The sequence below is a fragment of the Pseudomonas sp. BN415 genome, from assembly GCF_029871195.1.
GTDB lineage: Bacteria > Pseudomonadota > Gammaproteobacteria > Pseudomonadales > Pseudomonadaceae > Metapseudomonas > Metapseudomonas resinovorans.
Genome location: NZ_SSOK01000009.1, coordinates 1 through 57,073, shown reverse-complemented (window position 1 = coordinate 57,073; position 57,073 = coordinate 1). Strand labels below are relative to the sequence as shown.

48 protein-coding genes, 1 pseudogene and 1 riboswitch (1 of these 50 cut by a window edge) are annotated in these 57,073 nt (G+C 63.6%); of the genes and pseudogenes, 27 read left to right on the top strand and 22 right to left on the bottom strand.

Annotated elements, in window-relative coordinates:
• Both E8F20_RS01970 and E8F20_RS01965 read left to right on the top strand, forming a co-directional pair.
• On the top strand, positions 1 to 431 hold the end of the coding sequence (locus tag E8F20_RS01970; RefSeq protein ID WP_280282201.1) for an HlyD family type I secretion periplasmic adaptor subunit. The gene continues 913 nt to the left of window position 1, outside the view; 431 of the gene's 1,344 nt are visible here — the last part of the coding sequence; its start codon lies off the left edge, out of view; it ends in the stop codon at positions 429 to 431.
• Between the two features lies 1 nt (position 432).
• Complete coding sequence (locus tag E8F20_RS01965) at positions 433 to 1,776, top strand: TolC family outer membrane protein (RefSeq protein ID WP_280282200.1); 1,344 nt, start codon at positions 433 to 435, stop codon at positions 1,774 to 1,776.
• Positions 1,777 to 1,940: 164 nt separating this feature from the next.
• Here the strand turns inward: E8F20_RS01965 and metR are convergent, their stop codons facing one another.
• On the bottom strand, positions 1,941 to 2,858 hold the full coding sequence (gene metR / locus E8F20_RS01960; protein ID WP_280282199.1) for a transcriptional regulator MetR: 918 nt from the start codon (positions 2,856 to 2,858) through the stop codon (positions 1,941 to 1,943).
• A gap of 109 nt (positions 2,859 to 2,967) precedes the next feature.
• Here metR and metE point away from each other — a divergent pair, with 109 nt between their 5' ends.
• A complete protein-coding gene (gene metE / locus E8F20_RS01955) occupies positions 2,968 to 5,262 on the top strand; it encodes a 5-methyltetrahydropteroyltriglutamate--homocysteine S-methyltransferase (RefSeq protein WP_280282198.1) in 2,295 nt (764 codons plus the stop codon).
• Between the two features lie 45 nt (positions 5,263 to 5,307).
• On the opposite strand, the gene E8F20_RS01950 is transcribed toward metE, so the two are convergent.
• Positions 5,308 to 6,213 (bottom strand): LysR family transcriptional regulator, encoded by a 906-nt coding sequence (locus E8F20_RS01950; RefSeq protein ID WP_280282197.1) that lies wholly within the window; start codon positions 6,211 to 6,213, stop codon positions 5,308 to 5,310.
• 168 nt (positions 6,214 to 6,381) lie between these two features.
• On the opposite strand from E8F20_RS01950, the gene E8F20_RS01945 reads away from it, so the two are divergent.
• The 5 genes from E8F20_RS01945 (at position 6,382) to E8F20_RS01925 (ending at position 12,483) form a co-directional block, all read left to right on the top strand.
• Entirely contained in the window at positions 6,382 to 7,890 is a 1,509-nt protein-coding gene (locus tag E8F20_RS01945; RefSeq protein ID WP_280282196.1) for an aldehyde dehydrogenase family protein, read from the top strand.
• 99 nt (positions 7,891 to 7,989) lie between these two features.
• A complete protein-coding gene (locus E8F20_RS01940) occupies positions 7,990 to 8,163 on the top strand; it encodes a hypothetical protein (RefSeq protein ID WP_169338764.1) in 174 nt (57 codons plus the stop codon).
• 3 nt (positions 8,164 to 8,166) lie between these two features.
• Positions 8,167 to 9,648, top strand: coding sequence for a cytosine permease (locus E8F20_RS01935; RefSeq protein ID WP_280282195.1), 1,482 nt, complete (start codon positions 8,167 to 8,169; stop codon positions 9,646 to 9,648).
• Positions 9,641 to 11,326 (top strand): choline dehydrogenase, encoded by a 1,686-nt coding sequence (gene betA, locus E8F20_RS01930; RefSeq protein ID WP_280282194.1) that lies wholly within the window; start codon positions 9,641 to 9,643, stop codon positions 11,324 to 11,326. The genes E8F20_RS01935 and betA overlap by 8 nt, the downstream gene beginning before the upstream one ends.
• Positions 11,327 to 11,484: 158 nt before the next feature.
• Positions 11,485 to 12,483 (top strand): alpha/beta hydrolase, encoded by a 999-nt coding sequence (locus E8F20_RS01925; protein WP_280282193.1) that lies wholly within the window; start codon positions 11,485 to 11,487, stop codon positions 12,481 to 12,483.
• Between the two features lie 46 nt (positions 12,484 to 12,529).
• Here E8F20_RS01925 and glpD read toward each other — a convergent pair whose 3' ends face one another.
• Positions 12,530 to 14,059, bottom strand: a complete 1,530-nt coding sequence (gene glpD / locus E8F20_RS01920; protein WP_280282192.1) for a glycerol-3-phosphate dehydrogenase — start codon at positions 14,057 to 14,059, stop codon at positions 12,530 to 12,532.
• 137 nt (positions 14,060 to 14,196) lie between these two features.
• Positions 14,197 to 14,955, bottom strand: coding sequence for a DeoR family transcriptional regulator (locus E8F20_RS01915; protein WP_280282191.1), 759 nt, complete (start codon positions 14,953 to 14,955; stop codon positions 14,197 to 14,199).
• 102 nt (positions 14,956 to 15,057) lie between these two features.
• On the opposite strand from E8F20_RS01915, the gene ybaK reads away from it, so the two are divergent.
• The 3 genes from ybaK (at position 15,058) to E8F20_RS01900 (ending at position 18,215) form a co-directional block, all read left to right on the top strand.
• Positions 15,058 to 15,528, top strand: a complete 471-nt coding sequence (gene ybaK, locus E8F20_RS01910; protein ID WP_280282190.1) for a Cys-tRNA(Pro) deacylase — start codon at positions 15,058 to 15,060, stop codon at positions 15,526 to 15,528.
• Positions 15,529 to 15,561: 33 nt separating this feature from the next.
• On the top strand, positions 15,562 to 17,049 hold the full coding sequence (glpK, locus tag E8F20_RS01905) for a glycerol kinase GlpK (protein ID WP_280282189.1): 1,488 nt from the start codon (positions 15,562 to 15,564) through the stop codon (positions 17,047 to 17,049).
• A gap of 383 nt (positions 17,050 to 17,432) precedes the next feature.
• Entirely contained in the window at positions 17,433 to 18,215 is a 783-nt protein-coding gene (locus tag E8F20_RS01900) for a PhzF family phenazine biosynthesis protein (RefSeq protein WP_280282188.1), read from the top strand.
• Positions 18,216 to 18,313: 98 nt separating this feature from the next.
• On the opposite strand, the gene E8F20_RS01895 is transcribed toward E8F20_RS01900, so the two are convergent.
• Positions 18,314 to 19,423 (bottom strand): ABC transporter ATP-binding protein, encoded by a 1,110-nt coding sequence (locus E8F20_RS01895; protein WP_280282187.1) that lies wholly within the window; start codon positions 19,421 to 19,423, stop codon positions 18,314 to 18,316.
• Entirely contained in the window at positions 19,420 to 20,337 is a 918-nt protein-coding gene (gene argF / locus E8F20_RS01890; protein WP_280282186.1) for an ornithine carbamoyltransferase, read from the bottom strand. The genes E8F20_RS01895 and argF overlap by 4 nt, the downstream gene beginning before the upstream one ends.
• Positions 20,338 to 20,708: 371 nt before the next feature.
• Here argF and E8F20_RS01885 point away from each other — a divergent pair, with 371 nt between their 5' ends.
• From E8F20_RS01885 to grxD, 4 genes are all read left to right on the top strand, one after another.
• On the top strand, positions 20,709 to 22,232 hold the full coding sequence (locus tag E8F20_RS01885; RefSeq protein WP_280282185.1) for a sensor domain-containing diguanylate cyclase: 1,524 nt from the start codon (positions 20,709 to 20,711) through the stop codon (positions 22,230 to 22,232).
• A gap of 196 nt (positions 22,233 to 22,428) precedes the next feature.
• Positions 22,429 to 22,866, top strand: a complete 438-nt coding sequence (locus tag E8F20_RS01880) for a hypothetical protein (RefSeq protein WP_280282184.1) — start codon at positions 22,429 to 22,431, stop codon at positions 22,864 to 22,866.
• A 135-nt stretch (positions 22,867 to 23,001) separates the two neighbouring features.
• Entirely contained in the window at positions 23,002 to 25,110 is a 2,109-nt protein-coding gene (locus E8F20_RS01875; RefSeq protein WP_280282183.1) for a molybdopterin oxidoreductase family protein, read from the top strand.
• Positions 25,111 to 25,203: 93 nt separating this feature from the next.
• Complete coding sequence (gene grxD, locus E8F20_RS01870; RefSeq protein ID WP_280282182.1) at positions 25,204 to 25,530, top strand: Grx4 family monothiol glutaredoxin; 327 nt, start codon at positions 25,204 to 25,206, stop codon at positions 25,528 to 25,530.
• A gap of 175 nt (positions 25,531 to 25,705) precedes the next feature.
• On the opposite strand, the gene bfr is transcribed toward grxD, so the two are convergent.
• Both bfr and E8F20_RS01860 read right to left on the bottom strand, forming a co-directional pair.
• Positions 25,706 to 26,176 carry a bacterioferritin gene (bfr, locus tag E8F20_RS01865; protein ID WP_280282181.1) on the bottom strand — a complete coding sequence of 157 codons (471 nt, stop codon included), beginning with the start codon at positions 26,174 to 26,176 and terminating at the stop codon, positions 25,706 to 25,708.
• Between the two features lie 204 nt (positions 26,177 to 26,380).
• Positions 26,381 to 26,599 carry a bacterioferritin-associated ferredoxin gene (locus E8F20_RS01860; RefSeq protein ID WP_028626297.1) on the bottom strand — a complete coding sequence of 73 codons (219 nt, stop codon included), beginning with the start codon at positions 26,597 to 26,599 and terminating at the stop codon, positions 26,381 to 26,383.
• A 282-nt stretch (positions 26,600 to 26,881) separates the two neighbouring features.
• Between E8F20_RS01860 and E8F20_RS01855 the strand changes: the two genes are divergently transcribed.
• The gene (locus tag E8F20_RS01855) at positions 26,882 to 27,484 is read left to right on the top strand and encodes a peroxiredoxin C (RefSeq protein ID WP_280282180.1); all 603 of its coding nucleotides are present in this window, start codon (positions 26,882 to 26,884) and stop codon (positions 27,482 to 27,484) included.
• A gap of 70 nt (positions 27,485 to 27,554) precedes the next feature.
• Here E8F20_RS01855 and rnt read toward each other — a convergent pair whose 3' ends face one another.
• Entirely contained in the window at positions 27,555 to 28,229 is a 675-nt protein-coding gene (gene rnt / locus E8F20_RS01850) for a ribonuclease T (protein WP_028626299.1), read from the bottom strand.
• On the bottom strand, positions 28,226 to 29,272 hold the full coding sequence (pyrC, locus tag E8F20_RS01845) for a dihydroorotase (protein ID WP_137822612.1): 1,047 nt from the start codon (positions 29,270 to 29,272) through the stop codon (positions 28,226 to 28,228). The genes rnt and pyrC overlap by 4 nt, the downstream gene beginning before the upstream one ends.
• Before the next feature lie 167 nt (positions 29,273 to 29,439).
• Here pyrC and E8F20_RS01840 point away from each other — a divergent pair, with 167 nt between their 5' ends.
• From E8F20_RS01840 to modC, 6 genes are all read left to right on the top strand, one after another.
• Positions 29,440 to 30,438, top strand: coding sequence for an OmpA family protein (locus tag E8F20_RS01840; protein ID WP_280282179.1), 999 nt, complete (start codon positions 29,440 to 29,442; stop codon positions 30,436 to 30,438).
• 129 nt (positions 30,439 to 30,567) lie between these two features.
• Positions 30,568 to 31,785, top strand: a complete 1,218-nt coding sequence (locus E8F20_RS01835) for an argininosuccinate synthase (protein ID WP_028626302.1) — start codon at positions 30,568 to 30,570, stop codon at positions 31,783 to 31,785.
• Between the two features lie 92 nt (positions 31,786 to 31,877).
• Entirely contained in the window at positions 31,878 to 32,270 is a 393-nt protein-coding gene (gloA, locus tag E8F20_RS01830) for a lactoylglutathione lyase (protein WP_028626303.1), read from the top strand.
• Positions 32,271 to 32,327: 57 nt separating this feature from the next.
• Positions 32,328 to 33,368, top strand: a complete 1,041-nt coding sequence (locus E8F20_RS01825) for a sensor domain-containing diguanylate cyclase (RefSeq protein ID WP_280282178.1) — start codon at positions 32,328 to 32,330, stop codon at positions 33,366 to 33,368.
• A gap of 75 nt (positions 33,369 to 33,443) precedes the next feature.
• Positions 33,444 to 34,130 (top strand): molybdate ABC transporter permease subunit, encoded by a 687-nt coding sequence (gene modB, locus E8F20_RS01820; protein WP_280282177.1) that lies wholly within the window; start codon positions 33,444 to 33,446, stop codon positions 34,128 to 34,130.
• Between the two features lie 3 nt (positions 34,131 to 34,133).
• The gene (modC, locus tag E8F20_RS01815; RefSeq protein WP_280282176.1) at positions 34,134 to 35,219 is read left to right on the top strand and encodes a molybdenum ABC transporter ATP-binding protein; all 1,086 of its coding nucleotides are present in this window, start codon (positions 34,134 to 34,136) and stop codon (positions 35,217 to 35,219) included.
• 115 nt (positions 35,220 to 35,334) lie between these two features.
• On the opposite strand, the gene E8F20_RS01810 is transcribed toward modC, so the two are convergent.
• From E8F20_RS01810 to E8F20_RS01770, 9 genes and pseudogenes are all read right to left on the bottom strand, one after another.
• On the bottom strand, positions 35,335 to 36,828 hold the full coding sequence (locus tag E8F20_RS01810; RefSeq protein WP_280282175.1) for a sensor domain-containing diguanylate cyclase: 1,494 nt from the start codon (positions 36,826 to 36,828) through the stop codon (positions 35,335 to 35,337).
• A 55-nt stretch (positions 36,829 to 36,883) separates the two neighbouring features.
• A pseudogene (locus E8F20_RS01805) lies at positions 36,884 to 37,738 on the bottom strand (DUF4824 family protein).
• A complete protein-coding gene (locus E8F20_RS01800; protein WP_280282174.1) occupies positions 37,735 to 38,805 on the bottom strand; it encodes a DUF2157 domain-containing protein in 1,071 nt (356 codons plus the stop codon). Before E8F20_RS01800 ends, E8F20_RS01805 begins: the two are co-directional and overlap by 4 nt.
• Before the next feature lie 104 nt (positions 38,806 to 38,909).
• The gene (uca, locus tag E8F20_RS01795; protein WP_280282173.1) at positions 38,910 to 42,548 is read right to left on the bottom strand and encodes an urea carboxylase; all 3,639 of its coding nucleotides are present in this window, start codon (positions 42,546 to 42,548) and stop codon (positions 38,910 to 38,912) included.
• A gap of 228 nt (positions 42,549 to 42,776) precedes the next feature.
• Positions 42,777 to 43,412 carry an urea amidolyase associated protein UAAP2 gene (locus E8F20_RS01790; protein WP_280282172.1) on the bottom strand — a complete coding sequence of 212 codons (636 nt, stop codon included), beginning with the start codon at positions 43,410 to 43,412 and terminating at the stop codon, positions 42,777 to 42,779.
• Positions 43,413 to 43,423: 11 nt separating this feature from the next.
• Positions 43,424 to 44,152, bottom strand: coding sequence for an urea amidolyase associated protein UAAP1 (locus E8F20_RS01785; RefSeq protein WP_280282171.1), 729 nt, complete (start codon positions 44,150 to 44,152; stop codon positions 43,424 to 43,426).
• A 14-nt stretch (positions 44,153 to 44,166) separates the two neighbouring features.
• Positions 44,167 to 44,967: an ABC transporter ATP-binding protein gene (locus E8F20_RS01780; protein ID WP_280282170.1), complete on the bottom strand. Its 801-nt coding sequence runs from the start codon at positions 44,965 to 44,967 to the stop codon at positions 44,167 to 44,169.
• Entirely contained in the window at positions 44,964 to 45,779 is an 816-nt protein-coding gene (locus E8F20_RS01775; RefSeq protein WP_280282169.1) for an ABC transporter permease, read from the bottom strand. Before E8F20_RS01775 ends, E8F20_RS01780 begins: the two co-directional genes overlap by 4 nt.
• Positions 45,780 to 45,903: 124 nt before the next feature.
• Positions 45,904 to 46,971 carry a putative urea ABC transporter substrate-binding protein gene (locus tag E8F20_RS01770; protein WP_280282168.1) on the bottom strand — a complete coding sequence of 356 codons (1,068 nt, stop codon included), beginning with the start codon at positions 46,969 to 46,971 and terminating at the stop codon, positions 45,904 to 45,906.
• Between the two features lie 65 nt (positions 46,972 to 47,036).
• A riboswitch (guanidine-I (ykkC/yxkD leader) is annotated at positions 47,037 to 47,136 on the bottom strand.
• A 307-nt stretch (positions 47,137 to 47,443) separates the two neighbouring features.
• Between E8F20_RS01770 and E8F20_RS01765 the strand changes: the two genes are divergently transcribed.
• On the top strand, positions 47,444 to 47,998 hold the full coding sequence (locus E8F20_RS01765; protein WP_280282167.1) for a hypothetical protein: 555 nt from the start codon (positions 47,444 to 47,446) through the stop codon (positions 47,996 to 47,998).
• On the opposite strand, the gene E8F20_RS01760 is transcribed toward E8F20_RS01765, so the two are convergent.
• On the bottom strand, positions 47,995 to 48,897 hold the full coding sequence (locus E8F20_RS01760) for a LysR family transcriptional regulator (RefSeq protein WP_280282166.1): 903 nt from the start codon (positions 48,895 to 48,897) through the stop codon (positions 47,995 to 47,997). The two genes, E8F20_RS01765 and E8F20_RS01760, sit on opposite strands and share 4 nt — an antisense overlap.
• Before the next feature lie 98 nt (positions 48,898 to 48,995).
• On the opposite strand from E8F20_RS01760, the gene E8F20_RS01755 reads away from it, so the two are divergent.
• From E8F20_RS01755 to lapD, 4 genes are all read left to right on the top strand, one after another.
• Entirely contained in the window at positions 48,996 to 50,783 is a 1,788-nt protein-coding gene (locus E8F20_RS01755) for an alkyl sulfatase dimerization domain-containing protein (protein WP_280282165.1), read from the top strand.
• Positions 50,784 to 50,859: 76 nt separating this feature from the next.
• A complete protein-coding gene (locus E8F20_RS01750; protein WP_280282217.1) occupies positions 50,860 to 51,108 on the top strand; it encodes a DUF1145 domain-containing protein in 249 nt (82 codons plus the stop codon).
• Between the two features lie 221 nt (positions 51,109 to 51,329).
• Positions 51,330 to 52,037, top strand: coding sequence for a cysteine protease LapG (gene lapG / locus E8F20_RS01745; RefSeq protein ID WP_348529603.1), 708 nt, complete (start codon positions 51,330 to 51,332; stop codon positions 52,035 to 52,037).
• A gap of 8 nt (positions 52,038 to 52,045) precedes the next feature.
• Positions 52,046 to 53,995, top strand: coding sequence for a cyclic di-GMP receptor LapD (lapD, locus tag E8F20_RS01740; RefSeq protein ID WP_280282163.1), 1,950 nt, complete (start codon positions 52,046 to 52,048; stop codon positions 53,993 to 53,995).
• Between the two features lie 34 nt (positions 53,996 to 54,029).
• On the opposite strand, the gene E8F20_RS01735 is transcribed toward lapD, so the two are convergent.
• Complete coding sequence (locus E8F20_RS01735; protein ID WP_028626321.1) at positions 54,030 to 54,380, bottom strand: hypothetical protein; 351 nt, start codon at positions 54,378 to 54,380, stop codon at positions 54,030 to 54,032.
• 86 nt (positions 54,381 to 54,466) lie between these two features.
• Positions 54,467 to 57,073 (bottom strand): Ig-like domain-containing protein (locus E8F20_RS01730; RefSeq protein WP_280282162.1); only part of this gene is annotated, 2,607 nt, incomplete at its 5' end.

Below are 57,073 nucleotides of genomic sequence, written 5' to 3'. Positions count from 1 at the left end.
GCATCGTCCTGGGCCTGAACGTTGCCACCGTCGGTGGTGTCATCCAGCCCGGTGAGCGGATCATGGACGTGGTGCCGGACAAGGAACCCCTGCAGGTGGATGCCCAGGTGCCGGTACAGGCCATCGACAAGATGGTTCCGGGGCTGCCTGTGGATATCACCTTCCCGGCCTTCAACCATGCACAGACACCCAACATTCCCGGTCGGGTGATGACGGTCGCGGCCGACCGTCTGGTGGACGAAGCCAGCAAACAGCCCTATTACTTGACGCAGGTGGAAGTGACCGAGGAAGGCATGAAGCTGCTCGGGCCTAACAATATCCGGGCAGGTATGCCGGCCACCGTGACCATTAAGACCGGCGAGCGCAGCCTGATGAGTTACTTGATGAAACCACTGCTGGGCCGCGTCGGAAGCGCATTCAAGGAGCAGTAAAATGAGACTCCGGAAGGCTCTAGCCGGTTTTCTCGGAGCCGTCGCCCTGCCGGCGACGGCCATGGACCTCAGCGAAGCTTGGAACGTCTACCAGAATCAGGGGCCGACTTACCTGGCCTCGGTACACGAACGCCAGGCCGGCCAGGAATACAAAGAACTGGGCAAGGCTGGCCTGCTGCCGAACATCAGCAGCACCGTCTACTGGAAACGGGTGGACGGGACCAGCGAACAGGACAATGTCTTCGGTAGCTCCGTGGAGAGCGACCTGGAGTACGACTCAAGGGGGGCGGTGGTGGAGATGCGCCAACCGCTGTTCAACAAGCAGCGGATGGCGGAGTACCGTCAAGGCAAGCAACGCACCCTGTTCAGTGACGCAGTATTCGATGTCAAGACTCAGGAATCAGCAGTCAGTCTGGCTAGCCGCTACTTCTCCGTGTTGCTGGCGCTGGAAACCATCGATCTGGCCAACGCCAAGCTGAAGAACCTGGAGAACCAGGTCATGGCCGCCAAACGACGCTTCGAGTTGGGCGACGGGACGGTGATCGATGTCGATCAGGCGTCCGCTCGGCGCGACCTGGCCCAGGCGGAGCTGATCGAAGCCGAGGACAACCTGCTGGTGGCACGGCGCCTGCTGCAGGAACTGCTCGGCGTATTGCCGGAGCAAATGTCCACCTTGCGCACCGAGTTCCCTACGCCGCCATTGGAGCCCCCAAGCCTGCAGGACTGGATCAACGACGCACGGGCCAATAACCCGACCATCATCGCTCGTAGTCGCAGTCTGGACATCGCCGATGAAGAAGTGAGCCGGGCCAGGGCCGGGCACTGGCCGACCCTGGACTTCGTCGCGGCCTACAACGATTCGGAAAGCGATTCGGTCTCTACCCAGGACCAGACAAACAAGTACGGTTCGGTGGGCGTGGAGTTCCGCATGCCGATCTTCACCGGTGGCGCCACCAGCGCGCAGGTGCGTCAGGCGTCTGCCAATCGCGAGCTGGCCAACGATCAGTTGAACTCCAGCCGTGAGGAAGTGCTGTCGGGCACTACTCGTGAGTTTCGCGGTGTGCAGAGCGGCGAGCAGCGAGTGCGCGCACTGGAGACAGCGGTGGTGTCCAGCGAACGGGCGCAGGACTCGGCGCGCAAGGGCTTCCAGGCGGGCACCAGTACCAACCTGGACATCCTCAATGCCGAGGAGCAGGCCTTCATCGCCCGCCGTGACCTGTTGGAGGCCAAGTTGCGATATCTGCTTTCCCGCCTGCGCCTGGCTGCGTCGGTAGGCTCACTGGGTGAGGACGATATCCAGCAGGCCAATGCCTACCTGGGGCCGGCGCTTCCGATGCGCCCTTGAGGTGATTCGGAGCCGCCGACGGTGGATCGATGACGCGTGATCCACCCTAGGACTGACAAGGGAGAATGTCGCTTTTCGCATCCACCAGCCCTTTGTCGGGCATGGCTTCGTTCTAGTAAAACACCGCCCGTCATATCAGGCGCGAGTCACCGGTGAGGGGCTGTTCACCGCGCAGCACATACCCCTTCCAGTGTGGCAAACGACGTGTCCTTGGCCGTCAGCAGGAAGTCGCGCATGAAAGGCGCATCCAGCATATCGGCACGGATCGCGGCGAACAGGGTGCAGTACAGGCCTTTCTCACCCAGACGCTTGGCGGTGACGTAGCCGCGCGAGCTGTACTCGTGCAAGGCCCAGTTGGGCAGGCAGCACACGCCGCGACCGCTGGCGACCAACTGCATCATCATCACCGTGAGTTCTGAGGTGCGCACCTGGGCGGGTTCCACATCGGCCGGCTCAAGGAAGCGGGTGAAAATATCCAGTCGGTCGCGTTCCACCGGGTAGGTAATCAGGGTCAGGCTGGAGAGGTCATCGGGAACGATGAACGGCTTGCTGGCCAGGGCGTGCTGGTTGTCCACCGCCAGCAGCGCCTCGTAAGTGAACAGCGGTACATAGGTGATGCCGGCGAGGTCGATGGGGTCCGACGTCACCACCAGGTCCAGGTCGCCTCGGGCGAGGGCGGGCAGGGGGGCGAAGGAGAAGCCTGAGGCGAGGTCCAGCTCCACCTCGGGCCAGGCGTCGCGAAACTGGTCGATGGTCGGCATCAGCCACTGGAAGCAGCTATGGCACTCGATGGCCATGTGCAGGCGGCCGGCGGTGCCGCCGGCGAGGCGGGCCAGGTCCCGCTCGGCGCTGCGCAGTTGCGGCAGCACGCTGTCGGCCAGCTGCAACAGGCGCAGGCCGGCGCTGGTGAATCGAACGGGCTTGGTCTTGCGCACGAAGAGCTGCATGCCGAGGCGCTCTTCCAGTTCCTTGAACTGGTGGGAGAGGGCGGACTGGGTCAGGTGCAGGCGTTCTGCAGCTTCTACCAGACTGTCGGCTTCGCGTAACGCATGCAGGGTTTTGAGATGGCGCAGCTCGAGCATGGCGCTCTCCATGAATGAAATTTGAGATCAACACGAATTAGTTGAGTTTGTCTCAAGTTGCCGTAGCTGTCGACAATTGACTCCATCATTTGCATGGAGATTCGACAACATGGCCCTGTCTCATTCCCTCGGCTTCCCGCGCATCGGCCGCGACCGTGAGCTGAAAAAAGCCCAGGAAGCCTTTTGGAAGGGCGAGCTGGATGAAGCCGGCCTGCTTGCTGTCGGCCGGCAACTGCGTGCCGAGCACTGGCAATTGCAGAAGGATGCCGGCATCGCGCTGCTGCCGGTGGGTGACTTCGCCTGGTACGACCAGGTGCTGACACATTCCCTGACCTTCGGCGTGATTCCTGAGCGCTTCCGGCCAGAGAACGGCAACGCCAGCCTGAACACCCTGTTCGCCATGGCGCGAGGCGTCAGCAAGGGCTGCTGCGGCAGTGTTCATGCCCAGGAAATGACGAAGTGGTTCGACACCAACTACCACTACCTGGTACCGGAATTCGCCGCCGACCAGCAGTTCACCCTGAGCTGGGAGCAGCTGTTCGAGGAAGTGGAAGAAGCCCACGCCTTGGGCCACACGGTGAAACCGGTACTGATCGGCCCGCTGACTTACCTGTGGCTGGGCAAGGCCAAGGGTGGCGAGTTCGACAAGCTGGATCTGCTGGAGCGATTGCTGCCTGTCTACGGCGAGATTCTCCAGCGCCTGGCTGCCCAGGGTGTGGAATGGGTGCAGATCGACGAACCGATCCTGGTGCTGGACTTGCCGCAGGACTGGAAGAACGCCTTCGAGCGCGCCTATAACCTGCTGCAGAGAGATCCGTTGAAGAAACTGATCGCCACCTATTTCGGCGGCCTGGAAGACAACCTCGGCCTGGCTGCCGGCCTGCCGCTGGATGGCCTGCACATCGACCTGGTGCGCGCGCCCGAGCAGTATCCGACCATCCTCGACCGCCTGCCGGCCTACAAGGTGCTGTCCCTTGGCCTGGTCAACGGCCGCAACGTCTGGCGCTGCGACCTGGACAAGGCGCTGGACGTGCTGCGCCATGCCCACGAACGCTTGGGTGACCGCCTTTGGGTGGCGCCGTCCTGTTCGCTGTTGCACAGCCCGGTCGACCTGGTTCGCGAAGACGAGCTGGATGCCGAACTGAAGAACTGGCTGGCCTTTGCCGTGCAGAAGTGCGAGGAGGTCGCCGTACTGTCCCGCGCCCTGACCGAGCCGGAAGCGCCGCAAGTCCTGCAAGCCCTGGCCGCCAGTCGTGCCGTGCAGGCCAGCCGTGCTGCCTCGCCGCGCATCCACAAGCCGGCCGTGCAGGCTCGCGTGGCGGCTCTGAAGCCGGAAGACAGCCAACGTCCGGCGCCCTTCGCCGTACGTATCGCCAAGCAGCGTGAGCGTCTGTACCTGCCGGCGTTCCCGACCACCACCATCGGCTCCTTCCCGCAGACCTCTGCAATCCGCCTGGCGCGCAAGTCCTACAAGCAAGGCAAGCTTTCCCGGGCCGAATACACCGAGGTCATGCACAGCGAAATCCGCCACGCGGTGGACGTGCAGGAGAAGCTGGGCCTGGACGTCCTGGTGCATGGCGAGGCCGAGCGCAACGACATGGTCGAGTACTTCGCCGAACAGTTGGATGGCTATGTCTTCACCCGCTTCGGCTGGGTGCAGAGCTACGGTTCCCGCTGCGTGAAGCCGGCGGTGATCTTCGGCGACCTGAGTCGCCCGAAAGCCATGACCGTGGAGTGGATCAAGTACGCCCAGGGTCTGACCGCCAAATGGATGAAAGGCATGCTGACCGGCCCGGTGACCATGCTGATGTGGTCCTTCCCGCGCGAGGACGTGCCCCGTGAGGTGCAGGCCAGGCAACTGGCGCTGGCCATCCGCGACGAAGTGGTAGACCTGGAAGAGGCCGGCATCCGCATCGTGCAGATCGACGAAGCGGCTTTCCGCGAAGGCTTGCCGCTGCGCAAGGCCGATTGGCAGGCGTACCTGGACTGGGCCACCGAAGCTTTCCGCCTGACCGCCAGTGGCGTGCAAGACGAAACCCAGATCCACACCCATATGTGCTACAGCGAGTTCAACGATGTGATCGAGTCCATCGCCGCGATGGATGCGGATGTCATCACCATCGAGACCTCGCGCTCGGACATGGAGTTGCTGGATGCCTTCGAGTCCTTCGCTTATCCAAACGAGATCGGGCCGGGCGTCTATGACATCCACTCGCCGCGGGTGCCGGACAGTGCCGAGATGGCCAAGCTGCTGCGCAAGGCCGCCGAGCGCATTCCTGCCGAACGTCTCTGGGTCAACCCTGACTGCGGCCTGAAGACCCGTGGCTGGCCGGAAACCGAGGCGGCGCTGGTGAACATGGTCGCGGCAGCGCGTCAGTTGCGGGCGGAGTTCAACTGCCGCTGAGGGGGGAGGGGCTTGCTGTCCCTCTTCGCCGTGGGGAACGGGGGTTCAGACGTGCAGCGCGCTGCTGGCCAGGTCATCGAGAAATGCCCGCAGTATGGGCGGTGGCGCCACGCCACGACGGGTGATGGCGTCAAAGCCGGCCGACGGCGCCAGGCGTTCGGGAAGCAGCGGACGCATGTCGCCACTTTCTACCCAGCGGGCGGCGAAATGCCGGGGCAGTAAGCCCAGGTAGGCGCCGGAGATGATCAGGATCGCCAGCGCCTCGATATTGTCCACCGTTGCGGCGGCGCGGTTCGCACCCACCAGTTCCAGATCGCTTTGCTGCATGAATCCGCGTGCCACCAGCTTCGAGGCAGCGATCTGCCGCTGCAGTTCGTCGTCATCCGCTTCGCAGCCGTACAGCGGGTGGTGGCGGCCGCAGTAAAGGCCCAGCGCTTCCTGGTACAGCGGCGAGTAGTTCAGGCCCGGAACACGGAACGGGAAGTGGCCGATGGCGAGGTGCAGGCGACCGTCCAGGACCCGTTCTTCCAGCTCCGATGGGGTGCCCACGTAAACGCTGAGATGGACATCGTGCCCACGCGCGACAAAGCGCTGGGTCGTGCTTGGGAGGGGGGAGTCCGGGTCGGTGATGGTGGTGTCGATGATGCCGAGGTTGAGGGTGCCGCTGATGTGCCGTTTCAAAACGTCGGCATCCATGCAGAAGGCCTCTACCGCCGATAGCAGGCGCTGAGTCGCTTCGTGGATGGCCACGCCCTGCTCGGTGAGACGAAAGCCGCTGCGCCCGCGCTGGCAGAGCTTCACCCCGAGGCGTGCTTCCAGCTGGGTCATTTGTTCGCTGATGGTGGACTGGCCGACGTTGAGAGCGGCCTGGGCAGCAGAGAAGCCGCCGCATTTGACGATGGTCTCGAAAACTCGCAGCAGTTTCAGATCGACGTCATAGAGCTGGATCATCGCTGACTCCCGTCTTCACATGTTTCGGTAAATGCCGATTCATGTATCTGATATTTTGCATTTTACCAATGTTAGGCCGGGGCCATAGTCAGCTCAACGGCGATCCCTGGCAAGACCTGTTCGCCGTCATTCCCTCCACGCGACCTGCGCATGAAGACGAGAGCGACGATGGACACCAGAACAAAAAACTACCTGCAGCAATTCGGCGTTTCCGAAGCGACCCAGCACTTCCTCTCCAGACCCAGGCAGCTGTTCATCGGCGGTGCCTGGCAGGACGCCTCAGACGGTGCCAGCGCCGACGTGATCGAACCGTCCTGCGAAGGTGTGCTCGGGCGCATTCCCATGGGCACGGCTGATGATCTGGATCGTGCCGTGCAAGCCGCCCGCGCGCAATTCGATGGCGGGCCCTGGCGCCAACTCAAGCCCCTGGAGCGGGAGCGTCTGCTGCATCGTCTGGCCGACCTGATCGAAGCGAACGCCGATGAACTGGCCGAGATCGAATCCATCGACATGGGCAAGTCCGTGACCCAGGCCCGCGCGGTGGATATCCAGGGCACCATCGACACCTTCCGCTATTTCGCCGGCTGGGCCAGCAAGATTCATGGCCGTACCGTAGAGCCCTCGCTGCCCGGCAATTACCTGGCCTACACCCGCAAGGAGCCGGTGGGCGTAGTGGGCGTGATCGTGCCCTGGAACTTCCCGCTGCAAACCATGGCCTGGAAGCTTGGGGCTGCGCTGGCGGTAGGTTGCACCGTGGTCGTGAAGCCTGCGGAGCTGACCTCCCTCTCGGCCTTGCGCTTTGCCGAGTTGGTGCAGGAGGCGGGCATTCCCGACGGCGTGGTGAACATCGTTACCGGGCGCGGCAGCGTGGTGGGAGCGGCCATGACCAGCCACCCGGGCATCGACAAGCTCAGCTTTACCGGCTCGACCCCGGTGGGATGCTCGGTGGGCAAGGCCGCCATGGACCAGATGAAGCGTCTGACCCTGGAGCTGGGCGGCAAGTCGCCGGTGATCGTCCTGGCCGACGCCGACCTGAAGGCGGCGGCCCAGGCGGTGGCCAACGGGGTGTTCTTCAACTCCGGGCAAGTCTGCGACGCCGGTACCCGCGCCTATGTCCACCGCAGCGTCTACGCCGAGTTCCTGCGCGAGCTGGCCGATTACACCGCAACCCTGAAGATTGCGCCCGGGTTGGACCCCGATTGCTTCATCAGCCCGATGGTGTCCCGCGAGCAACAGCAACGCGTGCTGGCATACATCGAGGCCGGCAAGGCGGAGGGCGCGGAGCTGTTCTACGGCGGCGAGCCCGTGGAAGGCCCTGGCTTCTTCGTGCAACCGACCATCTTCGCCAACTGCCGCAACGACATGCGCATCGTCCAGGAAGAGATCTTTGGCCCGGTGCTGGTGACCGCCCCCTTCGACGATGAGGAGGAGGTGCTGGCCCTGGCCAACGATTCGCCTTTCGGGTTGGCCGCCGCGCTCTACTCCAACGACCTCGGCCGCGTTCACAGCCTGATTCCGCGCCTGCGTGCCGGTTCGGTTTACGTCAACGCCCACAGCACCATCGACCCGTCCATGCCCTTCGGCGGCTACAAGCAGTCGGGCTATGGCAAGGACCTCGGGTCGGAACAACTGGAATACCTGCTGGAAACCAAAGCCGTGTGGATCACACTGCCCTGAGGAGCGGGGCGGAACCCGCCACCGGGGCTTCGGCGCCGGTGGCCACTGGCCGGGATGCATCGAATTTCAATAACAAGAACCCCTTGAGGTGATGCCCAGATGAACAGCCAACCCGATATCGAGCGTGCGCAGGAGCTTGAAAGACGCATACGCGTGTATGAGCAGTTGGAAGAGAGCAAGGAGTGGCCGGGGGCGTTGACCGCCGTCGACTACATCGCAACCACCCTGATGACGCTGGTCCTGGTCGTCGGCTTCTACCTCTGGGGGTATTGAGCCATGGCCAATCACGAACCCGTCAATCACAGCCTCGAAGCGGAGCGGGGAGACACGCCGCTGCTGCCCGCCGAACGCATGTGGGGTTTCTGGGAATTCACCTACGCCAACTCCGCCCTGGCCATCGCTACCTGGGCCTTCCTCATCGGTGGCGCCACGGCGCTGTTCGTCGGACCTATGCAGGGCATTGCCGCCATCGTCATCGGCAACATTCTCGGCGTGCTGCTGACCACCTTCGCCACCTGCGTGCCGTGCGGCAAGTACGGCACCGAACAGTTCACCTTCCTGCGCAGCATGTTTGGCGGCAACGGCAGCCGACTGGTGTATGTGCTGGCGGTGGTGTTCCTCACCATGGGCTGGCTGGCGGTGCTGGGGCTGATGTTCGGCCGCTCCATCGACGGCCTTGCCGGACTGGTGTCCGAGCACAAGACCGATGCCGACGGCTGGCTGGTTCTGGCCTCCGGTTTCTTCGCCATCCTCCTGACTGGATTCGTGGTTGCCAAGGGGCCCACTTCGATCAAGGTGTTCAACACCATCGTGGCGCCGGCGCTGGTGCTGATCATGGGCGTGATGTTCTACATGATCCTCAGCGAACACGCCTTCTCCGAGCTGATGGCCATGCCCGCGCTGGACGCCCCCTTCGACGACAAGCGGGTGAACTTCATGATCGCCGTCGAGGTGAACATGGCCGCGGGTTTCTCCTGGTGGCCCTATGTGGGCAACCTGGCGCGCCTCTCGAAGAACCAGCGAACGTCCTACTGGCCGAACATCATCGGCATCTTCGCCGCCGCCGCGCTGGGTGAAGTGGTGGGCCTGCTCGCCGCCGCCGCGCTGGGTGACAGTGACCCCACGGTGTGGATGACCCGCATCGGCGGCCTGACCTTCGGCGTCATCGCTCTGGGTTTCGTGGCCTTCGCCAACGTCACCAGCATGGTGAACATCCTCTATACATCCATTGTCGGCCTGCGCCAGTTGGCGGGACAGACGTTGCGGGAGATGAGCTGGGAGTGGCTGGTGGTGCTGTTCTGCGTGGCGCCGGGGCTGATCGTGCTGTTCGCACCGGGTATCTACGATGGCTTCTTCATCTTCCTGGTGTGGACTTCGGCCTTGAACAGCGCCCTGGCAGGCATCGGCATAGCCGATTACTTCTTCCTCCGCCGGCAGCGGCTGAACCTGCGCCACCTCTATGCCGACGAAGCGGTGTCGCCATTCCGATTCTGGCGGGGTTTCAACCCGGCCGCCCTGGTTGCGCTGGTAGCGGGCTTCGCCATCTACGTGGTGGTGTTCAACCCGCAGACCCTGGCCAACACCACCTTCTTCACGTTCGCCACCGCCTCTGTGCCGTCCTGCTTGCTGGCCGGAGTGGTCCACTACGCACTGACCCGCGTGCTGGCTGCCCGTATGGGCTGGGGCGCCTACCCAACGGGCAGCGACTGCAAGACTGAGGCCCTGGGCCTCACCGCAAAGGGTTACAGCAATGAATAAACGATACGACTACATCATCATCGGCGCGGGCTCTGCAGGTTGTGTCCTGGCCAACCGCCTGACCGAGGATGCCGGCACGTCCGTGCTGGTCCTGGAGTTCGGCGGCAGTGACCGCAGCGTGCTGATCCAGATGCCCAGCGCCTTCTCCATTCCGATGAACACGAAGAAGTACAACTGGCGCTACGAGACGGTAGCCGAGCCGCATCTCGACGGCCGTCGTCTGCACTGTCCGCGGGGCAAGGTGCTCGGTGGCTCGTCCTCCATCAACGGCCTGGTCTACATCCGCGGCCATGCCTACGACTTCGACGAATGGGAAAGCCTGGGGGCGAAGAACTGGGGCTACCGGAACTGCCTGCCGTACTTCAAGCGTGCCGAGACGTACAAGTTCGGCGGCGACGAGTACCGCGGCGCCAGCGGCCCACTGGCCACCAACAATGGCAACAACATGCAGAACCCGCTGTATGGCGCCTGGGTGGAAGCGGGTGCCCAGGCCGGCTACATAAAGACCGACGACTGCAATGGCTACATGCAGGAAGGTTTCGGCGCCATGCACATGACGGTGAAGGATGGCGTGCGCTGGTCCACCGCCAACGCTTACCTGCGCCCGGCCATGGAGCGGCCCAACCTGACGGTGATCACCCACGCCATGACCCGGCGCATCCTCCTCGAGGGTAAGCGCACGGTGGGCGTGGAGTACGACCAGGGTGGCCAGACCCACACCGTTCACTGCAATCGCGAGGTGCTGGTGTCCTCGGGCCCCATCGGCTCGCCGCACCTGTTGCAGCGTTCCGGCATTGGTCCGACGGAGGTGCTGAAGCAGGCTGGCATCGAAGTCCGTCACCATTTGCCGGGTGTGGGGGAAAGCCTCCAGGACCACTCGGAAATCTATATCCAGTACGCCTGCAAGGAGCCGATCACCCTCAACGGCAAGATGGGCCTGCTGGGCAAGGCTCTGATCGGCCTGCGCTGGTTGTTGTTCAAGGACGGCCTGGGTGCCAGCAACCACTTCGAGGCGGGTGGCTTCATCCGCTCCGAGCAGGGGCTGCGTTGGCCGGACATCCAGTTCCACTTCCTGCCGGCGGCGATGCGCTACGACGGTGACAAGCCGTTCCGTGGGCACGGGTTCATGGTGCTGACCGGCCCCAACAAGCCGAAAAGCCGGGGGCATGTCCGCGCCTTGTCGGCCGACCCCTACGAACATCCGGAAATTCGTTTCAACTACCTGGAGAGCGAGGAGGACCGTGAGGGCTTCCGTCGCTGCGTGCGCCTGACCCGTGAAATCATCGGCCAGCCGGCCATGGACCGATACCGTGGTGAAGAGTTGGCACCCGGTCCGGCGGTGCAGACGGACGAGGAAATCGACGCATTCGTGCGTGCCAACATGGAAAGCACCATGCACCCCTGCGGCTCCTGCCGCATGGGCGAGGACGATATGGCAGTGGTGGATTCCGAACTGCGGGTGCGCGGCATCCAGGGGCTGCGGGTGATCGATTCGTCGGTTTTCCCCACGGAGCCCAACGGTAACCTCAATGCGCCGACCATCATGCTCGCCGAGCGTGCCTCGGACCTGGTGCGCGGGCGTCGGCCACTGGCACCCGAGGACATGCCGGTGGGGCTTGCCGACAACTGGGAAACCGCCCAACGCACCAGCGCCCCTCTGCGCCAGGTCGGCGCTTGAGTCCAGGCCCGAGGCGGCGGCCGGATCGGCCGCCGCCTCGGGCCTGGCAATGACCGTTCAGCGCTCGTCATGAAATTGTCACGGTTCTGTGGCAGAGCGAGCGCAAGGAATTCATCAGAATCGCGCTCAACTGGGGTTTTGCGTTCTGGATTTCCATCATGCGTGTGCTGATCCTGCTCGCCGCGCTCATTTGCGGCCTGCCTTCCTTTACCGTTGCCGATACCCGCTGCGATGTGACCGCGCCGACGGAGACTGTCGACCTGGGCGAGCTGCGCCTGGCGTACCAGAGCGTGGGCCGTGAGCGGGACCCGGCACTGCTGCTGATCATGGGGCTGGGCGGGCAACTGATCCATTGGCCGGACGAGGTGGTGCAGCGCCTTTGCAAGAGCGGCTTCCGGGTGATTCGCTTCGACAATCGCGATGTCGGCTTGTCCGCCTGGACGGGTACCGCACCCACGGCGAACCTGGCCTATGAAGTGGTGCGCTACCGTCTCGGCCTGCCGGTCTCGGCACCTTACGGCTTGCGCGACATGGCCGGCGATTCGCTGCGCCTGCTGGATGCGCTGCGTATCCGGCAGGCCCACGTGCTTGGCGCCAGCATGGGCGGGATGATCGCCCAGCACCTGGCTGACCTGGCGCCGGAACGGGTACTCAGCCTGACCCTGGTGATGACCAGCTCAGGGGCCCAGGGTCTGCCGGCTCCCAGTTCGGCCCTGCTGGAGCTGCTGGCGCGGCGCGAGGCGCCAAGTCGTGAGGTGGCCCTCCAGCAACAGGCCGACCTGCTGGCGGCGTTGGGTAGCCCCGAGATCAGTGATGATCGCGAGCAGTTGCTGGAGCAGGCCGCCCGTGCCTACGACCGCTCCTTCAACCCTGAAGGTGTGCAGCGGCAGATCCTGGCGATTCTCGCCGAGCCGAGCCGCGTCGACATGCTCAATCGCCTGCAGGTGCCGACCCTGGTGGTGCACGGCACTGCCGATCCGCTGCTGCCCGTGATGCACGGTGTGCATGTGGCAGCGCACATCAAGGGTTCGGAGCTGAAGTTGATTCCCGGCCTGGCCCATCGCTTCCAGGACGCCTTCAAGGAACCGCTGCTGTCGGCGGTGCTACCGCACCTGCTGGCCCATCGTCGGGCCGAGGGGCATGTGGCGCAGCTCTGAGTCGCCTTGCAGTTGGGAGGGTCGGGATTGCCCGCAGATGGTTGGCTTACGCCGCATCTGCTCGTGGCCGGCGCGGGTGTTCCTGTTTGAGGTATTGGGACAGGCGAGCCTGCTGGCCAGCGCTCATGAACAGGCCCAGCTTGGTGCGACGCCAGAGGATGTCTTCGGCGTTGACGGCCCATTCTTGCTGGCAGAGATAATCCACTTCCCGCGTGTAGAGGCCGGCCCCCAGGTGTTCGCCGAGGTCGGCCAGCTCTCGCATGTCGCGCAGCAGGTGCCAGCAGCGGCTGCCGTAGAGGTTGACCCAACGCCGGGCGATGTCGGTGGGCAACCAGCCGAAGCTGGAGCATAGGGCTTCGACCAGGGCGCTGCGGCATTCCATCTTTTCGCCACCGGGCAGCGGCGCGGTGGCCGTCCAGGCGCCCTTGGCGATCGGGAACCAGGGGGTCAGTTGCTCCAGGGCCGCTTCGGCGAGCTTGCGGTAGGTGGTGAGCTTGCCACCGAACACCGAGAGCAGTGGTGCGTCGCCAGGGTGGGCGGAAAGCGCCAGGGTGTAGTCGCGGGTCACTGCCGACGGATCGGCCGACTCGTCGTCGCACAGCGGGCGCACGCCCGCATAGGTGTGGAGAACGTCTTGCTCGCTCAACTGGCGCTTGAAGTGGCGGTTGACCACATCCAGCAGGTAGTGGGTTTCCTCGGGCGTGATCGCCACTGAGGCCGGGTCGCCGTGGTACTCGCGGTCGGTGGTGCCGATCAGGGTAAAGCGTTCCAGATAGGGAATGGCGAAGACGATGCGGCGGTCTTCGTTCTGCAGGATATAGGCCTGCTCGCCGTCATGCAGGCGCGGCACGATGATGTGGCTGCCCTGGATCAGGCGGATGTCGTAGGGCGTCGATTGCTTGAGGTGCTGTTCGATGAAGCGAGCCACCCAGGGGCCGGCGGCGTTCACCAGGGCGCGAGCGCGGATCGACAGCAGGCTGCCGTCGGCGCGTTCCAGGTGGATATGCCAGAGGCCCTTGCTGCGCCGGGCGCTGACGCAGCGGGTTCGAGTATGAACATGGGCACCGCGCTCGCGGGCCGCCATGGCATTGAGCACCACCAGTCGGGCGTCGTCGACCCAGCAATCGGAGTACTCGAACCCATGGGTGATTTCCGCCTTCAACGGGCTGCCGGCACCGAAGCGCAGGCCGCGGGAGGCGGGCAGGCGCTTGCGCTTGCCGAGGTGGTCATAGAGGAACAGGCCCGCGCGTATCATCCAGGCCGGCCGCAGGTGGGGCCGGTGGGGCAGGATGAAACGCAGAGGCTTGACGATGTGCGGCGCCTTGGCGAGCAGAACTTCGCGCTCGGCCAGGGCTTCGCGCACCAGGCGGAATTCATGATGCTCCAGGTAGCGAAGGCCACCGTGGATCAGTTTGCTGCTGGCCGAAGAGGTGTGTTGGGCGAGGTCGTCCTTCTCGCAGAGAAATACCGACAGACCCCGGCCAGCTGCGTCGGCGGCGATGCCGACGCCATTGATGCCGCCGCCGACGACCGCGAGGTCATAGACTTCGGCGATAGGGGAGTGGTTGTGGTTCATGGGCAGGCACCAAGGTCGAAATCGAACTTTCAATGTTCAGTTTCGAAAATAGCCTAGTCGAGCGTGCGAAAAATGACTAGCCCGATGTGCGGTTTCGCGCCGGGTGGTCATGGAAAATTCATACAGTTGGCAGGGGTTCAGACCCGCTCGAGATGCACCTTGTGCTCGGCCAGCAGGCGGGCCAGGGCAGGGGAGGGCTGGTGGTCGGTGAACAGCCGGTCCACCAGGGTGATGGAGCCCAGGCGTACCACGGCGTTGCGGCCGAACTTGCTGGAGTCGGCGGCGAGGAACACGTGTCGGGCATTCTCGATGATGGCCTGGGAGACGCGTACTTCCTGGTAGTCGAAGTCGAGAAGGCTGCCGTCTTCGTCGATGCCGCTGATACCCACCAGGGCGTAGTCCACCTTGAACTGCTGGATGAAATCCACCGCTGCCTGGCCAACGATACCGCCGTCGCTGCGCACCGTTCCGCCCGCCACCAGGACTTCGAAGTCCGGCTTGTCAGCCAGTTGCGCGGCCACGTGCAGGTTGTTGGTGATCACCTTCAGGCCCTTGTGGCCCATGAGGGCGCGGGCAATCGCTTCGGTGGTGGTGCCGATGTTGATGAACAGCGAAGCATGGTCGGGGATGTACTCGGCGACCGCGTCGGCGATGCGCTGCTTTTCGTCGCGGTTCTGCCCGGCGCGCATGGCGTAGGCCGTGTTCTGGGTGCTTGAGGCTTCGCTGGCCGCGCCGCCGTGGGTGCGTCGCAGCAAACCGTGCTCGGCGAGTTGGTTGATATCGCGGCGGATGGTCTGCGGGGTGACGGAGAAGGCCTGGGCCAATTCATCAATGCTGACGTAGCCGCGCTCACGAGTGAGGTCGAGAATGTCTTGTTGCCGGGGGCCCAGGTTCATGCTGGCTCCTTGTTTTGCGCGGCATTATAGCGGTGGGCTGTCGAATGACGGTTTTTCCCGTTAAGGTACGCCGAATCTGTCGCCGGATTTTCACAATCGAACATGACCCCTGCCATCGACCTGCTGAAGAAAGCCAAGGCTGAGCACAAGGTGCACAGCTACCAACATGACCCAAAGGCGCCCTCTTATGGCCTGGAGGCCGCCGAGAAGCTCAACCTGGATCCGGCGCGAGTGTTCAAGACGCTGCTCGCCGCGACCGAGAAAGGCGAGCTGCTGGTCGCCGTGGTGCCGGTGGTGGGCAGCCTCGACCTCAAGGCGCTGGCCCATGCCGCCGGCGTCAAGAAAGCGGAGATGGCCGATCCCAATCTGGCCCAGCGCACCACCGGTTACCTGGTGGGTGGCATCAGTCCGCTGGGTCAGAAGAAACGTCTGCGTACCTTCATCGACAGCACTGCTCGAAACTTCTCCACCGTGCATGTCAGCGCTGGTCGGCGCGGGCTGGAAGTCGAGCTCTCCGCCGACACCTTGGCCGCGCATACTCAAGGTCAGTTCGCCGATATCGGTCGCCCATAAAAAAGCCCGGAACAAGAACAAGGAAGCATCGCCATGGCCCACTACCTGCTCGCCATCGACCAGGGCACCACCAGCAGCCGCGCCATCGTTTTCAGCGCCCAGGGCTTGCCAGTGGCGCGCGCCCAGCAGGAGTTCAAGCAATACTTTCCCAAGGACGGCTGGGTGGAGCATGACGGCGAGGAAATCTGGCTGACTACTCTGAAGGTCTGTCGCGAAGCCATCGAGCAGAGCGGATTGAATTCGGCCGAGATTGCCGCCATCGGCATTACCAACCAGCGTGAGACCACCCTGGTGTGGGATGCAGTGACCGGGACTCCCATCCACCCGGCCATCGTCTGGCAGGACCGCCGCACCGCCGACTACTGCGCCACGCTCAAGGCCGCCGGCCATGAAGCGGACGTGGCCCGTCGAACCGGCCTGCTCATCGACCCCTATTTTTCCGCCACCAAGCTGCGCTGGGTGCTGGAAAACGTGCCAGGCGCCCGCGAACGCGCCGAGCGCGGCGAGCTGCGTTTCGGCACCGTGGACTGCTTCCTGCTCTGGCGCCTGACCGGTGGCAAGGTGCATCGCACCGATGCTACCAACGCCTCGCGGACCCTGCTGTTCAATATCCACAGCCAGCAGTGGGATGCAGAGCTGCTGCGTCTGTTCGACATCCCCGAAAGCTTGTTGCCGGAAGTCCTCGACTGCGCCGCGGAGTTTGGCGATACCGAAGTCAGCTTGCTCGGCGCCAGCATCCCGGTGCGCGGCATGGCCGGAGACCAGCAGGCGGCGTTGATCGGCCAGGCCTGCTTCCAGCCGGGCATGGTGAAGAGTACCTACGGCACCGGCTGCTTCATGATCCAGAACACCGGTGAGCAGCCAGTGGCCTCGCGCAACCGCCTGCTGACGACGGTCGGCTATCGCCTGAACGGCAAGGTGACCTACGCGGTGGAGGGCAGCATCTTCGTTGCCGGCGCTGCAGTGCAGTGGTTGCGTGATGGCATCAAGCTGATCAGCCACGCCCGTGATACCGAGGCCCTGGCCGAGCAGACCGGCGATGCCTGCGGCGTCTACCTGGTGCCAGCCTTCACCGGCCTTGGGGCGCCCTACTGGGACCCACGTGCGCGCGGCGCCATCTTCGGCTTGACCCGCGATACCGGCATCAAGGAAATCGTCACTGCCGGGTTGCAGTCCGTCTGCTACCAGACCCGCGACCTGCTGGAGGCCATGGCCCAGGACGGCGCCGCTGCGCCCAGCGCCCTGCGGGTGGACGGCGGTATGGTGGAGAACAACTGGGTGATGCAGTTCCTTGCCGACATCCTCGGGGTACCGGTGGAGCGCCCGGAAGTCACTGAGACCACAGCCCTGGGCGTGGCCTACCTCGCAGGTTTGCAGGTGGGGCTCTATCGCGATCTGGACGAAGTGGCCAGTCACTGGCATCGACAGCAACGTTTTGCACCACGCATGGCCGAAGACCACCGCGAGAAACTTTATGACGGCTGGCTGGATGCGGTGCAAAGGGTGCGCAGCGGTGCGTGAGGGCACCGCATAGACGCTGGGAGGCAGGATGGGAAAAGGGCGAGGATTGCTGAAACGCCGTTTGCAGGTACTGGGCCTGCTGGCCGCACCTTTGCTCTTCCCGTCGGCTCGTGCTGAGACCCTGGTGATCGCCGGGGATATCTGGTGTCCGATCAATTGCCAGCCCGGCCCTGGAGGCCAGCCCGCGTCATGCGGCGATGTTCGAGGCCGGGCTCAAGCGTTTGCGCGCGTCCGGGCGGATGACCGAGTTGCTGCAGCGCTATGGCCTGCCTCCGCTAGACTGAGCTGACTGTATCCGTGATAGAACCTGGCCACTGTACGGTGCGTGGGGCGTTGCTGGCTGGCAAGCTGAATCTTCCCGTCCCCACTCCAAGGAGCGTGTCATGCAGCTGGATTTCCATCAGGTCGATGCCTTCACCCAGCGCCCTTTCGGCGGCAATCCGGCCGTGGTCTATCGCCTGGATGCCTGGCTCGACGAGCAGCTCATGCAACGCATTGCCGCCGAGCACAACCTGTCGGAAACCGCCTTCCTGGTGAAGGAAGGCAATGCCTGGCACATCCGCTGGTTCACCCCCAGGGCTGAGGTGCCGCTTTGCGGTCACGCCACCCTGGCCGCCGCCCATGTGCTGTTCGAGCTCTACCAGGAACCAGGGCATCGCCTGGAGTTCATGAGCAAGTCCGGCGAGCTGCGGGTAACGCGCGAAGAGGAAGGCCGACTGGCGTTGGACTTCCCGGCCCAGGTACCGCAGGAGGTGGGCGTGACCCTGGACCTGGAGCACGCCTTGGGTGTGGCGCCGGTGGATGCCTTGGGAGCCAACTTCCTGCTGGCAGTGTTGGAATCGGAACAGGCGGTGCGCGAGTGCGCGCCGGATTTCAAAGCGTTGGCCAAGTTGCCCTGGTCCGGCGTGATCATCACCGCACCGGGTATGAAGCACGACTTCGTCTCGCGCTTCTTCGCTCCGGTGATCGGCATTGAGGAGGACCCGGTGACCGGGGCCGCCCACTGCGCACTGATTCCTTACTGGGCGAATCGCCTTGGCAAGCGCGTGCTGCGAGCCGAACAGTGCTCCACCCGCAGCGGCGATCTCTGGTGCCGCCTGGATGGCGACCGGGTGAGCATTGCCGGGCATTCAGTGCTGGTGGCCAGCGGGCGGCTGTGGGTGTAGCGGCCAATTCATTCACCAAGCAGGCCGAAGGTCTGCCTCGGGAACACTGCCAGGGGCAGCTGCGCCGCCCTTGGCGATTGAAACCGCCCCTACGGGTTTCAGAGTGCACCGCTGATGCGGCGGACTCCGGATTCCTGAGGGGTGAAATGGGCAGCGACGCTCCCCTGTGCTGGGAATACCACCAGATGATCGGCGGCGATACGGATGCCGACATCCTGTCCGGGCTGGTGGTCTGCATGGCTGGGGAAGATCGACTCCAGCTGGCTGCCGGTGGCCAGTTGCAGGCGATAGAGGGTGGCGGCACCGAGGAAGGTCTTGCCGATCACCGTGGCGCGCAAGTCGCTGTCCGGTGCGTGGACGATGTCGTCTGGGCGCAGCAGGACATCCACTGCCGACCCCTGCGGCCAGGTATAGGCGCGGTTGCCGCGGATGGTGCCCAGTTCCGTATTCACTGCGTCGGCGGAAATCAGCTGACCGCGAATGAAATAACCCTGGCCGACGAAGCTGGCGACGAAGGGCGTCAGCGGCTCGTGGTACAGGTTATAGGGCGTGTCCCACTGCTCCAGCAGGCCGTTCCGGAATACGCCGACATGGTCACTGACGGCAAAGGCCTCTTCCTGGTCGTGGGTCACCAGGATGGCGCTGGTACCGCGCGCCTTGAGAATCTCGCGAACCTCCTGGCTGAGGCGTCTGCGCAGTTCACCATCGAGGTTGGAGAAGGGTTCGTCGAGCAGCAGCAGGCGTGGCTCCGGCGCCAGGGCACGGGCCAGGGAAACGCGCTGTTGCTGGCCGCCGGAGAGTTCATGGGGATAACGCCTGGACAGATGGCCGAGCTTCACCAGCTCCAGCAGCTCGGCGACCTTGGCCTCGCAGTCGGGCTCCTTGCGGATGCCGAAGGCGACGTTGTCGGCTACGGTCAGGTGCGGGAACAGGGCGTAGTCCTGGAAGACCATGCCGATCCGTCGCTTCTCCGGTGCCAGGGTATAGCCGGCGCGGGAGATGACCTCGTCAGCCAGCTGGATTTCGCCTTCCAGCACCGGTTCGAAACCGGCGATGGCACGCAGGGTGGTGGTCTTGCCACAGCCGGAGGGGCCCAGCAGACAGCCAATGTCACCGGCATTGAGATGCAGGTTGAGGCCCCTTACGACCTGCTGGTCGTGATAACCGCAGGTAAGGTTGCGCAGGCTGAGGAGCATTTCGCGATTCATGCGTGATGGGCGTGTTCGACCAGGAGCTCGAGCAGGGCCTTTTGGGCGTGGAGACGGTTTTCCGCCTGGTCCCAGGCTACCGAGCGCGCATCATCGAGCAGATCGACGCTGATCTCCTCACCACGGTGGGCGGGCAGGCAGTGCATGAATATCACGTCTTCCGCGGCCAGGTCGAGGAGTGCCTTGTTCACCTGGTAGGGGGCGAACAGCGCCAAGCGCCTGGCGGTTTCCTCCTCCTGGCCCATGGACGTCCAGACGTCGGTGCTGACCAGGTGGGCGCCGGCGACGGCTTCACGCGGGTCGCGCACGACCTTGACGCGGTCGCCGGCTGTGGCGAGGAACTCGGCCTTGGGCTCGAAGCCTTCAGGGCAGGCGACACGCAACTGGAAGTCGAACTGGATGGCCGCTTCTATATAGGTATTGCACATGTTGTTGCCGTCGCCGATCCAGGCCACGGTCTTGCCCTGGATGTTGCCGCGATGCTCGAGGAAGGTTTGCATATCGGCCAGCAGCTGGCAGGGATGCAGGTCATCAGACAGACCGTTGATCACCGGCACACGCGAATGGGCGGCGAACTCGGTCAGCTTGCTGTGGGCAAAGGTCCGGATCATCACGGCGTCGAGCATGCGCGACATGACGATGGCGCAGTCGCTGATGGGCTCTCCACGGCCGAGCTGGGTGTCGCGCGGCGACAGGAAGATGGCCTGGCCGCCGAGCTGGATCATGCCGGCCTCGAAGGAGAGGCGGGTACGGGTGGATGCCTTTTCGAAGATCATGCCCAGTACGCGGCTTTTCAGGGGCTCGTAACGCACGCCTCGGTTGCGCAGATCCTTCAGCTCTGTGCCTCGACGGATCAGGCTGTTCAGCTCCTGGGGAGTACAGTCCATCAGGGAGAGAAAATGCCTAGCGCTCATGGTTACTACCTTTCTTCTTTTGCCACTGGCCGCGTGTCCTGGCCGGGTAATGCGGGAACAATGCAGGCGGGACGGGCGGTTGAAGCCGCACGGGGCGACGATTTAGGGGGAAGGCGCGATCTTATAAGGAAATGTCGCGGTTTTCCAATATGTGCTGGAAGCCGCGTCGTTCGTGGTTATGCGCCTGACGGATCGGCATTCGCCGGCGCTTCCCTGCGCAGTCGAGCGGGGTGCTCTAGCGCGGCGTTCGCGCCAGCTCGTACGTTGTACAACGTCATCGTGGGCGGCGGCAATCACCCATCAATCCAGATTGTTTCGGCACTGATGCTTGTCTAAGGTGTGCCCAGGCACGGGCAGCGAGGAGTATGTGGATGGCTGGGTCCGCTCCGGAACCTGTTCAGTGCTACCCGGGAGCGCAGCGCTCCCTGTGGCTGGCCTATGCCCTGCTGCTGCTGGCAGGGCTGGGGGCTATTCTGGTGAACCTGGCGCAAGTGCTGGACTCCAAGCAGATCTACCTGCAGGAGGCGGACAAGGCCAACGCCAACCTGGCCTATTCCATCGCCCAGCATGCCCAGGAATCCATCAAGGAAGCCGATATCGTCCTGAGCGGCCTGGTGGATCTGCTGGAGCGCGGCGAAAACAGCCCCGAAGCCATCAACCAACTGCTGGTGACCTACAAGCAGCGCGCCCAGCAACTGGCCGGAATTTTCATCTATGACGCCGAGGGGCGGTGGCGCTACTACACCAACCCGCCACCGACAACTCATGCGAACAACTCGGATCGCGCCTATTTCCAACTTCACCGCCATTCGGTGAGCCGCGACACTCAAGTGAGCAACCCGATTCGCAGCCGCTCCACCGGCGAATGGATATTGCCGATTTCACGCCGCCTCAATGACCGGGAAGGCCGATTTGCTGGTGTGGTGCTGGCAAGTATCCGCGTCGATCACTTCCGTGAGTTCTACAAGCACTTCGACGTTGGTGAGCAAGGGACGATCCTGATCACCATGAACGACGGCACCATCATCTACCGACGGCCGGAAAGTGTGGGGGGCACGGGAGAAAGTATGGCTGGTAGCTTCATGTTCCAGTCCGACCTGAAACGCTCGCCCGTGGGGCTTGGAGCGAGCATTTCCGTGCTCGACGGGGTGGACAGGGTCTATGCCTACCGTGCGTTGGACCACTTCCCGCTGGTGGTGGCGGTGTCCATGTCGCGGAACGAAGTGCTGGCCGAATGGGAACGCAAGGCAGCTGTCGTGGGCAGCCTCGTGGCCGTGCTGGTTCTGGCGCTCATGGTGGTGGGCGGTGGGCTGGTGACGCGAATGCGCAAACGCATGGCCGCTGCCCAGAGCATCGCGAGGGAGAACCGCGAACTTTTCCGGCTGGCCACCCGCGACAGCCTGACCGGCATTTCCAATCGACGTCAGTTCGATCAGGCCCTGCAAGTCGAGTTTCATCGCGCCGCCACGGTGAACACGCCCCTGGCGTTGGTGATGATCGATGTCGACTACTTCAAGGCCTTCAACGATCGCTATGGCCATCAGGCCGGAGATGTCTGCCTGAAGGCGGTGAGCGACGTGTTGCGGCGTTTCAAGGTGCGCGCCGGCGATACCGTGGCGCGCTACGGAGGTGAGGAGTTCGCCGTGCTGCTGCCGCACACCGATCTTGCCGGTGCGCGATTGGTGGCGGAACGGATTCGGCAGGCAGTCTACGAGCAGGGCCTGATTCATTCGGGAAATCCCTTCGGTGTCGTGACGGTGAGCGTGGGGGCGCACAGCCAGGTGCCGGGGCCGGATGACCGGCCGGAGCAGTTGCTGGAGTGCGTCGACGCTGCGCTCTATCGGGCCAAGAGTTCGGGGCGGAACCAGGTTTGCCTGGCTGAGCCGACACCCTGAAGCCGGATCCCTGGGTGCTCAGGAGCGGTACGACGGGAAACTATCTGAATGTCTTTTCGGAAAGCATGAACTGATGCTTCGCGGTGCCGGTTGGTAGGTTTGCGGGTCCCCGGAATCGGGTGATGCCCGGGGACGGCATCCGCGCAAGGAACATCAGCGGAGCCGCTCAGACATTCAATGATCCATGGAGATCCCAATGAAGAAGTTCCTCGTTCCCGCCGCCCTGGCTGCTGCCCTTGCTGTCCTGACTGGCTGCAGCAGCTACAACGTCAGCCAGCCGACTTCACCGCTGAATGGCAAAGTGAAGACCGACCTGAAGGCTGATGTCGCTGTGGGCGAGCAGATCAGTGGACAGTCCCAGGTGAACATCCTGTTCAACGTCCTGCAGTTCGGCGGGGACTCTCAATTCGCTGACGGCGTAGCCTACGGTGGCGATGCCGGTGGCGGACTGCCCTTCGGTCCGGACCCCATCTCCGCCGTCAAGTCCGCAGCCGCCTACAAAGCGGTCAAGGAGTCCGGCGCCGACCTGATCGTCGCGCCGCGGTACGAACTCACCGTGCAGGACTATGTCGTGTTCAAGAAGGTGACCGCCAAGGTCACCGGCAACAAAGGCACCATCAAGTCCATCCGCTAACCGGGGTGGCGAATCGGCAGGCATGATGCCTGCCGATTCATGGCGCTGACGCTGCTGGTCGAGCAGCGAATCTGGCTCCATAGTCTTGTTCTTGCGACCCGACCGGTCGTCTCGAACAAGAATAGAGGCCAGGCCATGACCAAGACCCTCCACCACCGTGCGTGCCATCTCTGCGAGGCCATCTGCGGCCTGACCATTGAGACCGAAGATCAGGATGACGGCACGCGTCGCATCCTTTCTATCAAGGGTGACGCCCAGGATAGCTTCAGTCGTGGCCATATCTGCCCCAAGGCCGTGGCCCTGCAGGACATCCAGAACGATCCAGATCGCATCCGTCAGCCCATGCGCCGTGCCGGAAACGAATGGCTGCCCATTGAATGGGACGAGGCCTTCGCCCTGGTCGCCGAGCGCCTGGCCGACATACAGGCGCGCCACGGTAACAATGCGGTGGCCGTGTATCAGGGTAATCCGAGCGTGCACAACTATGGGCTGATGACCCATAGCAACTACTTTCTCGGCCTGCTCAAGACCCGAGGGCGTTTCTCCGCCACCTCGGTGGACCAGTTGCCCCATCACCTGATCAGCCAGCAGATGTACGGCCATGGCCTGTTGATTCCGATCCCTGATATCGATCACACCCAGTTCATGCTGATCCTCGGCGGCAATCCGCTAGCCTCCAACGGCAGCATCATGACCGTACCGGACGTCGAGAAGCGCCTGAAGGCACTGCAGGGACGAGGCGGCAAGCTGGTGGTGGTGGACCCGCGTCGCAGCGAAACTGCAGCCATGGCCGACCAGCATCTGTTCGTGCGGCCGGGGCAGGATGCGGCGTTGCTGTTCGGCCTGCTCAATACCTTGTTCGAAGAAGGGCTGGGCCGTGCAACCCATTTGCAGGTTGACGGGCTGGAGCAGGTACGGGACGCCATCGCACACTTCACCCCGGAAACCATGAGCCAGCGCTGCGGTATTCCGGCAGAGCAGATTCGCCAACTGGCGCGAGACTTCGCCGCAGCGGAAAGCGCGGTTTGCTATGGCCGGATGGGTGTGTCCACCCAGGCCTTCGGTAGCCTCTGTCAATGGTTGATCCAGCTCATCAACCTGGTTACCGGTAATGTGGATCGGGTTGGAGGCGTGCTTTGCACCGAACCGGCAGTCGACCTGGTGGCTGCGACCTCCGGTGGCCACTTCAATCGTTGGCAGAGCCGCGTATCCGGTTTACCCGAGTACGGCGGTGAGCTACCAGTGGCGGCGCTTGCCGAGGAGATGCTCGTCCCCGGTGAGGGGCAGGTAAGAGCATTGGTGACGGTCGCCGGCAACCCGGTGCTGTCCACACCTAACGGCCGACAACTGGAACAAGCCCTGGACGGTCTGGAGTTCATGCTCAGCATCGACTTCTACATCAACGAGACCACCCGTTACGCCGACCTGATCCTGCCACCCACCGCACCGCTGGAGCACGAGCACTACGACACCACTTTCAACCTTTTCGCCGTGCGCAATGTCACCCGTTTCAACGAGGCGGTGCTGGCCAGACCGGTGGGGGCGCTGCACGATTGGGAGATATTCGTCGGCCTGGCCAAGGCATTCGCCGCGCGTACCGGCATCGAACTGAAGCCGACTCTGGCACCGGAGCAGATGATAGATCTCGGCCTGCGTGCGGGCCCCTATGGCGACCGGACCGAGCACAAGCTTTCCGTGGCTCGCCTGCGTGACCGTCCGCATGGCATCGACCTTGGACCGCTGAAACCCAATCTGGCCGGTCGCCTGAAGACCGCCAGCGGCAAGGTGGAGGCCGCGCCGGCGATCCTTCTCGGCGACCTCGAGCGCTTCTCGTCGCAGCCTGCGCCCGGTGAAGGTGAGCTGGTGCTGATCGGTCGCCGCCATGTGCGCAGCAACAATTCCTGGATGCACAACTATCACCGTCTGGTAAAGGGCAAGCCGCGCCACCAGTTACTGATGCATCCGCGCGATCTGGAGGTCCGCGGGCTGGTGGATGGGCAGCGGGTAAAAGTGCGCTCGCGAGTGGGCGTGATCGAGGTAGAGGTGGGCGCCAGCCTGGATATGATGCCCGGCGTGGTCAGCCTGCCCCATGGCTGGGGTCACGCGCGGCCCGGTGTGCGCATGGGCATCGCCAGCGAACAGCCGGGTGCCAGTGCCAACGACCTGACCGACGAACGCCAGTTGGACGCGCTTTCCGGCAATGCGGCACTCAATGGCGTTCCTGTGGAAGTGGTAGCCGCCTGAGGACAAGGGAAGCCCGAGCGCGCCGCTCGGCTTTCCGTTACAATGCCGCCATCCTGCCGACTCGACAGTCGGAAAGTTCAGCCGAGGTGCCCAATGGATATCATCGAAACCATCAAAGAGCAGATCGCCAACAACACTGTCCTGCTGTACATGAAAGGCTCGCCGAACGCTCCGCAATGCGGCTTCTCGGCCCGTGCCGCGCAAGTCCTGATGGCTTGCGGCGAGAAGTTCGCCTACGTCGACATCCTGCAGAACCCAGAAATCCGCGCCAATCTGCCGAAGTACGCCAACTGGCCGACCTTCCCGCAACTGTGGGTAGGCGGTGAACTGGTTGGTGGCAGCGACATCATGACCGAGATGTTCGAGAAGGGTGAGTTGCAGACCCTGGTCAAGGAAGCTGTGAGCAAGGCCAGCGCCTGATCACTCTTGAATAAAAAAGAGCCCCGCAAATGCGGGGCTTTTTATTTCTAATGGTTCTTCGTATATATCGGTTTTCTATTTTCTAATTGAAAAAATCTTGTTTGGAATGTTTTGATTCGTAGACGTCATGAATGAAAAAGCCCCGCATCTGCGGGGCTCTTTGTCTGGTGCCGGATTACTCGTCCATCTGCGATTGCAGGTAGTTTTCCAGGCCGACTTTCTCGATCAGGCCCAGTTGAGTCTCCAGCCAGTCGATGTGTTCTTCTTCGGACTCGAGGATTTCTTCCAGCAGTTCGCGGCTGCCGTAATCGCCCACGCTTTCGCAGTAGGCAATGGCTGACTTCAGGTCCGGTATGGCTTGTTGCTCCAGCTTCAGGTCACTGGCCAGCATTTCCTTGGTGTTCTCGCCGATCATCAGCTTGCCAAGGTCTTGCAGGTTGGGGAGGCCTTCGAGGAAGAGGATGCGCTTGATCAGTTTGTCCGCGTGCTTCATCTCGTCGATGGACTCGTGGTACTCGTGGTCGCCCAATTTCTTCAGGCCCCAGTCTTCGTACATGCGGGCGTGCAGAAAATACTGGTTGATCGCAACAAGCTCGTTGCCGAGGATCTTGTTGAGATGCTGTATGACCTTCTTGTCGCCTTTCATGTGGAGTCCTGCCATCGGAATAGTTGAAGATCAGCAAATTTTGATCTTCGTATTGTTGTATGTCAAATATAAGTAGTTGAATTTCAAGTGAATTTGAATATGAATAAGAATGTTTAACTTCTACATTTGAAGTCTAAATGTTTGAAAAACAGGCACAAAAAAACCGGACACTGAGGTCCGGTTCTTTTCGTTTCCGCCAAACGGTCAGCCGATGGCGTATGCGGCAGGGTAGGCGAGGGCGGCCTGGCTGCTCTGCACCTCGGCGAGGGTTTCTTTGACCACCTGCTTGGCGAGGCAGGCACACTTGCCACATTGGGTACCCACTTCCAGGGTGTTGCGTACTTCGCGATAGCTGCAGCAGCCTTCGTAGATGGCTTCGCGAATTTGACCGTCAGTGACACCTAGACAGAGACAGACGTACATGGCGACTCAAGGCTCGGATAGTGGTTCGATGGGGGGATACTAATGTTAATGAGAATGATTGTCAAAACTTTGGCTGAAAGACCCGGACTAGAGGCTTTCCTGGCCTCCCGAACGGGGATTCGTCGGACTTGACCCACTAGTCGAAAGCGGTGGGCGGAGACCCTTGCCGAGTGTATGATTGCCAGTCCTTTTTGGAGCGGGTGTCACGGCGTCGCCACATTGGTCGGCCAGGCTGTGACGCCCGGCCCCGTTGATTACTCATGACAACTCAGGAGACATGGAATGAGCGTACTCGTAGGCAAGCAGGCTCCGGACTTCACCGTTGCCGCCGTTCTGGGCAATGGCGAAATCGTTGACAGCTTCAACCTGTCCTCGGCCATCAAAGGCAAATACGGTCTGGTGTTCTTCTACCCGCTGGACTTCACCTTCGTTTGCCCGTCCGAGCTGATCGCCCTGGACCACCGCATTCCCGAGTTCCAGGCTCGCGGTGTGGAAGTGATCGGCGTATCGATCGACTCCCACTTCACCCACAACGCCTGGCGTAACACCCCGGTAGACAAGGGCGGCATCGGCCCGGTCAAGTACACCCTGGCTGCCGACATGAAGCACGACATCGCCAAGGCGTACGACGTTGAGTCCGAAGACGGCGTGGCTTACCGTGGCGCGTTCCTGATCGACAAGAATGGCGTTGTCCGTTCCCAGATCGTCAACGACCTGCCGCTGGGTCGTAACATGGACGAGCTGCTGCGTCTGGTCGACGCCCTGCAATTCACCGAAGAGCACGGTGAAGTCTGCCCGGCTAACTGGAAGAAAGGCGACAAGGGCATGACCGCTTCTCCGGAAGGCGTTGCCCAGTACCTGGCCGAGAACGCTTCTTCCCTGTAAGCGTTTCCAGGCTGAAAGAAAAAGCCCCGAAAGTTCGGGGCTTTTTCATGTCTGGCGTTTCGCCAACGACTCAATCGTCGTCGTCGATCCAACCGCCCATTTCCTTCCAGCGGTTGACGATGCCGCAGAACAATTCGGCAGTCTTCTCGGTGTCGTAGCGCGCCGAATGAGCCTCGCGCCCGTCGAACTCGATGCCGGCTGCCTGGCAGGCCTTGGCCAGGACGGTCTGGCCATAGGCGAGGCCGGCCAGCGTGGCGGTGTCGAAGCTGGAGAAGGGGTGGAAGGGGTTGCGCTTGAGCGCGGTCCGGTTCACCGCGGCGTTGAGGAAGCCGAGGTCGAAGCTGGAGTTGTGGCCGACCAGGATGGCGCGTTTGCAACCGTTGGCTTTGATCGACTTGCGCAGGCCACGGAAGATTTCCGTCAGCGCGTGCTCCTCGCTCACCGCCATGCGCAGCGGGTGATCCAGCTTGATTCCGGTGAACTCCAGCGCGGCCTGTTCGATGTTGGCGCCTTCGAATGGCTCGACGCGGAAGAAGTGGGTGTGATCCGGGTAGAGGAAGCCCTGCTCATCCATGGCGATGGTGGTCGCGGCGATTTCCAGCAAGGCGTCGGTGGCGGCATTGAAACCGCCGGTTTCCACGTCCACCACAACGGGCAGGTAGCCGCGGAAGCGCGCCGCCATGGGGTGGCGGGGGCCTGACGGCAGGCTGCCGTCCAGTTCGTCGTCGTACAGGTCTTCGCTCACGCTTGTTCCTCCAGCAGGCGCCAGCGCAGTTTCTCGCCGGCACGCAGCGGCACCACTACCTGTTCGCCCAGCGGCAGGGTGGCGGGTGCGGTCCATTCCTCGCGTACGAGGGTGATGCGGTCGGTGTTACGCGGCAGGCCGTAGAAGTCCGGGCCGTGGAAGCTGGCGAAGGCTTCCAGCTTGTCCAGGGCGTTGCGTTGCTCGAAGGCTTCGGCGTACAGCTCGATGGCCGCATACGCGGTGTAGCAGCCGGCGCAGCCGCAGGCAGCTTCCTTGGCATGCTTGGCGTGCGGGGCCGAGTCGGTACCCAGGAAGAACTTGGTGCTGCCACTGGTGGCGGCATCCAGCAGGGCTTCCTGATGCACGTTGCGCTTGAGGATCGGCAGGCAATAGAAGTGCGGACGGATACCGCCTACCAACATGTGGTTGCGGTTGTACAGCAGGTGGTGGGCGGTGATGGTGGCGCCGACGTTGGCCGAGGCCGACTCTACGAATTGCACCGCGTCACCGGTGGTGATGTGCTCGAACACCACCTTCAGGGTCGGGAAACGCTCGACCACGCGGGTCAGGTGCTCGTCGATGAACACCTTCTCGCGGTCGAATACGTCGATCTCGCCGCGGGTCACTTCACCGTGGACCAGCAGCAGCATGCCGACTTCGGCCATGGCTTCCAGGGCCGGGAAGATCTTGTCGACGCTGGTGACGCCGGAGTCCGAGTTGGTGGTGGCGCCGGCCGGGTAGAGCTTGGCGGCGTGGACGAAACCGGAAGCCTTGGCCGCGCGGATGTCCTCCGGGCTGGTGCGATCGGTGAGGTAGAGCACCATCAGCGGCTCGAAGCGGCTGCCGGCCGGACGTGCCGACAGGATGCGCTGGCGATAGGCATCGGCTTCCTCGGCATTGCGCACCGGGGGCACCAGGTTGGGCATGATGATGGCGCGGCCGAAAGTACGGGCGGCATCGGCAACGGTATGGGCCAGGACGGCGCCATCACGTAGATGGATGTGCCAGTCGTCGGGACGCAGGAGGGTCAAACGGTCGGACATGAGGGGCTTCCAGGCGGGCAGAACTGGGCCGTCATGCTACCGGAAAAGCCCTCCAGGGGCACGCAGGGCTTGAGCCTGCGGCAAGCGGGCAACCAAATTTGCGCTCAAGTTTTGCCGAGCGGCACCGATATCCAGCAGGAACGCCGTAATTCCCCGTGGAGCCTGCCGTGCGCCAGCGCTATCTCGTCTTCCTGAGCTTGTTCGCCAGCCTGCCTGCCATGGCCATCACCTTCCAGACGCGTCTGGAGAAAGTCGAGTGGAAGGTCGAGGGCGACAAGTTCGAATGCCGCCTCTCGCAGCCCATCACGGACTTCGGTGCGGGCGAGTTCGTGCGCCGAGCCGGCGAGCAGGCCACCTTCCGCCTGAAGGCGCGCGAGCGCTGGATGGGGGCCGGCTCCGCCACCTTGCTGGCGGCTGCGGCGCCCTGGCAGCCGGGGAGGGGGGACATCAACCTCGGCGTCGTCAGCGTCGGGGGCGGTGAAGTACCCTTCAACAGTTCCCAGCAACAGGCTGGACGCCTGCTCACAGGCCTTTTGGAAGGCCGCAGCCCGCTGGTGCGCCACCGCACCCTGCAAGGCGGCGATGCCATGGAGGTACGCCTGCTGCCGGTGAAGTTCAATCAGGCCTATCAGGATTACCTGGCCTGCACCGCCAAGCTTCTGCCGGTGAACTTCGACCAGATCAGGCATCTGCAGCTCGGTTTCCCCGGCGGTGGCGTCGAGCTGGACGACATGGCCAGGGCCAAGCTGGAAATCATGCTCGACTTCATCAAGGCCGACCCCAGCGTCAATCACATCGAAATCGACGGTCACTCCGACAATAGCGGTAACCGCCTGACCAACCGCGATCTGTCGCGTCGCCGTGCGTTGACCGTGTTCGACTACTTTAAGGCCAATGGCTTCCCGGAGGCGCAAATGGTCATGCGTTTCCATGGTGAGCGTTATCCGCTGGCGCCAAACAACAGCTCGGCCAATCGCGCGAAAAACCGCCGCGCCACCGTACAGCTTTCCCGCGTCGAGTTGCCTGCGGAGGCCCCAGCGACCGCTCCGGCTTCGACCTCCACTCCGGCAGAGACACCTGCTCCCGCCGCTGCCCCGGTCCAAGCTCCCACCAAGCCTGGCGTCCAGGGCGCTGTCCCCAAATCCCAGTCGCCGGCCGGTTCCTGACCCGACCACTCGTCGCGCGGCCGACAGAATCTGTCGCCTCGTCGTCATAAGCTGTCGCGCCACTGTAATTTGGCCGCCAGGGTCAGTAGAATCACGGGTTTTTCGTACAACCCCCGTGGAGTTGATGGCATGGCGGACGTGAAGAAGGTTGTCCTGGCTTATTCCGGTGGCCTGGACACCTCGGTGATCCTCAAGTGGCTGCAAGATACCTATAACTGCGAAGTGGTGACCTTCACCGCTGACCTCGGCCAGGGCGAAGAGGTCGAGCCGGCCCGCGCCAAGGCCCAGGCAATGGGCGTCAAGGAAATCTACATCGATGACCTGCGCGAAGAGTTCGTCCGCGACTTCGTCTACCCGATGTTCCGCGCCAACACTGTCTACGAAGGCGAGTACCTGCTGGGTACCTCCATCGCCCGTCCGCTGATCGCCAAGCGCCTGATCGAAATCGCCAACGAGACCGGCGCCGATGCCATCTCCCACGGCGCGACCGGCAAGGGTAACGACCAGGTGCGTTTCGAGCTTGGCGCCTATGCGCTGAAACCGGGCGTGAAAGTGATCGCTCCCTGGCGCGAGTGGGACCTGCTGTCCCGCGAGAAGCTGATGGACTACGCCGAGAAACACGGTATCCCGATCGAGCGCCACGGCAAGAAGAAGTCCCCGTACTCCATGGATGCCAACCTGCTGCACATCTCTTATGAAGGCGGCGTGCTGGAAGACACCTGGACCGAGCATGAAGAAGACATGTGGAAGTGGACCACTTCCCCGGAAAGCGCGCCGGATTCCCCGACCTATATCGAGCTGACCTACCGTAACGGCGACATCGTCGCCATTGACGGCAAGGACATGACCCCGGCCCAGGTGCTCACCGAACTGAACCGTGTCGGTGGCATCAACGGTATCGGTCGCCTCGACATCGTCGAGAACCGCTACGTCGGCATGAAGTCCCGCGGCTGCTACGAGACTCCCGGCGGCACCATCATGCTCAAGGCTCACCGCGCCATCGAGTCCATCACCCTGGACCGCGAAGTGGCCCACCTGAAAGACGAGCTGATGCCGAAGTACGCCAGCCTGATCTACACCGGTTACTGGTGGAGCCCGGAGCGTCTGATGCTGCAGCAGATGATCGACGCCTCCCAGGCCAACGTGAACGGTGTGGTACGCCTGAAGCTGTACAAGGGCAACGTCATCGTGGTCGGTCGCAAGTCCGACGACTCCCTGTTCGACGCCAACATCGCCACCTTTGAGGACGATGCCGGCGCCTACAACCAGGCCGACGCTGCTGGCTTCATCAAGCTCAACGCCCTGCGCATGCGCATCGCTGCAGGCAAGGGCCGCAAGCTGTTCTGATAAGCTTGTCAGCATGAGCCTACGAACCCCGGCCATGAGCCGGGGTTCGCATTTATAGCCCGAGAAAACGGGCAACCGATGAGGAAGCAACGATGAGACTGCTGCATACCATGCTGCGAGTCGGCGACCTGGACAAATCCATCGCCTTCTACACCGAAGTGCTGGGCATGACCCTGCTGCGTCGCAAGGACTACCCGGACGGCCAGTTCACCCTCGCGTTCGTCGGCTACGGTGACGAAGCCCACAACAGCGTGATCGAGCTGACCTACAACTGGGGTGTGGACAAGTACGAGCTGGGTACCGCGTACGGTCACATCGCCCTGGAAGTGGATGACGTCTACAAGGCCTGCGAGGACATCCGCGCCCGTGGCGGCAAGGTCACCCGTGAGCCGGGGCCGATGAAACACGGCACCAGCATCCTGGCGTTCGTGGAAGATCCCGACGGTTACAAGATCGAATTGCTGTCTCCCTCTCGCAACGACTGAAGCTCTGTGCTGATATGAAACCGGGGCGCAATCGCCCCGGTCAGGAGGCGTGGTTCTATGGATGGTTCCGCAATCAGCTACGAACGTAATCTCGAATGCCTGGTTCGGGCCATCCAGGAGCTTTCCCTGGCCCGTGATCTCGACCGTATCGCCGAGATCGTGCGCAGCGCGGCGCGGGAGTTGGTCGGTGCCGATGGCGCTACCTTCGTCCTGCGCGATGGCGATCGCTGCTACTACAAGGACGAGGACGCCATCTCGCCATTGTGGAAAGGCCTGCGCTTCCCCATGGAGACCTGCATCAGCGGCTGGGCCATGCTCAATCGCGAACCTGCGGTGATCGAGGACATCTACCAGGACTCGCGCATCCCCCACGACGCATACCGCCCGACATTCGTCAAAAGCCTGGTCATGGTACCCATCCGCAGCATGGCCCCGGTGGGGGCTATCGGCACCTACTGGGCTACTCCGCGCCTCGCGAATGCGAGGGAGGTCGGGCTGCTGCAAGCCCTGGCGGACTCCACCTCGGTGGCCATGGAAAACGTCCAGCTCTACAACGAGCTGGAGCAGCGGGTCGTTGCCCGTACCCAGGAATTGGTGGCGGCCAACCGCCTGCTCTATGACGAAGCCTGCGAGCGCGAGCGTGTCGAGCAGGACATCCAGCGCTTTTCCATGACCGACGAACTCACCGGCCTGCATAACCGCCTCGGCTTCCTGCGCCACGCCCCCGAGGAGCTGGATGCTGCACGCCGGCGCGACATGCCTTGCCTGTTACTCCATCTGCAAGTGGACAGCAACGACAGCGGACCGGGCGAGAGCCTGCCGCTGGTGGCCGCGCGGATGCTGCGGGCGCAATTCCGTCGAAATGACCTTCTGGCGCGCCTTGGCGGTGGTGAGTTCCTCGTACTGACCACTGGCTACAGTGACCCGGATGCCGTGCTGCAACGCCTGCGTGCCGGTTTGGGTGCCTTCAACCGTGCTGCAGAGCAAAGCCTGACGCTGCGCATTGGCCATGCCGAGTCCAGTCGCGGTCAGGACCTCGATCAACTGCTGCTCGAAGCGGACAATGCCCTGCATCGCAGCGGGCCGGAACTGGGCTGACCCCCGATTCTGGCTGGACGCAGCGCTTCGCTATATAGTTCGCCACATAGCGGAAACCGATCATCCGGCCAACCCATGAACTTCCCCCTTGACCGTACCGACCTGGCCGCCATCTGGCTGACCCTGGAACTGGCAACCCTCACCACGGTGCTCCTGCTGTTACTGGGCACGCCCATCGCCTGGTGGCTGGCGCGCACCCGCTCACGCTTGAAGGGGGCCGTGGCTGCCGTGGTCGCCCTGCCACTGGTGCTGCCGCCCACCGTCATCGGTTTCTACCTGCTCGTCAGCATGGGCCCCCATGGGTTCATCGGGCAGTTCACCCAGAGCCTTGGGCTCGGCACCTTGCCCTTTACCTTCGCCGGCCTGGTGGTCGGGTCGGTGATCTACTCCATGCCTTTTGTGGTGCAGCCCCTGCAGAACGCCTTCACCGCCATTGGCCAACGTCCGCTGGAAGTGGCTGCGACCCTGCGCGCCAGCCCCTGGGACACATTTTTCTCGGTGGTACTGCCCTTGGCGCGCCCCGGCTTCGTCACCGCCTCCATCCTCGGTTTTGCCCACACGATTGGGGAGTTCGGCGTGGTGCTGATGATCGGCGGCAATATTCCCGAGAAGACCCGCGTGGTCTCGGTGCAGATCTTCGACCATGTCGAAGCCATGGAGTATGCCCAGGCCCACTGGCTGGCCGGCGGCATGCTGCTGTTCTCCTTCCTCATCCTGCTGGCGCTCAACACCAGCCGGCGCCTCAAACCCGGCTGGACCTGAGCCATGCAACAGATTCGTGCACGTTTCCGCCTGCGCCACCCGGGTTTTGCCCTGGAGGCCGACCTCGAACTACCCGGCCGGGGCGTCAGTGCCCTGTTCGGCCATTCCGGCTCGGGCAAGACCAGCCTGCTGCGCTGCATCGCTGGCCTCGAGCAGGCCGCCGAGGGGTTCCTGGAAGTCAATGGCGAGGTCTGGCAAGACAGCGCCCGTGGCCGTTTCCTGCCCACCCACAAGCGTCCCCTGGGCTATGTGTTCCAGGAAGCCAGCCTGTTCGAGCACCTCTCGGTGAAGCACAACCTGGCGTTCGGACTGCGGCGCATTCCTCCGGGGCAGCGTCGTGTCGAGCTGGAACAGGCTGTGGAGTTACTGGGAATCGGCCATTTGCTGGAACGCATGCCGGGCGGTCTGTCAGGCGGTGAACGGCAGCGCGTCGGCATCGCCCGCGCCCTGCTGACCAGCCCGAGCCTGCTGCTGATGGACGAGCCCCTGGCGGCGCTGGACCTCAAGCGCAAGGCCGAGATCCTGCCCTATCTGGAGCGCCTGCACGACGAACTGGATATTCCGGTGATTTACGTCAGCCACTCGCCGGAAGAAGTCGCGCGCCTTGCCGACCACCTGGTACTGCTCGACAACGGCCAGGTGCTGGCCAGCGGTCCGTTGGACCAGACGCTGGCGCGCCTGGACCTGCCCATCGCCCGGGAAGATGAAGCGGGTGTCGTGATCGAAGGGCGGGTGCAAGGTTTCGATGCCCGGTACCAGTTGCTGACCCTGGGGCTGCCCGGCAGCTCACTCAGTGTGCGGGTGGCCCACTCGCCAGTCGCCGAGGGCCGCTCCCTGCGCTTCCGGGTGCTGGCGAGGGATGTCAGCCTGAGCCTGGAAAAGCAGCGCGACAGCAGCATCCTCAACCTGCTGCCGGCGCGGGTGCTGGAGGAGTCCTCGGCCGCCAACCCGGCCCATGTACTCGTCCGTCTCGAGGTGGACGGCACGCCAATTCTGGCGCGCATAACACGCTTTTCCCGTGATCAGCTCGGTCTCTACCCGGGCCAGCCGCTCTGGGCACAGATCAAGTCGGTGGCGCTGCTGGCCTGAGGTTGGACAGCTCGCAGGGGATATCGCCTTTCATACCCGCCAACGAAGCGGCGTCCGGGGGCGGGAAGGGGGCCGAGGGCATCGTCCCGGATTACATCCGGCTACAGGGCTTGGGTCACACGGCGTCGTGATTCCCCGAAGGCTCCACGCACACGCAATTGCGTCCTGACTGCTTGGCTCGGTAGAGGCCACGGTCGGCGCGGCCGATCAGGCTGTCGAGCGAGTCATCCGGGTGCATCTGGGCCAGGCCGATGCTGGTGGTTACCTGCAGGTTCACCCCTTTGAAGGGATAGCGCTTGGCGGCCACTTCGCTGCGGACCTTCTCGGCCAACTGGTGGGCGGTGGAATTTCCGGTGTCCTTGAGCAGGATGATGAACTCCTCGCCACCCCAGCGACAGATGATGTCCGACTGACGCAGGCTGTCTCGCAGGTTCTGGGCGAAGCCCAGCAGCACCTCATCACCCGCCTGATGGCCGTAGGTGTCGTTGAGCATCTTGAAGTGGTCGAGGTCCAGCATCAGCGCCACCAGCGGTTTGCGGTCCCGCCGGGCTTCTTGCAGCGCCTGGCCGGCGAGCAACTCGAAGCCGCGCCGGTTCGGCAGGCCGGTCAGGCTGTCGGTGGTGGCCAGCGCGGCGATGCTGTGCTGGTAACGGCGCATCAGGCGGGTCACCAGCACCAGCACGACGGCGGTGACCAGCAGGCAGATCATCAGGTTTAGGTAGAGGGTGTTGCGCAGGCTGGCGAGCAGGCCGCCTTCGTGTTTGTCGACGAACAGGTACCAGTCCAGCTCGGGGATATAGCGCACGTTCAGGTAGTGGTCGCGGCCGCGTTCGTGGTACTCGAATTTGCCGGTCTGCGGACGGCGCAGCTTGGCCTGCAGGTCTTCAAGACCCGGCACCTCCGCCAGGGACTGGCCGGCCCGCGCACCCAGCGGGCCGCCGTCCGCCCCGGTGAGGACTATGCGCCCAGCGGTATCGACGAAGTAGACGCTGCGGTCGTAGCGGCGTTGGTATTCGTCTATCAGCTTGATCACTGCATCTACCGTCAGGCCGACGCCGGTGGCGCCGAGGAACTTGCCGTCGTAGTCGAACACCTTGTAGTTGATGAAGATGGTCAACTGGTCCTGGTTGGCCATGTCCACATCGACGTTGATTTCGTAGGGCTCCTTCATGTCCCGCACGCGGAAGTACCAGATGTCCCGGGGCTCCTTCGGGTTCACCTTTTTCAGCACACCCTTGGTCTGGTAGTAGGTGAGCGTGCGGTCTGAGATGAAGAAGCTGGTGAAGGCGCCGTAGTGCTCCTGGATCTCGCGCAGGTAGCGGGTCATCTGCTCGACGTCCTTCTCACCCAGCATCACCCAGTCACGCACGAAGGTGTCGCGGCTCATCATCGAGGAAATCAGAATGGGCCGAACCAGGTCCTTCTGGATTTCCGAGTAGACGTTGTCCGAAGTCAGCGGCAGTTCGGTGTTGATGAGGCTGTTGCGAATGGACTTGAGCGACGCCTGGTAACTCACCAGAGAGGTGGCCAGGAAGCCGCTGCCGAGCAGCAGTACCAGGGTGACGACCAACAGGCGATGGCTTTGCTTGGCGTGTTCTTTTAACGGCATCGGGCAATCTGGCCTCTGAGTAGTGGCGCAATGCTAGCGTGCGCTAATGCGAGCGTCACGGACGGGTACTTGACGCCAGGCTAACGGCGTCTCCTGCCTTTTCGCGGGGCCCTTCGCGCGGAAACTCCGGGGGTGAATCGATCCAGGGCTCCAGGCGTTGGCCGACGCTGAGCCACAGTCGAAAGCGCGGCGGTGCGTCGCCATTGCGGTTGCGCGCCAACTCCTCGTCCAGCCTTTCGCGCCAGGCGTGGGGGACGTTGATATCGGTAATGCGCAGTCGGCTGATCTGACCGGTCAGGTGTCCCTCGCGTACCCAGGCGCTCACGTGACCGGGCACGATGGCGTAGCGGCTGCGGTCAGGGTAACGACTGCGCAGGACCTCCCTCTCCACACCCACATCCACGGCAAGAAGTCGGCTGTCGCGTTGCTCTGCATCTTCAACATAGTCGCGGGCGGCGCTTTCGGCGTCCTGCCGGCGCTTATCGGTTGGCGCGGCGCGCAACTCGCTGCGGGCCTTCCTCAGCTGTTGGTTAGCGCGTTCGAGTTCGGCCTTGTGTGCCGGGCCGTCCAGTTCCAGCACCACCAGTGCTTCGCGGTTGCGGTTGTCGAAACGCCGTCCATCGCGCCCTTCGGTGGTGAAACCCAGGCCCAACAATTGGGCCTCGCTCAGCATAAGGCTCTGCTAGCGGTCATTGCTCGCGGGATCGCTGGGACGGCGCCAGTCCAGACGCAGGGCCAGGCCGCTGTTTTCTCGGTCGGCCCAGTCGTGGCTGCGGCGCAGTTCGCGCTCGCTGAGCAGCAGGCGGCTGTCCGGCTCGCCACTTCGGTTCAGCCAGACGCCACCCAGGGCGATGGCGTTGGTCAGGCCGATCAGGGCGAGTCCGCCGAGCAGTGCGTTGCGGGTTCTCATGTGCGCTGGCCCCCTTTGTGGGGGCGGCGCAGGCGACCCAGCACCAGCAGGATGAGCACGGCGACCAGGCCAAGGACGAGGAAGAACAGGTACTTGGGCATCACCGCCCACCACCAGTCGAACAGCTTGATATAGAGGAAGAGGACGAAGAACAGCAGGCTGGTGTGCACCACTTCTGGCCAGTCGCGGCGGTTGCCGAGCCAGATGGCCAGGGCCGCGCCGCCGAAGCCGAGTAGCTGATAGATGACTTCCACCAGGTCGCCTGACCAGGGCAGGTAGCTGCCGTCAGCCCAGGTGGCCAGTACCAGCACCGGCACGAACAGACCGAATAAGCCCAATACCCGGAAGATTGCGGCGAAACCGCTGTAGCGCGCCTGAGAGATGAACTGCGGCACCAGGAAGATCAGCAATCCGGCAGGCAGCAGGTGTTCCGGCCGCTCGGTGCAATCCAGCCAGTAGAGCCCGCTCCAGCTCGCCAGGCGGGTGGCCACGAACGTCATGATGCACGCCAGTCCGGCTCCCAGCAGGAGCCGTACCTCGCAGGCGTAGGCCAGCAGCAGGGCGTAGGCGGCCCAGGGCAGCAGGGCCTTGTCGCTGGGGGTGATGTTGAAGATCTGCCCGAGCATGACGACATTCAGCACGAAGCAGGCGAAGGCCAGGATCGCCGTCAGCTTGGTGAAGTAGCCGGAGGGCGCGCGCTGGCGCAGCAGCAGGGTGAGCAGCAGGCTGCCCAGGGAGAAGCCGGTGAGAATGCCCACCTGGGCGGTTTCCGGGAACAGGCCCCAGAACTGATAAAAGAAGAACAGCAGGCTGGCGGCCAGGGCCAGGGCGCCCAGCAAGGAGGCGATGCGCATGCCCAGCGACAGGCGTCGGGCCTGGGCGTCCGAGTCGATGTCGAAGGCGCTGCGGTAGTCCGCCAGCAACCGGCGATGGTGCGCGCCGAGGTGCTCGATCTGTTCCGCGGAAAGCAGCAGCGCCTGCTCATCGTGCAGGCGCTCCACTTCCCGGTAGAAGGCCTGGATGTCGTCGGCGCGGTGTTGTGCCTGGTCGCGGCTGAGCGGCGGCATTGCGGGTCCTTTTGCGTGCGGTGCCGCTTGAACTGTAGGGCCGCGGATGGGGAGCGGCAATGGGGGCTGGATGTTTCTGTAGGGATTTCAGCCCAAGAGATTCCTCACGCTTCTTCCATCACCACCACCCGCTGCCCGGCACGCACCGGCGAACCCGGCTGCACCCGTACCTCGCACACGACGCCATCACGGGGCGCGATGAGGGGGATTTCCATCTTCATGGATTCGAGGATCACCAGCGTGTCCCCGGCCTTCACGCTGGCGCCTGCTTCCACCTGCACCTGCCAGAGGTTGCCGGCGATATGGCTTTCCACAGCATGCTGGCCGGCCCCCAGCGGGGCATCCTCGCCGAGGTCAGCGGCGACGTCCTCGCTTTCGAAATGCGCCTGGCCGGAGGCGATCCAGCGTTCCCGCTCGGCATTGAAGGCCGCTTGCTGCTGCTGGCGGAAGGCGGCGATGCCTTCGGCTTCGCGGGTGAGGAAGGCCTGGTAGTCGGCCAGGCACAGCTCGCTTTCTTCGATTTGCAGTGGATAGCGACCCAGGGGGAAGTCGCGGCGGATGCACAGCAGCTCTTCGGCGGATACCGGGTAGAAGCGGATCTGGTCGAAGAAGCGCAGCAACCAGGGTTTGCCGGCGAAAGCTTCCACTTCGCGGTAGCGGTTCCACATCTGTAGGGTACGGCCGACGAACTGGTAGCCGCCGGGGCCTTCCATGCCATACACGCACATGTAGGCGCCGCCAATACCCACCGAGTTTTCGGCGGTCCAGGTACGTGCCGGGTTGTACTTGGTGGTCACCAAACGATGGCGCGGGTCCAGCGGCGTGGCCACCGGGGCACCGAGGTAGACGTCGCCCAGGCCCATGACCAGGTAGCTGGCGTCGAACACGGTGCGCTGTACCTCGTCCAGGTTTGGCAGGTCGTTGATGCGGCGGATGAACTCCAGGTTGCTCGGGCACCAGGGGGCGTCCTTGCGGACCGTGGTCATGTATTTCTCGATGGCCAGTTGGCAGGCTGGGTCATCCCAGGAGAGCGGCAGGTGGATGATACGCGACGGCACTTTCAGGTCGCCGGCAGCGCAGACGCCATCCCAGAGCCCGCCAATGATTTCCAGCAGCGCCTCCAGGGGCAGGGTTTCCGGCTGGTAGTGCACTTGCAGCGAGCGAATGCCCGGCGTCAGGTCGATCACGCCATCCAGGGCTTTGGCCTCCAGCGCCTGCATCAGCGCATGGGCACGGAAGCGCAGCACCAGGTCCAGCTCCGGCGCACCGATCTCCAGCAGCAGGTGGGTGTCGCCGGAGAGGCGTGCGACCAGGCGTTTGTCGGCGTCACCCAGGTCGAGCACGACGGGTGAAGGGAGCGCAAGACTGCCCCCTCTCCCAGCGGGAGAGGGCTGGGGTGAGGGGGGATTGGCGTGCGCTGAGCTTTCCCTCACCCCCGCCCCCTCTCCCAGAGGGAGAGGGGAGACAGCCCGTGCCTCCGCGATGCTCACCGGCACGAACCTTACTTTGTCCCCCGCCTTCAACTGCCCCAGTTGCCACAGGTCCGCTTCGATGAGGGTTACCGGGCACACGAAGCCACCCAGGCTCGGGCCGTCCGGGCCGAGGATCACCGGCATGTCGCCGGTGAAGTCCACGGCGCCGATGGCGTAGGGGTTGTCGTGGATGTTGGAGGGGTGCAGGCCGGCTTCGCCGCCGCTCTCACGCACCCATTCCGGCTTGGGCCCGATCAGGCGCACGCCGGTGCGGCTGGAGTTGAAATGCACTTCCCAGTCGGTGGCGAAGAAGGTCTCGATGTAGGCAGGGGTGAAGTATTCCGGTGCGCCATGGGGACCGTAGATCACCCGCAGGGTGCGAACTTCCGGCAACTCGGTGCGCAGGGCCGGTGCCAGGGATTGACCGGCGCTGTGATCGGTCAGGGGTGGCAGGTGCAGCACATCACCGGCGCGCAGGGCGCGGCCGCCGTGACCGCCGAACTGGCCAAGGGTGAAGGTGCTCTTGCTGCCGAGGTAGTCCGGCAGTTGCAGGCCCCCACGCAAGCAGAGGTAACTGCGTGCGCCCGCACCGGCGATAGTGCCGAGGGCGAGGGTAGCGCCGGCCGGCACCCGCAGGGCGGTATCCATGGGCTGAGGCTGGCCATCCAGCGTCAGCGGGATTGGCGCGCCGGTGACGGCGACCACTGCATCGCAATTGAAGCGCAGGCTGGGGCCGCTCATGGTGATTTCCAGGCCCGCCGCGCCCTCCGGGTTGCCCAGCAGGCGGTTGCCCAGGCGCAGGGCGCGGCTGTCCATGGGGCCGGACGGCGGCACGCCAACCGCCCAGTAACCGAGGCGGCCGGGGTAGTCCTGCACGCTGGTCTGGGTACCGGCGGCCAGCACTTCGAAGGTGCTGGCCCGGTAGCTCAGGCCTTCCAGGCAGCGGGTCCAGGGCGAGCCACTGGCGAAGGGCGCGTCCTTGAGTATCTGCCGCAAGTAGTTACGGTTGCTTTCCACGCCATACAGCAGGCTCTGGTCGAGGGCCTGGTCGAGGGCCGCGCTGGCCTCATCACGGCTCGGCGCCCAGGCGATGAGTTTGGCGATCATCGGGTCGAAGTAGGGCGGGATTTCGCACCCGGCTTCCACCCAGGTATCGATGCGCAGCGAGCGACCATCGGCAGGCGGGAACTGCACGGCGGTGAGCAGACCGGGGCAAGGCTGGAAGTCGCGGCCCGGGTCTTCGGCATACAGCCGTGCCTGGATGGCGTGGCCGCTCGGGCTCAGCCCTTTGGCCAGTTCGGCGAGCGGCGGCAGGTCCCCGGCGGCCAGTTCGACCATCCAGCGCACCAGGTCGACGCCCCAGACCTGCTCGGTGACGCCGTGCTCCACCTGCAGCCGGGTATTCACTTCGAGGAAGTAAAAGCGCTCGGCCTCGCTGTCGTAGACGAACTCCACGGTACCGGCGCTGCGGTAGCTAACGGCCCTGGCCAGCTTGATGGCGGCGGCGCAGAGCGCTTCGGCCATGCCAGCGGGCAGGTTTGGCGCCGGCGTTTCTTCCAGCACCTTCTGGTTGCGTCGTTGCACCGAGCAGTCGCGCACGCCCAGGGCGATCACTTCGCCACGGCCGTCGCCGAATACCTGTACTTCCAGATGGCGTGCGCGCTGGATGTACTTCTCGATGAATACCCCAGCATCGCTGAAGTTGTTCTGCCCGAGGCGCTTCACGGCGTCGAAGGCTTCGCTCAGTTCGGCCGCGCTGCGGCACACGCGCATGCCGATGCCACCACCGCCGGCAGTGCTTTTCAACATCACCGGGTAACCCACCTGTTCGCCGGCGGCGAGGGCCGCGGTGAGGTCTTCCAGCAGTTCGGTACCTTCGAGCATCGGCACGCCGTACTGTTTGGCCAGGGCGCGGGCCGTGTGCTTGAGGCCGAACACGCGCAGTTGCTCAGGCGTCGGGCCGACGAAGGCGATACCCGCGGCCTCGCAGGCTTCGGCGAACGCGGCGTTTTCCGAGAGGAAGCCGTAGCCGGGGTGGATAGCCTGGGCGCCGCTGTCGCGGGCAGCCTGGAGAATCTTGTCGACCACCAGATAGGTGCTGGCTGCCGGGCCGTCACCCAGGCTGATGGCCTGGTCCGCCTGCTGGATATGCAGGCTGGCGGTGTCGGCTTCGGAATACACGGCCACGCTGCGTACATCGAGTTGGCGCAGGGTACGCAGGATGCGGCAGGCGATGGCGCCGCGGTTGGCGATCAGGAGTTTGTCGAACATGAGGCTTTCCTCATGATTGGCGGGCCGTCCCGCCGCTAAAGGGTCTGCACCACGGTCGTCCGTGGTGGGAAATCATTCGTAAGAAAGGTCGGGCGGCGTTCCGCGAGCGGAGCGAAACCCATCACTGCTCGATGGGTTTCGCAGGCTCTACCCATCCTGCGGGGGATGGGTGCAGGCACTGCCCCGAGCGGCTCTGGCAGAGCAGGAAGAGCCAGGCGCGCAGCTGCTTCAATCCCATACCAGCACCTCGGCGGGTGTCGGGTTGTAGGCGTTGCAGGGGTTGTTCAGCTGTGGGCAGTTGGAGATCAGCACGATGATGTCCATGTGCGCCTTGAGCTCGACGTACTTGCCAGGGGCGGAGATGCCGTCCTCGAAGGTCAGGCCGCCTTCCGGGGTGACCGGTACGTTCATGAAGAAGTTGATGTTGGCGCTGATGTCGCGCTTGCTCAGGCGGCCATCGTGCAGGCTGGCGCGCAGGAAGTTGTCGCGGCAGCTGTGCATGTAGCGCTTGTCCAGGGCGTAGCGCACGGTGTTGCTTTCCTGGGCGCAGGCGCCGCCGAGGGTGTCGTGGCGACCACAGGTGTCGGCGGTGAGGGTCAGCATCGGATTGCCGAGGTTGGAATAGAGCACGCTGCCGGCGCTGAGGTAGACGCGGTTCTGCCGGCGCAGGGTGCGCTGTACGTCATAACGCTCGCGTGGGTTGTGGGCGCTGTAGAAGAGGGTGTCCACTGCCTGGTTGCCTTCCAGGTCCAGCAGGCGCAGGGTCTGGCCGGCTTTCACTTCGGTCATGAAGGGCTCGCCGGCGGCGATCACGGCGCGGTAGACGGCGGCTTCGGAGTGTCTTTCGCTGTGGGTCAGGTTCATGTCGGTGGCCCTCAGATATACAGGCGTTCGGTGTTGTGGAAGCCGCGACCGTTCTCCGGGCGCGAGGTGCGGCAGAGCAGGGTGATGCCGTCGCTCTGCACCTGTTGCCAGGCGAGTTGCACCGGCTTGGGCGCATATTCCGGGGCGGGGTCCATGGGGTGCTGCAGGGCGGTGAGCACTACCAGCGTGTCCATGGGGGCGTAGAGCTCGATGTAGTCACCGGCCTTGGAGTTGCCGGGCTGGAAGTGGAAGCAGCCGTCGCTGTCCACGGTGACCTTGCTGAACAGGTTCAGGCACATCAGCAGGTCTTGCAGGTTGAGGTCCCACTTGCCCATTTCCACCAGCAGGTTGTCCACGCCGTTGCGGAAGAATCCGTTGCGCAGCTCCTGGTAGCGCCCGGCGCCGTACTTTTCCTTCACCTCCTCTGCGTTGAGCACGCCGCCGAAGCTGTCGTGCCAGCCGCAGGTGTCGGCGGTGATGGCCGCCAGCACCCGGCCCATGTCGGAGTAGAGGCAGTGACCCGCGGTGAGTTTGGCGGTGTGCTGGCACTTGAGGCTGTCGGGCAGGTTCAGGCGCTCGCTCTTTTCTTGCGCGTTGAGCAACAGCAGGTTGACGTTGGCACCGCCTTCGATATCGGTGATGCGCAGCTGCTGGCCGCGCTTGAGCACGAAGGAGGTGTGGCCGCCGCCGGGGACGGTTTCTTCATAAAGGGTCGGGCGCAGGGCCAGGGAAGCGGTCATGGGCAGGCTCCTTGTCATTGGGCGATGGCGGGCTGCAGGGCGGAAGTGACTCGCTCCGGCAGGGCCTCGAAGGCCGCGCGGGCGGCGCGGCGGTCGCTGTTCAGGGGAATGTCGTAGGTGATGCGCGCGCCATAGGCATTGGGTGCCTGCTGGTCATGGCGCACCTTGTCGAAGACCATCAGCCGAGTGCCCAGGCTGAAGCCTTCGGAGAGGTCGTGGGTGACCATGAAGACGGTCAGCCGGGTTTCGTTCCAGAGGCCGAGCAGCAGCTCGTGCATGTCCTTGCGGATGCCCGGATCGAGGGCGCCGAAGGGTTCGTCGAGCAGCAGCACGCGCGGTTTCATGATCAGTGCCTGGGCAATGGCCAGGCGCTGCTGCATGCCGCCGGAGAGCTGGCTGGGGTACTTGTCCAGGGCATGGCCCAGACCGACCTTGCCGAGAATGGCGGCAGCCTCTTCGCGGGCGGATCGCTTGGCGCCGCCGAACAGTCGGCCAAACAGGGGCGAGCGAGGCAGTTCCAGGCCAAGGGCGACGTTGTCCAGCACCGACAGGTGGGGGAACACCGAGTAGCGCTGGAACACCACGCCCCGGCTGGCGTCGGGCTCGGCCATCAGTGGTTGGCCGTCCAGCAGGATGCTGCCGCGGCTGGGGGATTCCTGGCCCAGCAGCATGCGCAGGAAGGTGGATTTGCCGCAGCCGGAAGCGCCGACCAGGGTGCAGAACTCACCTTCGTTGACTGACAGGCTGAGGTTTTCGAGGACGACCTGGTCAGCGTATTCCTGCCAGAGGTTTTTCACTTCAATGAATGCGCTCATGCCTTGGCTCCGTCATACCAGGGGAAGGCCAGCCGCGTGAGCTGGCGCAGGCCAAGGTCCATCAGCCAGGCGAGCAGGGTGATCCACACCACGTAGGGAAGGATCACATCCATGGCCAGATAGCGGCGGACCAGGAAGATGCGGTAGCCCAGGCCATCGGTAGAGGCGATGGCTTCGGCGGCGATCAGGAACAGCCAGGCAGAGCCCAGCACCAGACGCAGGGAGATCAAGAGGCGCGGCATGAGCTGCGGCAGGACCACCCGCAGAATCAGGGTCCAGGTGTTGGCGCCGAGGGTCTGCGCCTTGATCAGCAGCTCGCGGGGGATTTCCCGGGCGCGCTGCTCCATGTCGCGGGCGATGCTGGGAGCGACGCCGATGACGATCAGCATCACCTTGGACAGCTCGCCCAGGCCGAAGACGATGAACAGGATCGGCAGTATCGCCAGCGGCGGAATCATCGACAGCACCGTCAGCAGGGGTGACAAGGGCGCGCCGAACAGCGGCAGGGTGCCGGCGGCGATGCCCAGGGTGAGGCCCAGCAACGCGGCAATGGAAAGCCCCAGCGCCAGGCGCTTCAGGCTCGAGGCGCTGTCCTGCCAGAACAGGTAGTCGCCGCTGCGCTTGTCTTCGGTGAAGGCCAGACGTTCCACCGCGTCACTCATCTGCGCCGCGCTCGGCAGCAGCTTGTCGTTGGGGTTTTCCGTAAGCCGCGCCGCCGAGCCGGTGAAGTAGGCGAACAGCAGCAGGGCAAAGGGCAGCAGGATCAGGATCAGGCGGCCGGCGCGGTCTGGTTGGCGGTTGATCAGGCGCATGGCGGTTACTCGATTGCGTGGAGCAGCTTTTCGCAGGTTGGTGCGGGCCACGTTGGTCCGTGGAGCGAGGCCCAACGTTGGGCCGCGCTTAACTTGGCGCCAACCTACGTACGGGGACCGGAGGTCAGAGCTGCCCGTCGGCGGCCAGCTGCACGTAGGTCGGGTCGAAGCGCAGCTTCACGTTGCCCTTGTCACCGGTGACCACGCCCTTGGCGAAGCTCATGCCGACTGCGTTGGCGTCCTTGGCGCCTTCGCCGAGCAGACCGTGGCGGAAGCTGAAGTTGGCCACCTTGTCCATGGTTGCCGGCAATTTCGGGCTGGTGACGAAGGCCAGGGCATCGGCCGGGGTGTGGAACAGGCGGGTGGCGTCCAGCTGGGTCTGGTAGCCGGCCAGGTCGGTGCCGGAAGCCTTGGCCATGTGTTCCAGGGCGGCAGCGCTTTCGGCGGTGTTGGCGTTCATCAGCGCGACGATCTCGAACCAGGCGCCGGTCAGTGCCTTGCCCAATGCCGGGTTGTCCTGCAGGGTCTCGGTGTTGACCACCATCATGTCCATGATTTCGCCGGGGACCTTGCTGGAGTCGAACACCAGGCTGGTGCCAGGCTTGGCCTTGATGTCGGCGAGCATGGGGTTCCAGGTGGTCACGGCCTGGACTTCGGCGGTATCGAAGGCGGCGGCGATGTCGGCGTCGGAGGTGTTCACCACCTTCACGTCTTTCTCGGTGAGGTCGGCGCGCTCCAGGGCGCGGGCCAGCAGGTAGTGGGAGACGGACAGCTCCACCAGGTTGATGGGCGTGTCCTTGAGATCGGCCAGGGTCTTGCCTTCACCCTTGAGCACCACGCCGTCGTTGCCGTTGGAAAAGTCACCGACGATCAGTGCGGTGCTGTCCACGCCGCCGGCGGCGGGAATGGTCAGGGCATCCATGTTGGTCATGGTGCAGCCGTCGAACTGGCCAGCGGTGTATTGGTTGATCGACTCGACGTAGTCGTTGAGCTGGGTGACCTGGATCTCGATCCCGTACTTCTTCGCCCATTTGTCGACGATGCCCTTGGTGGCGCCGTACTCCCAGGGCATCCAGCCGGCGTAGATGGTCCAGCAGACGTTGAAGCTGTCCTTCTGGGCGGCGGAGGTGTTGAAGCTGAGGGCGGCGGCGAGGCCGGCGACGGCGAGAGCGAACAGACGGGACTTGCGCATGGAGAACCTCCAGTTCGGTTGAGGGCGGGCGGAGCTGCGCGGCACTTTCCCTGTAAAGGGGCGCGTTCTCCCGGGCTTTTGTCCCGCCGTGTAACCTCGCTGGAGGTCGCCAGCTCTCGGACCAGTCATCCGCTTTCGCGAACCGGAACCCTAGCCAGCCATTGCAAATTGTGGTGCCGCGAACCCGGTGGTCCGGGTAGTTCCTGCACGCCTTTGTCAAAGCGAAGGCCGTGCCAAGTTGCTGAGACGGCTCTGCCACGGGCTTTTCGCCGACCGGCAAGGGCGGCATGAAGCTGAGGGATGCCCGCTCATGGGGCGGCTGGCTTCAACTTGGTGCGTAGCAACAACTGGAAAAGGATTTTTCCGACAGGGAGCGAGCGCTGATCTGTAGGACCCGTTGTCCAACGCAGTGGGAGCAATCCCAGTCGCCGACATCTGTCTGCGCCATCCCTAGCGGTCGAAGGAGGCCGCCATGTCCTATCGATCATTCTTCCTTGCCGTGCTGAGCCTGACCCTGGGCGGCTGTGCCGTCTATGACTACGACAACGACTACTACGGACGTCGCTACTACGGCGACGACGATTACCGCGTCCACCGCTACTACAACGACCCGCCTCGGACGAACTATTACATCGTCGACCAGCGCTACGACGACCGTCACTACGAGCGCCGCTATTACGATCGCCGCCACTATGATGGTCGCAAGGACTACTACAAGTCCGACAAGCACCGCTACGACAGGCGCTATTACGACAACGACCGCAAGTACCGCCACGACCGGCGTTACGACCAGCCGCGCCAGGACAACTTCCAGGAGCGCCGCCACGACTACACGCCGCGCCTGCAGACCTGGGGCAAGAACAACCACCACCAGCCCGGTTACCGTCAGCCCGGCAACCACCAGAAAAGCTATCGCCAGAGCAACTACCGCCAGCAGTACCGGGTGCAACCGGGCTACGAGGCAAGGCCGCACAACAATCCCCGCTATAACAACCGCAGCAGCTGGTCGATGGAGAACCGCCGCTAGTCGGCAGGAAAGCGGCTGTCCTCTTCCAGCAACAGCGCCCGCATTGCCCGCGCAGCCGGAGACAGGCTGCGTGCGGCAAGGCTGACCACGCCATAGGCCGATGAGGTCCCGGTGCTGGCCAGCGGCTCCAGCACCGCCAGGCGACCGGCATTCACGTCCTCGGCGACGACATCCCAAGGCGCCATGCTGATCACGTCGCTCTCGGCGACTACCGCCTTCAACACCATGAAGTTGTCGCATTCGATGCCCAGCGGCCTTTCGCTGCCGGCGAGTTCGCCCAGGGCCAGCGCCACCTCGACGGGTAGTTGGGTGCCGGCCAGGGCGTAGCGACCCAGGTCGTTCAGTCGTATCCGATCCTGTTCCAGCAACGGATGGCCCGGGCGGCAGAACAGAGTGCCGGCGTGGCGCCGCAAGGGAACGATATCCAGCATGGGATCGCCCTGGAGTTCGCGGATGTCAGCGACGAATAGCTCGATGGCGTCGTCCAGCAGTTTCTGGCGAAGGCTGTGCCAGTTTTCCAGGCTGAGTTGCACCCGAACGCCCAGGTGCTGGCTGGCGAAGCGTCCCAGGGCACGTGGTACCAGCCGGGCGGCGGGGTAAGGGCCGGCGCCCAGGCGCAGTTCGCCGCTGTCGAGGTTCTCCAGCTGGGTTACCGCGCTGCGCAGGGCTCGGCTGCCGTCCAGCAGGCGCCTGGCATGTTCCAGTACCAGGCGGCCGTGGGAGGTCAGGCTGACCTGGCGTGGACCACGGTCCAGCAGACTGCAGCCGAGGCTCGCTTCCAGGGCCTGGATGCTGCGGCTGAGCGCAGGCTGGCTGAGATTGACCGCTTCCGCGGCGCGGGCGAAATGGCCATGTTCGGCAAGGGCCACGAAGTGGCGGAGCTGGCGAAGATCATTCATGCGTGGTTTGCATCGATATATGGAAAGGAATGCATTGGAATTATTAGCAGACGCCTGCCAGCCTGTCTCGGCCTATAACAACAATCCCCGAGCGAACCATGCGCATCTCCACCCGTTTCAGCGGCCTGCTCCTGGCGGCCGCACTGCCCCTGGGCGCCGACGCCTCACTGCCGGAAGAGTCCATCGCGCCTAGCATCAACGCCGAACTGGCCGAGCACACCAAGCATTTCAGCGAGAAGGTCTACAAGATCGCCGACAACGTGTACTCGGCGGTCGGCTGGAACCTCGCCAACAGCGTGATGATCGAGGCGCCCGAAGGCCTGATCATCGTCGATACCGGCGAGTCGGCCGAGCAGTCGCGCAAGGTGCTGGTGGAGTTCCGCAAGATCAGCGACAAGCCGATCAAGGCCATCGTCTACACCCACTTCCATCCCGATCACATCAACGGTGTGAAGGGATTCGTGAGCGAAGAGCAGGTGAAGAGCGGCGAGGTGCAGATTTACGCCCAGGAAACCCTGCTGGAAAACGTCGTCACCCAGGGCGCGCTGGTTGGCCCCATCCTCGGCATGCGTTCGGGCTACAGCTTCGGGGCCGCCCTGCCGGATTCCGACAAGAAGGACATGAACGCCGGGCTCGGTCCGCTGGCCCATGAAGCCAGCTCCACCTTCATTGCGCCCACCATTACCTTCAAGGACAAGCTCGATACCACCATCGCCGGTCTGCCGGTGCAGTTCCTCCATGTGCCCAGCGAGGCGCCCGACGAAATCGTGCTGTTCCTGCCGCAGAACAAAGTGCTGATCAGCGCCGAGGTGACCCAGGGCCCGACCTTGCCGAACATCCACACCCTGCGCGGCACCAAGTTCCGTGATCCGGTGGTCTGGGTGAACAGCCTCGACAAGCTGCGCGCCTTCCAGGCCGACTACATGGTGCCGCTGCACGGCCAGCCAGTGTCCGGCAAGGACAAGGTGGAAGAGGTGCTGCGCATGACCCGCGATGCCATCGCCTTTGTCCACGACCAGACGGTGCGCTGGATGAACAAAGGCCTGACGCCCGATGAGCTGGTGGAGAAGGTCAAACTGCCCCCATACCTGGCCGGCTACACGCCCTACCTGCGTGAGTACTACGGCACGGTGAAACACAGCGTGCGGCAGATCTACCAAGGCTACCTGGGCTGGTTCCAGGGTGATCCGGTGGACCTCGATCCGACCCCGCCGGCAGAAAAGGCCAAGCGTCTGGTCGAACTGATGGGCGGCCGTGACAAAGTGTTGATGGCGGCAGGCGGGGCCTACCTCAAGGGCGACTATCAATGGGCCGCCGAACTGGCCAGCTACGCCATCCGCATCGACCACGGCGACCAACTGGCCCGCGAGATCAAGGCCCGCAGCTTCCGTCGTCTGGGCTACGCCAGCATGAACATCAATTGGCGTAACTGGTACCTGATGAGCGCCATGGAGCTGGAAGGCAAACTCGACGGTGATGCCGCCCTGCAACTGTCCCAGGGCATGCGCAATGCCTTCCTGTCCCCGGATATGCTGAAGAACCTGCCGGCGCGCATCTTCCTGCAGAACTGGGTGACCCGTATCGATCCCGAAAAGAGCGCGGGGGTGAACCTGACCCTGGGCTTCGTCTTCCCCGACATCAAGGAAGCGTGGGCCCTGGAGGTGCGCCGAGGCGTGGCGGAACTGCACAAGGGCATCCCCGAAGGCACCACGCTCAAGCTGACCTTCGACAAGACCTACCTCGACACCGTGATCAGCGGCGAGAACGGATTGCTCAAGGGGGCTCTGCTGGGCGACGTGAAGGTGGACGGCAACCTGCTCGACATCAAGACCTTCCTCGGCTGCTTCGACTTCGAGGACGCGCCCATCGCCCTGACCCTGCGCTGAGTCTCCAACCGAAAGTGCGGAGAGCCCGGTGGTTCCAGGCGGCACACTGGCCACCTGGTCCGCACATTCGGGAGACATCATGCACCTGCCATCCTTTCTCAAGGGTGCCCTGGCCATGTTTTGGCTGGTGGCTCTGCTAAACCTCATCCATCCCTTCGGCGAGCCGTTGCAACAGCCCTTGCTGTTGGCGGCCGGCGCGATCCTGCTGGCCCACATAGGCGAGGCAGTCCTGTTCAATCGCAAGCTGAAAGCACGCCCCCATCCCTGGCTGGAACGGCTGCAAGTGCTGCTGTTCGGCTTCCTGCATCTGCGCGGTCTGCGCTGAGAGCGTCTCCTGTCTCGTAGGTTGTGGCTGAGCTCTGCGAAGCCCAACACATCCGGTGTTTCACTTTGGGTCGCTTGGCGTTAGGAGCCGCGTGGCCCGCACCAGACCGCGTCGTGATACTGCCCGGTGGGGGCAAAATGCCATTGTTTTTTTCAGGGCCAGCCCGCACCATTCGCGCCGTGTTCCATGGGGCCCCGATGGCCTCCTAGACGGGATGGTGGATGTTCCAAGGTTGCGTTCAGGCCTGGCGTACGCGCAGGGGATGGCGGAGGCCGGCCCTGGTCGCGGCGTTGCTGCCGATGCTACTGGTCGGTGCATTGCAGGCGGACTGGGATTTCACCCTGATCAGCCGGCGTGCCGAATCCCTCTATGGCCCCCTCGGTCCCGGCAAGCAGCGCATCGATGACTGGCAGTCCATGTTGGGGCGCCTGGCTGGTGTCGATGAGAGAAAGCAACTGGAAGAGGTGAACCGCTTCTTCAACGCCAAACTGCGCTTTCGTGATGACCGCGAACTCTGGGGCGAAACCGATTACTGGGCGACGCCCGTACAGGCCTTGCGCATTGGCGCAGGCGACTGCGAAGACTTCGCCATCGCCAAGTACTTCAGCCTGCGTCAGCTCGGTGTGCCCAGCGAGAAACTGCGCATCACCTACGTCAAGGCGCTGCGCCTGAACCAGGCGCACATGGTGCTGACCTATTACGCCTCGCCCGGTGCGATGCCGCTGGTGCTGGACAACCTGGTGGGCGTGATTCGCGCTGCCGATCAACGCACCGACCTGCTGCCGGTCTACGCCTTCAACGCCGAAGGCCTGTGGTTGGCCGGGAGTGGCGGTGGCAAGCAGGTGGGCGATGCCAAGCGCCTGTCGCGCTGGCAGGAATTGCTCAAAAAGATGAAGGCCGAAGGTTTCCCCGTGGAACCGGCCGGATAGGAGTCGAGATGTCTCTGTTCAAACAGTTATTGATCGCCATCTGCCTGTTCCTGGTGGTCGCCTTCAGCGGCAGCTTCATGGTTGGCCTGGAGAGCTCGCGGGAGCAGTACGTCAACCAACTGCGCTCCCACGCGCAGGATGCGGCGACTGCCCTCGGCCTCTCGCTGACGCCGCATATCGACGATGCAGCGATGGTCGAGCTGATGGTCAGCTCCATTTTCGACAGCGGTTACTTCGAGAGCATCCGGGTAATCGACCTGCAGAGCGGCACGGTGCTGGTGGAGCGCACCGGTGTACCCGACGCGGCGGGTACCCAGGTACCACAGTGGTTTGTCGAACTGATCGGCCTGCAATCGGCCGGCGGCGACGCCATCGTCAGCCGTGGCTGGCAGCAGGCGGCACGAGTGGAAGTGCAGAGTCATCCGCTATTCGCCCTGGCCCGACTCTGGCAGAGCGCGCTGGGCAGCCTCGGCTGGCTGCTGGCCTGTGGCCTGGCCAGCGCCGGCCTCGGGGCCTTCCTCCTGCGTCGCCAGCTCAAGCCGCTGGATTACATGGTCGAGCAGTCCCATGCCATTGCTCGCCGCGAATTCCTCAGCCTGCCGGAACTACCGCGCACCCCGGAATTGCGCCGCGTGGTACAGGCAATGAACCAGATGGTGGAAAAGCTCAAGGCACTGTTCCAGGAGCAGGCCGAGCGCAGTGAACGACTGCGCGACGAGGCCTATCGCGACAGCCTGACCGGCTTGGCCAATCGCCGCCATTTCGAAATGCAGTTGCAGGCACGTTTGAGTGCCGACGACCAGGCCAGCACGGGGTACCTGCTGCTGCTGCGGGTACATGATCTTGCTGGCCTCAACCAGCGCTTGGGTGGTCAGCGCACTGATCAGCTGTTGTTGGCGGTGGCCGAACTGTTGACTCAGGCTGCGGCGGGGCAGGGCGCCGGTCAACTGGTGGCGCGCAGCCGGGGGGGTGACTTTGCCCTGTTGATGCCCGGCCTGGTGGCCGAAGAAGCCGAGCAACTGGCGCAACGCCTGGATGCCGGGCTGGCCAACCTGGTGACCACGGGTGCGGCCGATGCAGTGCCGGTGGCCCATATGGGCCTGGTGCCTTTTAGCCCGGGTGAAGCCCTTTCCGACCTGCTGCGCCTGGCCGATGAGGCCCTGGCCAAGGCGGAAAGCCAGACCGATAGGACCTGGGCGACGCTGACCCAGGGCGAAGCGCCCAGCGTGGGCGATGAACGCCACGCCTGGCACCAGTTGCTGGATCGCGCCCTTGGCCAACGTCAGTTGCAGCTCTATTTTCAGCCAGTGGTGGACAGTCGCGATCGCTCGCGGGTATTGCATTACAAGGTGTTGTCACGCCTGCGCGACGAGCGCGGCGAGTACATCCCGGCCGGTCGTTTTCTGCCCTGGCTGCAGCGCTTCGGCTGGATGGCGCGCCTCGACCTGCTGATGCTGGAGCTGGTGCTGCAGCAGATGGCCAGCCATGGCCAAACCCTGGCGCTCAACCTTTCCGGCGCGTTGCTGCGTGAGCCACAGGCGCTGGACAAAGCCTTCGAGCTATTGCGCAGGCACGCCCAGTTGGGGCCGCGTCTGGTGCTGGAGCTGGAGGAGGATCAACTGCCCGAGCAAGCAGTCCTGGAACGGCTCACCCGCCGCTTGCGCGAGCTGGGCTTCGGCCTCAGCCTGCAGCACTTCGGTGGCCGCTTCAGCATGATCGGCAACCTGGCGCGCCTCGGCCTTGCCTACCTGAAGGTGGATGGCAGCTATATACGTGCAATCGACCTGGAAGCCGACAAGCGCCTGTTCATCGAGGCCATGCAACGTGCGGCTCACAGCATCGACTTGCCACTGATTGCCGAGCGAGTGGAAACCGAAGGGGAGCTGGAAGTGCTGCGGGGAATGGGGTTCCAGGGCGTACAGGGCCAACTGTTCGGCGCCCCGGCCCCCTGGCGTTAGTGCCATCGGGGGACGGTGATCGAGAACTCAGCGCTCAGATCAACCCCGAGCCCGCGTCTTCCTCTTCGTCGACGATCAGCCGTGAAATTCCCCCAAGGGCTTCCCGCGCCTGGTTCCGGCTGAGCAGCTTGGACTGTGCTGCCGGCGGCAGGTCCGTGATGCGGATCACGCCTTTGGCCATCAGCACAGTGATCAGGTCGTCGAGCACCCGGATCATGTCCAGGTCGCTCTGCTTCAGTTGCAGCAGGCTGCTTTGCATCGCCAGATTGGCGTACCAGGCCTGGATGTCCTGGTCGTCGGCCGGCAGGCTGCCGGTCATTTCGTCGAACTCGGCCGCTTCGACGCGAACCAGCCTTCCTTCTTCGTCGCGCTGGATGTAGAGCATGGAGGTTCTCCCTGGAAGATTGCCGCAGGATGAAGGCACAGCCCCCTACCCGCAACCACCGGGGTGATTGCGGGCAGGGACAGCCATCAGCTGTGGTCGATCTTGATGGTCGGGTCGGCACCTGCGATCAACGAGTTGATCGACGCCCCGCTCAGTTGGTTGGCTGCGCCTTCCAGGGTGATGGCCAGGTCGGCGTGGTTGGCCGCGACCTCGCCGTCGTTCAGGTGGCCTTCCTTGCTGACCAGCAGGGTGGCGTTGCCGGTGCCGGTATCGACGATCAACTTGAGGAAGTTGTCGATGCTGGCCGTGGTTTCCCCTTGCAGCAGGTCGCTGAGGTCCAGCTTGTCGTTCTCGCTGGTCTTGAAGTCCTTCACCACGTCCAGGTCGGGGTTGCCTGCGGTACCCGCATCCTCGGCCTTCCAGATGAAGGTATCGGCGCCCGTACTACCCCACAGGGTGTCGCTGCCCTTGCCACCGGTGAGGGTGTCGTCGCCGACGCCGCCAATCAGGTTGTTAGCTCCGGCTGCGCCACCCAGGGCGGTGCCAGTAGAGCCCGCCTGGAGGGTGTTGTCCGAGTCGAAGGTGATCTGCAGGGGTTGGCTGGCCGTGCTGTCGTGGTCTCCGTCCGTTGCCTTGACGCCCAGCGTAATCCGCTGGTCGTAGGCTTCGGTCTGTCCGGTGAGAGAGTCGATGATCAGCTTGTACGAGGTGCCGGAGCCCGCACCGAATTTGATGGTGCTGAACTCGAACTGGCCACTGTTGAGCTTGCTGGCGTCAATCGTGAAGGTGGTTGTGCCACTGGACACGCCATTCAGCGTCCCGGCGCCAACGAGGGCTCCGGACGAGTTATAGGCCGACCAGGTGAGGGACTCGTTGTTGCCTAACTTGTCGGTAGTCAGTGTGATAGACGTCAAGTCAGTCGTCTGATTGGTGCTCTTGTCGATGAAAGTGAAGTTGAGCAGATCACCCGTATCGATCGATTGGCCGCTACCGACTCCGAAACTGTTGTTGCTGGTATTCACGGTGTCAGCCACGCCGTTGGTCGTAGCCGAGGCTTGAAGCGAGAACCTGCTATTGGTGCCCAAGTCGTAGAGACCCGAATTCCCGCCCGAGAGATTGAAGTTGCTGAGTACCGAGGAGGGCGAGTCCAGATTGACGAAGTTGGTGACTTTGTATTGGCCACTGATTGGGTCTGCAGTAATCCTGAATACCTCGGTTCCATCGTTCGCCAAGGCGCTCACGGAATTGGTCCCGGTCACGTAATGCAGCTTGCTGCCCTGGTAAGTCAGATAGCTGGAAGTACTGATCTCGTTACCGCTTTTGTCCAGAGTGGTGCTGAGGATGTATCCGCTGCTGTCGACGGATACACCGGTGGTTGTGCTGAACTGAATCGATGCACCATTGGCGTCGGCGCCAATCGACAGATTGAGTTCACCAATGGCTGTGGCACCGGACGAGTCGAGAAGTATGCCTTGCATCGGGGTCCCCATGACTGGCGCATCGTCTTCGACGTTGATCTGTAAGGTCCCGCTGGAGGAACTCACGCCGTCGCTGGCAGTCACCGCCACTGTAAAACCACGCACATCCTCCGCATTCGCCACCGCATGATCCAGCTGGCCGAGCAATGTAACGGTATAGGCGCCCGAGCTGGTGATACTGATGGTCATGATTGTCTGGCCACCAGCTGTAGCGCTCAACGTAGACGTACCACTGCCGGACCACGCAAGGGGAACCCCATTCGAGGTCAGGGCAGTGGTTGGCGCCGTCAGCGTTACATTCAGGCTTGGCCCGTCGATGTCGCTGATAGCGAAGGTGCCGTTCGCGACCTGTGCATTGGTTGAGTCAGTCGGTGCTCCGGTAGTGTCCGGCAAGCCGCTGGTCAGTCCCTCTTCAGAGACGGTTGCGGTTCCGCTGGTGGTACCGAATACCGGTGCATCGTTGGCCGGGTTGACGGTGATGGTGCCGGTTGCCGGGGTGGCATCCGCCAGGCCCTGGTTGTCGGTGGAGGCGTACTGGAAGGTGGTTGTGCCGTCCCAGTTGGCGTTTGGTTTGAAGTAGATGGTCGCGCCATTGCTCGCCGCGTTGATGACGCTGCTGGTGCTGAGCGGGCTGGTGGCGGCGGCATCGCTGTAGAAGGTGCCGTTGGCCGGCAGCGAGGTCAGCTTGAAGCTGGCGACGGTGCCGTCGGCATCCGAACCGCCGAGGTTGACGGCGATCACTGTGTCTTCATTACCGCTGCCACTGGCTGCAAGGGTTTCCGGTGCGTCGTTGACCGGAGTTACGGTGATATCCAGCGTCGAGCTGCTGCCGGTATTGGTGGTGTAGGTGACCTGCGGCACCTCGCCATTCCAGTTGGCCACCGGAGTGAAGGTGTAGTTGCCGTTGGCGGCGATGGTCAGGGTACCGACGCCGGCGATCACCGCGCTGGAACCGGCGGTGAAGCTGCCGGTGACGCCGGCGACGCTGAAGCTGGCGACGGTCAGGGTGTTGTCCACATCGCTGTCGTTGCTCAGCACATTGCCGGTAGCCGGGTTGTCCTCGGCGACGGTGTTGGTGTCCGCGACCAGGACGGAGGCATCGTCGACCGGGGTGACGCTGATATCCAGCGTGCTCTCGCTGCCGGTATTGGTGGTGTAAGTGACCTGCGGGACCTCGCCGTTCCAGTTGGCCACCGGCGTGAAGGTGTAGTTGCC

Excerpts from the sequence above, each read along its gene's own strand:
- E8F20_RS01965 (WP_280282200.1), top strand. The coding sequence starts at position 433 with ATGAGACTCCGGAAGGCTCTAGCCGGTTTTCTCGGAGCCGTCGCCCTG.
- metR (WP_280282199.1), bottom strand. The coding sequence starts at position 2,858 with ATGCTCGAGCTGCGCCATCTCAAAACCCTGCATGCGTTACGCGAAGCC.
- metE (WP_280282198.1), top strand. The coding sequence starts at position 2,968 with ATGGCCCTGTCTCATTCCCTCGGCTTCCCGCGCATCGGCCGCGACCGT.
- E8F20_RS01950 (WP_280282197.1), bottom strand. The coding sequence starts at position 6,213 with ATGATCCAGCTCTATGACGTCGATCTGAAACTGCTGCGAGTTTTCGAG.
- E8F20_RS01945 (WP_280282196.1), top strand. The coding sequence starts at position 6,382 with ATGGACACCAGAACAAAAAACTACCTGCAGCAATTCGGCGTTTCCGAA.
- E8F20_RS01940 (WP_169338764.1), top strand. The coding sequence starts at position 7,990 with ATGAACAGCCAACCCGATATCGAGCGTGCGCAGGAGCTTGAAAGACGC.
- E8F20_RS01935 (WP_280282195.1), top strand. The coding sequence starts at position 8,167 with ATGGCCAATCACGAACCCGTCAATCACAGCCTCGAAGCGGAGCGGGGA.
- betA (WP_280282194.1), top strand. The coding sequence starts at position 9,641 with ATGAATAAACGATACGACTACATCATCATCGGCGCGGGCTCTGCAGGT.
- E8F20_RS01925 (WP_280282193.1), top strand. The coding sequence starts at position 11,485 with ATGCGTGTGCTGATCCTGCTCGCCGCGCTCATTTGCGGCCTGCCTTCC.
- glpD (WP_280282192.1), bottom strand. The coding sequence starts at position 14,059 with ATGAACCACAACCACTCCCCTATCGCCGAAGTCTATGACCTCGCGGTC.
- E8F20_RS01915 (WP_280282191.1), bottom strand. The coding sequence starts at position 14,955 with ATGAACCTGGGCCCCCGGCAACAAGACATTCTCGACCTCACTCGTGAG.
- ybaK (WP_280282190.1), top strand. The coding sequence starts at position 15,058 with ATGACCCCTGCCATCGACCTGCTGAAGAAAGCCAAGGCTGAGCACAAG.
- glpK (WP_280282189.1), top strand. The coding sequence starts at position 15,562 with ATGGCCCACTACCTGCTCGCCATCGACCAGGGCACCACCAGCAGCCGC.
- E8F20_RS01900 (WP_280282188.1), top strand. The coding sequence starts at position 17,433 with ATGCAGCTGGATTTCCATCAGGTCGATGCCTTCACCCAGCGCCCTTTC.
- E8F20_RS01895 (WP_280282187.1), bottom strand. The coding sequence starts at position 19,423 with ATGAATCGCGAAATGCTCCTCAGCCTGCGCAACCTTACCTGCGGTTAT.
- argF (WP_280282186.1), bottom strand. The coding sequence starts at position 20,337 with ATGAGCGCTAGGCATTTTCTCTCCCTGATGGACTGTACTCCCCAGGAG.
- E8F20_RS01885 (WP_280282185.1), top strand. The coding sequence starts at position 20,709 with ATGGCTGGGTCCGCTCCGGAACCTGTTCAGTGCTACCCGGGAGCGCAG.
- E8F20_RS01880 (WP_280282184.1), top strand. The coding sequence starts at position 22,429 with ATGAAGAAGTTCCTCGTTCCCGCCGCCCTGGCTGCTGCCCTTGCTGTC.
- E8F20_RS01875 (WP_280282183.1), top strand. The coding sequence starts at position 23,002 with ATGACCAAGACCCTCCACCACCGTGCGTGCCATCTCTGCGAGGCCATC.
- grxD (WP_280282182.1), top strand. The coding sequence starts at position 25,204 with ATGGATATCATCGAAACCATCAAAGAGCAGATCGCCAACAACACTGTC.
- bfr (WP_280282181.1), bottom strand. The coding sequence starts at position 26,176 with ATGAAAGGCGACAAGAAGGTCATACAGCATCTCAACAAGATCCTCGGC.
- E8F20_RS01860 (WP_028626297.1), bottom strand. The coding sequence starts at position 26,599 with ATGTACGTCTGTCTCTGTCTAGGTGTCACTGACGGTCAAATTCGCGAA.
- E8F20_RS01855 (WP_280282180.1), top strand. The coding sequence starts at position 26,882 with ATGAGCGTACTCGTAGGCAAGCAGGCTCCGGACTTCACCGTTGCCGCC.
- pyrC (WP_137822612.1), bottom strand. The coding sequence starts at position 29,272 with ATGTCCGACCGTTTGACCCTCCTGCGTCCCGACGACTGGCACATCCAT.
- E8F20_RS01835 (WP_028626302.1), top strand. The coding sequence starts at position 30,568 with ATGGCGGACGTGAAGAAGGTTGTCCTGGCTTATTCCGGTGGCCTGGAC.
- gloA (WP_028626303.1), top strand. The coding sequence starts at position 31,878 with ATGAGACTGCTGCATACCATGCTGCGAGTCGGCGACCTGGACAAATCC.
- E8F20_RS01825 (WP_280282178.1), top strand. The coding sequence starts at position 32,328 with ATGGATGGTTCCGCAATCAGCTACGAACGTAATCTCGAATGCCTGGTT.
- modB (WP_280282177.1), top strand. The coding sequence starts at position 33,444 with ATGAACTTCCCCCTTGACCGTACCGACCTGGCCGCCATCTGGCTGACC.
- modC (WP_280282176.1), top strand. The coding sequence starts at position 34,134 with ATGCAACAGATTCGTGCACGTTTCCGCCTGCGCCACCCGGGTTTTGCC.
- E8F20_RS01810 (WP_280282175.1), bottom strand. The coding sequence starts at position 36,828 with ATGCCGTTAAAAGAACACGCCAAGCAAAGCCATCGCCTGTTGGTCGTC.
- E8F20_RS01800 (WP_280282174.1), bottom strand. The coding sequence starts at position 38,805 with ATGCCGCCGCTCAGCCGCGACCAGGCACAACACCGCGCCGACGACATC.
- uca (WP_280282173.1), bottom strand. The coding sequence starts at position 42,548 with ATGTTCGACAAACTCCTGATCGCCAACCGCGGCGCCATCGCCTGCCGC.
- E8F20_RS01790 (WP_280282172.1), bottom strand. The coding sequence starts at position 43,412 with ATGAACCTGACCCACAGCGAAAGACACTCCGAAGCCGCCGTCTACCGC.
- E8F20_RS01785 (WP_280282171.1), bottom strand. The coding sequence starts at position 44,152 with ATGACCGCTTCCCTGGCCCTGCGCCCGACCCTTTATGAAGAAACCGTC.
- E8F20_RS01780 (WP_280282170.1), bottom strand. The coding sequence starts at position 44,967 with ATGAGCGCATTCATTGAAGTGAAAAACCTCTGGCAGGAATACGCTGAC.
- E8F20_RS01775 (WP_280282169.1), bottom strand. The coding sequence starts at position 45,779 with ATGCGCCTGATCAACCGCCAACCAGACCGCGCCGGCCGCCTGATCCTG.
- E8F20_RS01770 (WP_280282168.1), bottom strand. The coding sequence starts at position 46,971 with ATGCGCAAGTCCCGTCTGTTCGCTCTCGCCGTCGCCGGCCTCGCCGCC.
- E8F20_RS01765 (WP_280282167.1), top strand. The coding sequence starts at position 47,444 with ATGTCCTATCGATCATTCTTCCTTGCCGTGCTGAGCCTGACCCTGGGC.
- E8F20_RS01760 (WP_280282166.1), bottom strand. The coding sequence starts at position 48,897 with ATGAATGATCTTCGCCAGCTCCGCCACTTCGTGGCCCTTGCCGAACAT.
- E8F20_RS01755 (WP_280282165.1), top strand. The coding sequence starts at position 48,996 with ATGCGCATCTCCACCCGTTTCAGCGGCCTGCTCCTGGCGGCCGCACTG.
- lapG (WP_348529603.1), top strand. The coding sequence starts at position 51,330 with ATGTTCCAAGGTTGCGTTCAGGCCTGGCGTACGCGCAGGGGATGGCGG.
- lapD (WP_280282163.1), top strand. The coding sequence starts at position 52,046 with ATGTCTCTGTTCAAACAGTTATTGATCGCCATCTGCCTGTTCCTGGTG.
- E8F20_RS01735 (WP_028626321.1), bottom strand. The coding sequence starts at position 54,380 with ATGCTCTACATCCAGCGCGACGAAGAAGGAAGGCTGGTTCGCGTCGAA.